A 57,671-nucleotide genomic window follows, 5' to 3' on the forward strand; every position below is an offset into this window, starting at 1 on the left:
GTACTGCTGGATGGCGATTGGTGTTGGTATATGCATCCGTGGCTGGTTAATGACGAGAATAAGCAAATGGTCATGCGTAATAGCCAGTTTTTATTGAATTCGTTTATTGCCAACAGCAATTTAGAAACGATTGTCTTTGTTTGGGTGATGCATCAACAAGCCATTATTGATGACCTATTAGCTGGACTAACGGGTGACTTTGACGTGTATTCATTTTCGTTGATTGCGAGTGAAGCTGAACTCACAAAACGTTTCAGCCAGGATATTAATGCTGGGATTCGGCAGCCAAGTGCCTTATCGGATGCCCTGAGTCGCTTGCCACTATATGCTAAGGTCGCGTCGACAAAGATTGATGTGACTGGGAAGTGCTACCAACAAATCGCTCCAGTAATTTTAGCTGCAGTGGGGAAATGAGTTTGCCGACAAGTTACGGCACAGCACATGGGTTTAAACCATTTTTCTCAAATAAGCTAATAGTTTTTCATCTGTTCCGTGCTTGAAAATGAAGTCAAAAACCGCTTGCTTTTGATAGATTGGTTGTGTAAAGTCAGCGTCTAGGCCAGCAAGAATTGTTAGCAGACTAGTTTGTGATAATTGCTTGATATGTTGAAGCTGAGCGGCATCATATTCCTTACGGCTGGCCGCGGATTGTGGGTAACCGACTGCCATAGGACCGTCAAACAATTTTTCCAAAGTGAATTTTAAGTTGAGTTCACCAGCCCAGCCAAAATTCAGTCCTAAGGGTAATGACGCACAGTTGCCACGATTGATGCGACCAAATAAATAGGCATCACTAGGCGTAGGTAAATAGCCACTGACCACGTTGGGCAAACTATTACAAGCAATCGCCATGCCGTTGCCAGAGCTGCAGCCGGTGACCACGTAATCAACTGCGTGGGTATTGAGTAATAGGCCAACTAACAGTGAAATTTGCACGTAGGATAACTTTGGGTCTTGTTCAAAGACGCCAAAATTGATCACCTCATTGTTTTTGCCGGCTGCTTGCTGAGTGGCTTGAAACAGTAACGCATTTTTACTGATTTGGGTCGTTGCCTGAATAACTGCGATTTTCAAGATTAGCACAGCTCCTTTGAAGTGGATGAATCACTAAGCTAAAACTATTGTAATCCTTTTCGCCTGGTCTGATGATTGAAATTGGCACACTTATTCAGAAGTTGTGGTGACCAGTCCCTAAAGGGTGTCAATTTTTAGTATAATAAAGATAATTATGACAAAGGGCGAGGTGCCTTATGGAAACGATTAAAGTTTCACAAACATTATCTGTCAGCAATCATCGGGTCTTTTCGTCCGATTTAAATGAACATGATACGGTTTTCGGCGGCAAAATTTTAGCCGCAATTGATGATAATTCATCTATCCCAGCTTCTCGCGTGGCGCGCATTGAAACGGTAACGGCTTCCGTGGATCAGGTCAATTTTATTTTGCCATTCCGGTTGCAAGATTCGATGTGTACCGAATCATACGTCTCTGGTGTCGGTCATCGGTCCATCGAAGTATTTACCAAAATCATTGGTGAACACTTAAAAACGGGAGAACGTTTCTTGGGTTTGACTTGCTTTTCTTCATTTGTCGTCATGGAGCGTCAGATCACGCTACCGGCGATCGTGCCAGATAGCGAGGAGTATCGATTCGTCTGTGCAGGCTATGAAGCGCGACAGGCCGAACGAATGGTCAAACTAAAGCGGCAAGAACAGTTTAATCAACAGATCAGTCTAGCGTTTCCGTGGACAAATTGATCAAAAACCACTAATCGAGCGTGCCGTTACTGGCAAGGCTTGATTAGTGGTTTTAAGTTAACTTACAAATTTAAATCTGTGTGGTAATTCAATGGCGATAAATCGGTACTCTGTGTGATCAGGTTCGCGGACAACTGTTGAAAAGCCGTCAGGGCAATCTTAGCAGCTTGTTCGTTCGCTGCCGTTAAAGTGGCTGGCAGTTCAGCTGGAGCGACATTTGCGAGCTGGTCATCGGTTTTGATCAAATGGTGCCCAAGTTGAATCGCGGTTTCTTTTTGTACCGTATTCAACAACGGATGCAAGTCATGATAGTGGGCGTCCACTAAGACTCCAGCCAGCTTGAAAATCCAGTAGGCTGACTGATCATCATATTTTTCGGTAGCCAACTGATAGGCAACAGGGGTCGTGTCAACATTACTATAGAATGGCACGTAGACACTTTCAGCCGCGACGCCCATCGCTAACCAGTGGATGCCACGAGTCCCAGCCGGCTGATCCGGCCGAATTTGTAAAACGTGGGATTCTTGTGTTTTGGCTAAACTTATTGGTCGGTAACGGTGCTTTTCAGCCTCAGTGCCGGCGCCAACTGGATCGAATGGGGTCCCTTCATAATGAGACGCCAAGTAATGTTGGGCTTCATCAATATGAATGAGACGATTGGCACGTTGCACAAATGGCAAATCGAATGATTCCGGTTGTTGGTCGATTTCGGGTGTGAAATATTTTTGCCCGTACCAAACACGTGGGGTGTTGTAATGCAAATCAGACAGATCCGCGGTGCCAAAAACTTCTCGGAAGTTTAAGCCGTTAGCCATGGACGCTAATTGATGATCAACGACAAAATCACGAATACCTTTCGCATATAAAAAGTTTTCATGGTCAGCGTAGTCGACTTCTTGAATCGCTAACTGGTTGCCAACGACAGCGTAAGCATCATCGGGAATTCGTTGAGCGACCCAGTAATGACCCGCGCCAGTTTCCAAATACCAAACTTCATCTGCGTCACTAAACAGCACGCCGTTCGTTTCATAAGTCCCGTGTGCCTCAATAATTTGGCCTAAGCGTTCGACACCTTCACGCGCAGAAGTGATATAAGGTAGCGTTACCGTTACCATGGCTTCTTCACCGATACCGTCTTGGACGTAAGGATCGGCGGCCAAAACGCGAGCGTTGCAGTAGGCACTCTCGGTCGCACTCATCGCGACACCGTGTTCGTTAATACCGTCTTCTTCAAATAGCCCGTATTTGGGCGTCCATTCTGGTGTGGCCGTGTACTTTGCCCGAATCTTAGGCAAGGTCATGGTGAAGGGATGGTCGGCGTCATTTGACTTGAATTCTTGCGGCGCGTTAAACTCCGCGTGTGGATGAACCACAAACTGTTTGGCCCAAGCCGCTTTTGAATCTTCATTGCGGCCAATCATGGTCGAACCATCCGCGGTGGCGTTCTTACCAATCAAAATACTGGTACAAGCTGAATAAGGATTAAACTGGTGTGTCAGCATAAAGAACCTTCTTTCTATCAAAACCCCATTAAAATTTCACTAAACTTATTCTATCATTTAACTGTATCAATGGGGGTTTTTCGCTATAATAAGTGCAGCGAGAAAACTGTAAAGAAGGTTTGGCAATGTCACATATTTCGAATCCACGGTTAGCATTCTTATGGCAATTAGTGATCATGGTTGCTTCCGCGTTAGTTTCTGCATTTGCATTAAATGAGTTCTTGATCCCGGCAAATACGTTTAGCGGTGGGGTCAACGGGATTGCTCAGATTCTCTATTCAGCTGGTAAGGGAATCGGTTTTCAGATCAATACCGGGTATTACATTTTACTTTTCAATATTCCGATTGCGCTATTAGGCTGGTTCAAATTAGGCCATCGGTTTACGATCATGAGTTTTATCACGGCCTTTCTCACCTCGGCTGCGGCAGTGGTCCTGCCGGTCGTCAACATTGCGCATAATCCATTGTTAGGCGCATTATTTGGCGGAATCCTGACCGGGGTCGGCATTGGAATCACGATGCGGTATGGTTTTTCGACTGGTGGTTTTGATATTATTGTTTTGGTCTTAGAGCGACTAACCGGCCGCACGGTGGGTAGTTTGATGTTTTTGATCAATTTTGCCATAATTCTGATGTCTGGGGTTTTATTTAGTTGGGAAAATGCGTTATTTACGATTATTTCCATCTACGCTTCGACACGGATGGTCGATTTGATCCACACGCGTCATCAGAAGTTGACAGCTATCATTGTGACGACGCAAGCTGAGGCGGTCGCGAAAGCAATTCAAACCGCCATTTTACGTGGGGTCACGATTGCGGATTCTCACGGTGGCTATTCCGGTCAGCCCAACGCGACGTTAATGGTCGTGCTCAGTCGTTATGAACTATTTGCGTTACAGGCGGCGGTACAGCAAACCGATGATCATGCGTTCATCAATATTTTAAATACGGTCGATACATCGGGATTATTTATGAATGAACGGCAACAAGCTGAACAACGGAAGAGTTTACAAAATTAGAAAGTTAAGATATGATTAGATTCTATAAAGACAAATAGAGGAGCGTGACAACGATGCCAATCGTACACATTGATTTAATTGCTGGTCGTTCACAAGCACAACTTAAAGGTTTAGCGAAGGACGTCACAGCGGCTGTCAGCAAAAATACTGGCGCGCCCGCTGAACATATTCATGTTATTTTGAACGAAATGCAAAAAGACCGTTACAGTGTTGGTGGCGTGTTAAAGAGTGACGAAACAGCTGAATAAGTTGTCTTGTCCGAACCGGCCTAGTTTTAGTGGCCGGTTTTTTTGAAAGTTGCATCGTTGTCTAAAAAGTGAGGTTAGATCGTGAACGAACAAATTACCCAGGCTGACTTGACTGCTGAAAATCATTTAATGATTGGTGGCGTCGATACCCTGGCACTAGCAAAGAAGTATCAGACACCACTATACGTTTATGATACCGGTGAGATTCGGTCAGAAATTAAGGCTTTCAAACAGGTTTTTGAAGCCAATCAAGTTGATTATCAAATAAGTTATGCTAGCAAGGCTTTCTCAACAGTTGCCATGTATCAAGTTATCGCGCAAGAAGGGATCCATTGTGATGTCGTTTCTGGCGGCGAGCTTTACACGGCTAAGCAAGCCGGATTCCCAATGTCACGGGTGTCCTTTCATGGCAATAATAAGTCTGAAGCAGAGTTGACGATGGCCCTTGATAACGGCGTTGGCTGTATCATCGTTGATAACTTTTATGAATTGAAACTATTATCCAAGCTAGCAGCGGCACGTGCCCAACAGACGACGATTATGCTCCGCGTCGCACCCGGAATTTCGGCGCACACGCATGAGTACATTTCGACAGGGCAGGCCGACTCCAAATTTGGCTTTGATTTGAACAGTGGTCAAGCAGATCTTGCGGTCAAGCAAGCCCAAGCCGCACCATTCTTAGATTTAGTTGGGATTCATTGTCATATTGGCTCACAAATTTTTGAACTGAATGGGTTCAAAATGATTGTCGATAAACTGGTCACGTTATTTGCGCGTTGGCAGCGAGAGCTGAACTTTTATCCGCGTATTATCAATGTTGGTGGGGGCTTCGGGGTGAAGTACACTTCAGCCGATCAGCCATTATTACCCACTGAGTTTGTGGATGCCATCATCAAAGAAACGGTGGCCCAGACGCAGGCCCAGCAAGTGCCAATGTTAGAAATCTGGATTGAACCCGGGCGTTCACTAGTCGCAACCGCTGGAATGACACTTTATACTATCGGCTCGTCTAAAGAGATTCCAGGTATTCGCAAGTATCTCGCGGTTGATGGTGGGATGGGTGACAATATTCGACCAGCACTTTATCATGCAAAATATGAGGCCGTGTTAGCGAAAGATCCCACGTTACCAAGTGAAGAAGTGGTCTCAATTGCAGGCAAATACTGTGAATCGGGCGACATGTTGATCTGGGATCAGCAGTTACCTGCGACTAAACCCGGCGATGTGCTGGCCGTCCTAGATACGGGAGCGTACGGCTACTCAATGGCTAGCAACTATAATCGAAATCCACGACCAGCCGTTGTGTTCTGTGAGGATGGCCATAGTCAAGTCGTCGTTCAACGCGAAACATATACTGATCTGACGCGCTTAGATGTCCCTCTGATAACAAAAACGAAAACAGGCCATTAACCCTTTGACGAGAATGAAAAATTCTCGTTTTTTTGTTTAAAAGGCTTGTTTTTTGAGCTATTCAGGATTATAGTGTGTACATACACGATAGCAAAAAAGGAAGTGTTCAAAAATGACAGCTCACCATTTTACAAGGACGTGCGCCTACTTTACGGCTGCGAGATACATGCGAAGTATCGAACAAGTTGCGGATGCGGTGTATGCCCCAACTGGAATGAAACCGGCCTATGCTTACATTATGATGACGATTGAGGATCAGCATCCGTTGACGATCAAGACAATTGCAACCGAGCTTGGTTACGAGCGTTCAACGGTCTCACGGATGGTCAAAACGTTGGCACAAAAAAAACTCGTTATTTTAGCGACTAAGGGGCGGGCGACAACTGTTGATTTAGGTCCTGCCAGCGACGCTTTTTTAACCGTGGCGAATGCGTGTCTGGTTAAGTTCGGTCAAGTAACGGATGATTATCTGGGATCGGATAAAGCCGCAATGACCAAATTGTTAACCAAAAATAACGAAAAACTAAGGAGTTCATCTCATGACAATTTATCAAACGATTAACGTTGATGGCTTAAAGATTTTTTATCGCGAAGCAGGGTCGCCAAATAAACCGACGATGTTACTATTGCATGGGTTCCCATCTGCTAGTCATATGTTCCGAAATTTAATACCGGCACTGGCAGATCGGTTTCACTTGATTGCGCCAGACTTTCCGGGTTTTGGTCAGTCGAGTGCCCCAAGTCGAGAGACTTTTGATTATACCTTTGAGCATCTGAGTGCCGTCATCACCGATTTTGTGGCGGCGTTGAAGTTAGACCAATTTTACCTTTATGTGTTTGATTATGGGGCGCCAATTGGGTTTCGAATTGCGATGCAGCATCCGGATTGGATTCAAGGTATCGTTAGTCAAAATGGCAATATTTATCAAGAAGGTTTAGGGCCTAAGTGGGCTACACGGCAAGACTTCTGGGATCACCCCACGCAAGCAAAACGTGACGGTTATCGAACCGCATTTGCTCCCAAGACAATTATTGGTCAGTATACTTTTGGAACGCAACCTCAGCGAGTATCACCCGATGGTTATATGTTGGACATTGCGTATACGCAAACGCCTGGTTACGCTGAACGACAACTGGATCTAATCTTTGACTATCAAAATAATATTAAAGCTTATCCACAATTCCAAGCTTATCTACGGACCTATCAGCCAAAATTGTTGGCTGTTTGGGGGAAAAATGATCCGTCATTCATTTATCCAGGTGCTGAAGCCTTCAAGCGTGATGATCAAAATACTGACGTTGAATTAGTGGATAGTGGTCATTTTGCACTGGAGACTCATGCTGAAGTGATTGCCACGATGATCAAAACCTATTTTGAATAAGGCAAAATGGGTGAAGACGAGGGCGGCCGACAACCAGTTAGCTTGATGCAGCGTCAAAAAGTTGTATCACTTAAATTTTAGCAACAGTTAGTTGTGCATGGCATCGAGATGAGTTCATGCGCCAAAAGAGGAAATGAGGCTGAATCATGAGAATTAATGTTTTACAACATACCCCTAATGAGGGGCCTGGTGCCATTCAAGCTTGGTCACAAGCGCATGGTCATGAAATGCTTATCTATCACCCTTATCAATTTGGTATCTTACCAACTGCCGCCGAGACGGACTTACTGGTTATTTTGGGTGGGCCAATGAGTCCCAATGATGATCTGGACTGGATTAAAGCTGAACGGACGTTGATCAAGGAACTATTAGTGGCTGATAAACCGATATTTGGGGCTTGTTATGGCGCTCAGCAGATTACCAAGGCGTTGGGCTATCCCGTGACAAAAGCTCCCGCTAAGGAAGTTGGCTGGGCACCCGTTTATCGTAAAAGTACGAGGATTCCTGGCATTCCAGCTAAGCTAATGGCATTACATCGGCATGAAGAAATGTTTGAGATTCCTGATGGTGCAGAACGCTTATTTTCAAGTGACCGAGTGCCAAATCAAGGGTTTGTGCTCGGACAGCACGTCGTCGGCTTACAACTTCATTTTGAACCACAGGCGGATGATGTCCGTGAAATCGTGGTGAATGATGGCGCCTATACCACTGGTTCTGCATTGGGACAATCACCGGCCGATATTCTCGCCACAGCGGTCCCCGCAGAAAATCGCGAGGTGATGTTCAAAATTATGACGTATTTGACAGAAGCTTGATCAGGCGGACAGTTGTTACCGACAACTAGTTAATTGGTACTGGCTTGTTGGGACTTTTATGGTTTGAAGACTAGTTGTCGTCAGGACCTTAACAAATTACTAAATTTTGACCGTTGGCGCTAGTTAAATGAGACAGATAAGACTATATTATTAACTAGCTTATAACTAGGGGTCTGATTGTATGGGGAATCCACGGCAACGCGCAGCAATAATTGGTTATCATCTCATCGTGACTATTTTGACGCTATGGTCAGCAGTCAACGTGATCATGATGACGTTTCATATCTGGGACTGGCAAACCGAAATGATTATCGCAAACAGCCTATTGGCGGTTTTTGCGGTTGACTATTTTGTCCGCTTCACAACCGCCCATGACCGTAAAGCTTTCTTGATTCATTCGGCATTTGATCTTATGGGAATCATTCCAATGCATCCGGTCTTTGCCTTGTTTCGATTGGGACGGCTCGCGCGAATGATTCAATATCATCATTTGTTTTGGCGGCTAGGCTGGGATGGTCAATGGACCCATGATTTTCATCGCTTTGTTTATAGTACCGGCTTTATTTATCTGTTTTCCATTAGTATTGCGATTATTGTTTTGAGTGCCTTGTTATTTTCAGTTTTTGAACACCAAAGTTTGTCGAATTCATTATGGCGGGCGGTCACGACAGCCACGACGGTGGGGTATGGTGACGAAACACCACATACGCCCGTTGGCAAGATTATTGCGGCGGCCTTGATGTTTGGTGGGATTGGTTTTATTGGGTTGTTAACGAGTACGATTACTGATTTCTTCACGACACAAACGAGTCAAAATTTGGGTCAACAGGATGATGCGAAGCAGACCGACATGAAATTATTACTTACTAAAATTGATGAGTTAACCCAGAAAGTCGACCAATTACAGACGGAAGTCAAACAGCTCAAAACTCCTAAGCGACGCTAGTGTTCGTAAGTCTCCCAAATGAAGCCTTTAACTGTCCCCGCAACGCCGAGTGCGCTAGATTAAAGGTGTAAAGTAAGCAATTGGGGAGCGACGAATATGAAAAGTCATCAGGAGATTTTAGTCTGGCTGACGGGTTTGCGTGATAATGGTCACACTTGGCGGTGGCTGATTGTGTTTACAATGAGCTTGTTTTTGTTCCTTGGCGGCTGCGGTTGGCAAGCACAAGCAAGTGTGACGTCGTCAACAACTGCGGCACCAGCAACTAAAGTAGAATTGTATGATAGCCGGACTGGTGCGATGTTGTCTATGGCAACTAAGCATGATACGAATGCCAATCGGGTTAATCAAATTGGGTTAGCCTTTCTGACCGCCGGCGTCATTGGTGGCAGTTTTTGTTGGTATCGACTAAAAAGATCTAGAAAATAAAAAAGCTTGGGTTAAGTCCCAAACTTTTTTTGTGTCTCAAAATTGACAGTGTTTCGATTATTCAGCCAGCTCAAAGTAGTCATTCAAGTAACGGGCCACGCCGTTTTGATCATTGTCATAAGGCGTAATATCGTCAGCGGCGGCCTTAATGGCGGCGGTGCCATTAGACATGGCGACACCTAGACCAGCATATTGCAACATTTCTAAATCGTTGTGTTCGTCACCGAAAGCAATGATATTTTCACGGGCAATTTGGAAATGGTTTGCTAAATAAGCCATACCTTTAGCCTTGTGGACGCCCTTAGAAGTAATCTCAAGAATCGCATTCGGGCCGCCCCAAACGCCAACATCTACTAAATCGCCAAAACGATCATTGATCCAATCGATGATTGCCGTGCGTTTGTCAAGTTGTACGAGTAAGACGAGTGAATTTGGATTACGTGTCAAGGTAGTCGGTGTCAGTCGAGGGCTATTGGCAATTTCCGGGAAGAATTTACCGGCGACGAGATCTTGTCCAGCTGTCATGGTGCTGTGTTTATTTTCAGCAATGATCTCATTAATCCCTAAACGTTCCCGATATTTGACCAGTGCGAGGACGATCGCCTTGTTCAGGGTAAATTGATACTCAGGCGCCCAAGCTTGGTGAGGTAAATGGCCCAATGAGCCGTTGAAATTGATCATTGGACTCGTTAACCGTAACCCATCATAAATGGCTTGTGAGCCTTGATAAGAACGGCCAGTAATAATGCTAACAATGTGACCAGCGTTTTGTAGGCGTTGCATCGTTTGGATTGTTGGTTGATTTAACTTAGAATCAGCGTTGAGTGTGGTTCCGTCTAAATCTAGTGCGATTAATTTGCGGATCATTGAAAAAGTCACCTCAGTTTTCAGAATTATGCTTAGTGAGTTAAATTAGCATATTTTCTGAAAGAATGCGACTATCCATCTAAGCAATCGGCCAAAAATGTGGTAATCTAGTTGAGAAAGAATTTCGTTTTAGGAGGAGTTTTGGTTGAACTTACCAGCAGGATTTGTGACAAAATATCAAAAATTAATGGGAGCCGCCGCACCCGATTTTTTCGCGGCGCTCACCGGATCCGTTGAAAAAGGTTTTCGTATTAATCCAATGAAGCCAACGACCCCCGCCATGCAAGCCAAGATGACGGCGCCAATTCCTTATAGCCCCATCGGTTATTATGGCAAGGTCAACGGGAACGCTTTGGAGCATCTGGCAGGGGCCGTTTATAGCCAAGAGCCGAGTGCCATGACCGTGGGTGAAGTGGCTAAGCCGCAGTTGAATGAGCGTGTTCTCGATTTATGTGCCGCACCAGGTGGTAAAACAACGCACTTGCTCAGTTATTTAAACCAGACGGGCCTTTTAGTGACTAATGAGATCAACCCAAAACGGGTGACGGCTTTAGGCGATAATGTCGAACGTTACGGTGCGCGTAATACGGTGATTACCAATGAAACACCCGTCCATTTAGCCAAAGCCTTACCTGGATTTTTTGACCGGATCTTAGTCGATGCCCCTTGCTCCGGCGAAGGCATGTTTCGTAAAGATCCCGCTGCGATGCAGTATTGGACGCCCGATTATCCAGCCGAATGTGCGATCCGGCAACGCGAAATTCTGACTGAAACCGTCAAAATGTTGCGTCCCGGTGGTCATTTGATCTATTCAACTTGTACGTTTGCACCAGAAGAAGATGAGCAAATGATGGCCTGGCTATTACAAACTTATCCTGAATTTGAGCTAGAACCCATTGAAAAGACCGCTGGTATGGTGGACGCCAAACCAGAATGGGCCGATGGTAATCCAGAGCTGACCAAAGCTGTCCGCCTGTTTCCGCATTTGATGCGTGGTGAAGGGCATTTTATTGCCAAACTAGTTTATCGTGGGGCCGAAGAGGTCAAAATGCCAAAGCTGGTTCGCAATAATCTCAAACCTGAGCAGCGTCAATTATGGGAAAAGTATGTGGCCCAGTCGCAACTCTCAGGCTTAGAGGCGTTGGTGTTACAAGCCCATGGTGATCAACTTTACGGAATCCCGGCAATGATGCCCGTCACCCGACGGCTAAAAATCTTCCGACCTGGAATTCAGTTGGGAGTCTTCAAAAAGAATCGCTTCGAGCCTAGTTATGCTTTGGCCTTGGCGAGTGCTGATCTAGCTTTGCCAAAATTGGCGATTAACCATGATCAATGGGAACAATATGTGCATGGCGAAACATTTTCATTAGCAACGACTGAACCGACTGGATTTACGGTACTGACCTGCGCGGGGTTACCAGTTGGCTTTGGCAAGGTCGTTGGTCGAACCGTGAAGAATTTCTTTCCCAAGGGATTACGTTTCTTAGCGACGGATGAGAATACCGTTTTATAGGAAATTATGTCCAATTGACGATAAAATAGCAAAATTAAATCGCATGACAATCAAGCGGCAATTACCGTTGATTGTCATGCGATTAATTATTAATTGGGCGTTTTTTCACGTAACACTTCAATACAGTCCACGCAATATGGGACGGCATTGTGTTTCAGAAAAACTTGGATTTCAGTAAGCGTGTGGGGTGGAATTTCTAATAGAAAGTAAGCTTCATCCCACTTTTTGAGAATCTTGCCACAGTTTTGGCAGACTAACATGTTGACCACCTCCGAGTTTTTAACCCTAATATTAGCGAAACTTACGATAATGGGATACGATTAACATTTGTTAAGACGTTTCCCGAATCAGGGACAGGTCAGTTTTAATTTCATAAAATTTGGTTATAAATGGGATGAAACAACCACTAACCCGTTGATCACTGGTATGCTAGGGTGCAGTTAGGCATAATTAACTTGTGAAAGCGAGAATTGGTAAATGTTAAACAAGAATGGACGGATTGCGCTGGGCGTTGCCGGACTAATCGAAGTTATTTTGCTAATTTGGCAATGGGGCGCAGTCTTTACGAATTTATATACAATTGCTTTGATTGGACTCGTGATCTGGTTGAACGAAAAACAACGAAAACAGCACGACGATAGTGAAAAATGAAGGATCCTAGTGGCAGCTGAGGGGGGCGTCAGGTGTGCGAAAGTTATATTTAAATCAGAAAGTTTGGTCCATGCGGGACAAGTTTGCAGTGTTGGATGCCCAATCACGCCCCGTTTATCGGGCGGTGGGGAGTTTGTTCAAAATTCCTAAACAGTTTGAAATTCTCAATTTAGAGGACAAAGTTTTAGCAACTGTGACCAAAAAGCCATTTGCGTGGCGTCCCGCATTCAAGCTAGAGCTAGGGAATCAGCAAGCTGCAACGATTCGCAAGCAGTGGACGCTTTTTAAACCGCGTTATGAACTCTCAGCGGTGGGACTCACGGTGACGGGCGACTTTTGGGATATGAATTTTAAAGTCGTCCGCCAGGGGCGCATCATTGGTAGCGTGTCGAAACGTTGGTTTAGTGTTGGCGACAAGTATGAGATGACAGTGCAAGATCAAGCCGATGAGTTGTTGCTCGTTGGTTTGGTCATTGCGATTGATTACGTTAAGCGTACCGAAGCCGCGATAGCCAGTCGTTCAGCAACTAGCCAATAAGGGAAAAGCAAGTCAAAAAAAGATTGATAACGATGCTCACTGCGAGCGGGTTATCAATCTTTTTTAATCAGTTGAACCATATCAGTAACTAGCTGATTATAAGCTTTTTGTATAAGCCAATAGTTGTGGCGAATAAATCAGCTTGTCAGTCATTTGAGATAAATCTGATAGTTGCTTAGCACCAACTAGTGCCATTAACAAGCGTAATTGGTATTGCCAACTATTTAGCATTGCGATGACTTCGTCGTCCGTGTGATGTAATAGGGCGTGTAGTACGACGCCAGCGATACCAACGGCATCTGCGCCAAGCATTAACGCTTTTAAAACATCGAGTGGATGTCGAATGCCCCCAGCCGCAAAGATCGTTAAATCTTTGGGATGGTTTTTTACTGCGAGCAACGATTCGACCGTTGAGAGACCGTATGAACTGAGATAGCTCATTTCACGCAAGGGTCGGCGCCGATTCTCGATTTCAGCAAAATTAGTCCCGCCGTGTCCGCCTAAATCTAAGTAACGGACGCCGGCTGCATAGAGTTGTTGCATGGTTGGTTTAGAGATACCGAAGCCGACTTCTTTAACGATGACGGGTAAGGCTAATTCGGCGACCAATTGTTGAATGTTTGCCAGCCATTTGAAATCACGATCACCTTCTGGCATCACGATTTCCTGGACCACATTTAAGTGCAGTTCCAAGGCATCAGCGTGTAACATTTCGATGGCAGTGTGAGCGGCGGTTAAAGAATGTCCGGCACCTAAATTACCAAAAATGAGACCATTCGGATTGTTAGTGCGCATCGCACTGAAGGTTGGGGCCAGACTAGGATCTTTAATGGCCACGCTTTGAGAACCAGTTGCAATAGGCAATTTGCATGCAGCTGCGATTTTTCCTAGGCGCGCATTGAGTTTGCCCGTTTGGATTGACCCACCAGTCATAGCTTCAATGTATAACGGTGAGGACCAATGCCACGGGCCAATCGTGGTTGCGGTTGAAATTTCGGCCACTGTCGTTTCGGGCAAAGCGTCGTGTCGAATCCGGATTTGGTCAAAATCACTGGGCTGTTCGGCGTGATAGTATTTTTCTGCCAGTGAGACATGTTCGTCTTTACGATGTGATTGTTTACTTTGTGGCATGTGGCCACCTCCAATGATGTGACTAAAAAAGTGAGACAGGTAGCTGGGCGATTACCGAGCCACCTGTCTCACATTTGGACTACGAAATAGGATTATCTGCGACGGTATGTACATTTAAGTTTAACCGTTCGATGCCGTCATTTGCCCAAGCCTGTAAGAGTGGTTGGGGATTGATGGCGCGATCAATTAACACAATGCCACAGTCACCACCACCGGCACCCGAAGTCTTGGCAGCGGCACCAGCCGTTTCGGCAATCGAAATCATCCGTTTTAGGATTGGCGTTTCAATCGTCACCTGACTAAAATCGCCAAGTGATTGTAAAAGGGTCCGGTTTCGCCGTAATTCAGTTTGGATCGTTGCCAGATCACCAGCATGAAAGCCTGCGATCATCCGCTTGAGGCAGGCCTTACTATCCTGTAGAAAAGTTTGATATTCGCCACGTTGTTTGGCTTTGACCAAGGCAACTTTGTCGACTAAATGTGAGGTAGAAGCGGGCGAGCCGGTCCAACCAATCATCAAGCGCAAGTCACTGGGTGGCGTTAAGAGGTCGATTTTTAAATCCGGCCAGTCCATGGCTAATAATGCCGTCAAAGACGTTTTTTGCCGTTGAACTTGTAGCCAGTCACGGTCAAACGAGTGATAGGCGATCCAACCACCATAAACACTGGCAGCGATGTCTCCTAATGACCCATTACCTTGGACGGAGAGGTGCGCGATGGCCGCTAACTTGAATAATTTATTTTTATCCATCGGTAAACGATAGAATTGGCACAAGGCCTTGACCGTCGCAACGGTTACGGCAGCCGAAGAGCCTAGACCGTATTTTTTACCATCAGCGCTATCTAGCTCACTGTTAATTCCCAAATGGTAGACGCCTAAATTGCGACCAGCTTCGTGGGCGTAACTTTCAGTTAAATTGATGGCAGAGAGAATATAGTGAAAGGGATTATCCCGGTTGTCAAACACCATTTCGTCACCTTGGCGACGCCAGAAGATTGAATTTTCTTGGTACTGTTTTGAAACGATACTCCCGAAAGTGTCACTTGGTGAAATCGTCGCTGTAACAAATTGATCTAACGCCACGATAATGGCTGGAAATCCATGCTCCACTACTGCATATTCCCCCGCAATGTAGAGCTTTCCAGGTGCTTTCACCGTAATCATGCCATCATGTCCTTTCATGGTCGAGCGTATACTGCTCACCAGTCAATATAAATAAAATTATTTTTAATTAAGCTTCGGTTATTGAAATCCCAGGTCCGGGTTGGGCAATAATCAGTTGATCTGCGCGAAAGTGGCGTTGCAACGCCGTGGTAATGGCTTTGGTATCCTTGCTAGCACAGATGATTTTAACGTTCGGGCCCGCATCCAAAGTATAATAACAGTTAATCCCCTGGGCGCGCAAGTCCTGAACGGCGTTAATGGTCGTCAACGTCTCGGCAGTGAAGTAGTTAAAAGCCGGTTGTGCGCTGAGATTTAAGGCGTGCATCCGCATCGCATTAGTTTCTGCCAACGTGCCAACCGCTGTTAGATCACGATCAGCAATGGCTTGGCGCATGGCGATGAGATCACGATTAGCAGTCTGCACCCAGGCCGGATAATAGGGCGAAGTTGCAACAACCCGTTGCATTCCGGCGGTCGAGCTGATGGGTTTTTTGGTTGCTTTTAAGACGACTGCGATCATTTGAATATCCCAATCAACAGGATCTTGGAGTGGCTCGGCGTATGAACTCAAGTCATCTTCGCCAGCATGCCATTCGACGAAGCCACCAAAGATAGAGCGTGTGGCAGAGCCCGAGCCCCGACGTGCCAACCGGCTGAGATCAGTCAGTGAGAGCTTTAAGCCAGCAGCGCGACTCCCAGCTGCGGCCAATGCTGCGAAACCGGAAGCTGATGAAGCGAGGCCAGCAGAAGTGGGGACGTGGTTGCGCGTTTTGACGATAGCACGAGCTGATTGGCCGCTTTTAGCTCGAATCAAATCCAAAAATTTGACGATTCGTTGGGCTTTTACTGGCGACAATTGAGTGTCATTGAACGTAATTTGGTCTTCGCTGGCGTGAGTCGAAAACTGCACACTGGTCTCGGTGTAAAAATGATCTAACGTTAAAGAGATGCTGCCATTTTGCGGTAACATCAGTTTTGGATCCTTTTTACCCCAATATTTGACCAACGCAATGTTGGTGTGGGCTTTGGCAATAACTATTTTTGACATGACTCCTCCAAATTAATCGGTTGGCAACAAAGGCTCGACCCAGGTGGCCGTTGCACCAGCTGCCGATAGTTTTTGTGACAGGGTGTTGGCGATCTCGGCCTCTGGAACGACAGCTAACATGCAGCCGCCTTGACCACTACCCGTCAGCTTCGCTGCAACGGCCCCATTTTGGCGGGCCACGGCTAATAGTTGCTCTAATGCGGGATGACTGACGCCGAGTGACCGCAGATCATCTTGTGCAGCGTTGATCGCTGTCGCAAGCGCCGCTAAGTTTCCCGTTGCGAGTGCGGTTCGTGTTTGGCGAGTCAGGCGGCCTAAGTCGTCGATGCGTGTTTGAATGGTCTCACCTTCGACCATCAATAGGTTACGAACGGTTGCAACCGCAACTTTGGTCTGGCTCTTGATGCCGGTATCTGCGATGACTAAGTAGCCTGGCAATTTGACTGGAATTGGGTAATTTTCGCGTCCTTTGATAAACCAAACTGGAGCTGTCGCACTGGCCGTGGCCACGTCTAAGCCACTCGGTTGACCGTGCGTATAACTTTCAGCGATATTAGCGGTTTTAAGCAATACTTGTTGTGGTAATGGTCGTTCAAAGAAATCATAAAAAGCCCGTGTGACCGCTACGGCCGCCGCTGCTGATGAGCCCATCCCACGTTCTGACGGAATATCACTAGTAATATGGATGTCAAAGCCTTGATCAGGCGCATCAAAGCGTAATAATAGTGTTTTAATCAGTGCTTGAATCCCGCCTAAATTAGCACTCATCGACTGAAAATCACCATTAAAGTAACGGCTTTTAACCGTTTGTGCGGTCGTCTGCTGATGAATGACGGCTTGCATTTGGATCGTTGAAATTGGGAGCGCAATTGCGGGTTGACCATAAACCACGCCATGCTCGCCAATTAGAATAATTTTGGCATGACTAGTGCCGGTAGCTAGATTTTTCAATCGTGTCGCTGCCTTTCTAAATGGATTAATAATAGGATAATAATACCGTATAATTCCCGTTTTGACCATATATGAAGCGATGTGGGTCACAGAATCACAAAAGATTAAACAAAACTTACTAACTCATGACGTCAATCAGGGTTGACGCAGCGGCCTGGGTTTTAGTGTCACTTGGCTAGGCAAGCTTTGGGTGCTGTGATATATTAGAGAATGATAAAATATTAGTGGCAAAAATATGAAAGATTAGCTGGCGTGCTAAAAAATCCAGCGTGGTTAGCAATGAACTCGGTTGCAAGGTGACAATGACTGCTAGTTTTGACACTCAATTACTTTTAAAATGATTGGGACTGCCTTTGACCAACGAAATCACGTTCATGTGACCATAATTGTTGGGGTGGCTATGCTATAATTTAAGTCGAATCAAAAAAACGACAGCCCAAAGTTTTTAGCGGCTGGGCGTTTAAATCTTAATCACTGATTTGGGGCAATAACCATGAAACCAAACACGACCTATGCCGTTGTGGATATTGAGACCACCGGTACTAGTGTTAAGGATGGCGATCGTATCATCCAGATTGGCTGTGCGTTCGTTAAAAACAATAAAATAATTAATACTTTTGCTGCGGATGTTAATCCGCTGACAACCGTGCCACCAGTTATTGAAAATTTGACTGGGATCAGTAATGCGCGTGTCCGTAAAGCGCCACCATTTGATGACTTGGCAGGGACGATTTATAGCTTACTGCAGGGAACCGTGTTCGTTGCACATAACGTTAACTTTGACTTGCCGTTTATTAATGCTGAATTGCAGCGGGTTGGGTACCCAGAGTTACCGATTCAAGCCGTCGATACGGTCTCGTTAAGTCAGATTTTACTGCCGACCGCACCAAGCTTTCGACTACGCGATTTAAGTGGACTATTAAACATTGAGCACGATCATCCGCATGCGGCGGATAGTGATGCCATTGCCACGGCGCATTTATTCATTTTTCTCCAAAAACGCCTGGCTCATTTACCTTTGATCACGTTGCAGCAAATGGTGCAATTGACGCCGGAGTTGCCGCGAGAAACCGCGGAGTTATTTGCTTATGCCCTGCAACAGGGTAAAAAGCAACCCGGCCGCTTGCCGAAAGAACTGATGATTCGTAATGGGCTGGCTTTGCGCAAAAAGGCGCTGCCACAACAAGCAGTTGGGCGTAAAAAGTTACGTTATCCCGTGACCAAGGCGCAGAAAATGCAGCTGTTCGGTGATGATTTAACTTATCGGCCACAGCAAGCCCGGATGATGAATCAAATTTATCGGCATTACACGAAAGCGGCTACCACGTCCGAACCGTTGATGATTGAAGCACCGACCGGGACTGGAAAGACGCTGGGATACTTGTTACCTTTGGCTTATTTAGCACAAGGTGATCGCCAAGTGATCGTCAGTACGGCGACGACAGTATTGCAAACCCAACTGCTGGATCAAGGAGTCCAGTTGTTGAATACCTTACTGCCAGAACCAGTGACTGCAGTGGTGATCAAGGGAAATCAGCACTATGTTGACTTGGATCGTTTTGCTCGCGGACTCGCGCTCCATGAGCATTCCAAACAAACGCAGTTGTTAAAGTTACGAGTATTGGTTTGGTTGACGACGACCACGACGGGTGACCTGGACGAATTACATTTGACGACTTACCAAGCCCCATATTTTACGGAAATTGCGCATCACGGGGTCGCTTCGTTGAAGGCGGATGACCCATTCTTTAAAGATGACTTCTTACGTTTTCGAGACCAGCTGACGGCCCAAGCCACATTTATCATTACGAATCATGCTTATTTGATGCGGCATGTGGCCCAGTTAGGGAGTCGGCAACAACAGCCGTTGCTCGTCTTGGATGAAGCTCAGCATTTAGCAGATGGTGTCTTACATGAGTCACGGCAACGATTTAACTTTAACTTTTATATGGCGGCCTGCCATAGCTTGACGAGTCGGATCGATCAAGAACACGGTTTGAATTTACGTGCCTTGTTCGCGGAGCAACCGCAAGCCGACTATCGGTTGAAATTATTAGATAATTCATTAAATGATACTGATTTGCATTTTCAACAATTGCAAGCAGCATTGGCACGGACCTTTGTGCCACATCAAAAGGGCGGCAGTCAGCCCGTTGAGATTTCAATCACGACGGAAGCTGTGACGAGCTTTTTCGCGGAAAATAACGGGCTCGTGCGACAATTGCAAACGGCGATTGAAAATTGTTTCTTACAATTTCAACAGTTAAATGAACAGTATCAACATGATCAAGGCGAAATTTTACCACCAGAACAACATGTGTTAGATGATTTCTTTAATCGCATGCAAGATCTGCGGCAAGCTTATGATCTATTGCGAACTTGGTTGATGCCAGCAACGCGCGAACAACGCGTATTCTGGATCAGTCTCAATCAATGGCATGATCGTGGAAGCTTGACGATGTCTGGAAGCTTGATCGATACGAAGGGCTATTTTAAGTCACAATTGTATCCATACTTCACAGCACCGTTATTTACCGGGGCCACCTTATTTGCCACCGGCAAGTCGCAGTATGTCTATAGCCAGTTGGACTTAGCGCCTAAGACGACGGTCCATCATCGGTTATCGACACCGTTCGACTTGGAGAAACAAGCCCGTTTACTCATTGCCACGGATGCTACGGCCGCCGAAGAACCCAGCGGTAAACAACGGGTCGCTTATCTGACACGAGCCATTCATGATATTGTCACTGCCGCACCCAAACAGACGTTGATCTTGTTTAATTCCTTAAATTTGATTGAGGCAGTTTTTTACAGCTTGCATCAAACGGGGCTCAGCTCGGATCGTGAGCTGTTAGCGCAAGGTGTCAACGGGAGTCGTGAAAAGTTATTGCGGCGTTTCATGCAAGGTGACAATGCCATCTTGCTCGGTGCGGCAAGTTTCTGGGAAGGCATAGATTTGCCACAGGAACAGTTGGAATTATTAATTGTGACGCAGATTCCATTCGAATCGCCTGATCAGACGACTACTAAGGCACGGTACCAACAATTGCGCCAAGCCAAAGTCAATCCTTTCTATAACGAAGCGTTACCAAAAGCGGCTTTGAAATTGCGTCAAGGAATCGGCCGGTTGATTCGCACGGATCAGGATACTGGTGCGGCGGTGATTTTAGATGATCGCCTCGTCACCAAACGCTATGGTCAGACCATTTTAAAGGTGCTACCTAAGGCGATGCCGCCAGTGGAAGGGTCAGTAGCTGAAATTACGGCTGCTTTACAAAAGTTTTTCCAAAAGTGACAGCGAAAGTGTTCCGGGATGACCGGAATTTGCTATAATGGGTTATTGCTTTTTTGAAAGGATCGAGTGAATATGAGAGTGCAACGCAAACAGCGACCAGAACGATTGATTATGATTATTCTATTAGTCGTTTTAGCCCTGATCGTCATCGCCTATGGAACCCTGTGGGTCGCTCAACGACCAATGCATACAGCGCAAAAGACGGCGTATAGTTTAGCGACCAGTAAGGCTAAGCTAAAGACGACCACAGCGTTTTCCCAATATAATGGCAATGAGAGCTACTATGTCGTGACTGGAACTTCCAGTAAAAACGTCCCAGTCTATGCTTTGATCAATACGAATAAACATCACAAAACAACCGTTGTCAAACAGTCCGCTGGTATTACGCGGACAAAGGCGTTGAAAAAGGTCTGGTCAAAGCAAAATCCTAGCAAGGTGATCAAAGCCACGTTGGGCCAGTATGATGGTGAAGTTGTCTGGGAAATCACTTATTTAAATCAGAAAAAGGCGCTCTGTTATGAAGTTTTACAATATTCAAACGGTAGCCAATTAAAATCAATTATTAATATTTAATTTGTAAAGGAGCTCGGTCAGCTATGGAATTATCGCGTAAAGTTATGCAAATTCAGCCATCCGCAACGCTAAAGATTAGCGCTCAGGCCAAACAAATGATTGCTGACGGAGTCGATGTGATCAATTTAGGCATCGGCGAGCCAGATTATCAAACGCCTGCTAATATCAAACAAGCCGCTATTGAGAGCATTAATAATGGTCAAGCCAGTTTTTATACGCCGGCAACCGGATTACCGGCCTTGAAACAAGCAATCAGTCGGCGCATCGAGGCGGATCACGGCTATCATTTTGAACCTAATCAGATTGTGGTCACGGATGGGGCTAAGATGGCGCTGTTTACGCTATTCCAAGTGATTTTAAATCCAGAAGATGAAGTGCTCTTGCCAGTGCCGTATTGGGTCAGTTATTCTGAACAAGTGAAGCTTGCTAGCGGGGTGCCAGTTGAAGTGGGCACTGATCGTCAGTTGCGGTTTACGGTGGCTGATCTGGAAGCACAACGTACGCCTAAAACGAAAGCCTTGGTGTTAAATTCACCACAAAATCCATCAGGCTTAGTTTTTAGCCGTGCGGAATTGACGGCAATCGTTAATTGGGCGGTACAACACGATATTTTGATCGTCGCGGATGAAATCTATGAGAAGTTGTTGTATAACGGCAATCACTTTACGTCTGTCTTAGAATTAGGTCAGGCTAACATGGATCATGTCATCCTGATCAACGGGGTTTCCAAAGCTTATTCAATGACTGGTTGGCGGATCGGCTATGCAGCCGGCCCACAACCAATCATGGCTAAGATGGGGATTGTTTTGGGACATGCCGCCAGCAATCCAGCCGCGGTTTCACAATATGCCGCGATTGAAGCATTTAGCGGTGATCAAAGTTCAGTTGAAACGATGCGTCAAGGCTTTGAGGCACGCTTGAATGAGCTGTATCCGTTGATTGCGGCGTTACCGGGCTTTAAGTTACCTGGTGGTAAGCCAGCAGGGGCGTTTTACTTATTCCCAGATGTGACTGAAACGCTGCGTTTAACCGGCTATGCCGATGCAACCGCATTCGTCACTGCCGTTTTGAACGAAGCTCACGTTGGTCTTGTTCCGGGCGAGGCATTTGGCTTACCTGGACATATCCGAATCAGTTATGCGACCGATATTGACTCATTACGTACGGCTTATCAACGGCTAAAAGATTTTATTGAAACTAAAATGGCTCAGCAGCCAGCACCAAAGCTGTAGGCTAGTAATGAACAACCAAGGGAGTGGGCTAAATTTGGCTCACTCCCTTGATTGTTAGAAATGGAGTAATTATGGATCAACTCACACAAGCAATTATCAATGGTGGTCAAACGACGATTGCCAATGTTTTGCTAGAACATTACCGCGAACTGGGGCTAACTAATGCGGAATTGCTAGTTTATTTGCAATTTAAACGTTTGATGGACCAAGGGGATACTTTTCCTGATGCAAATCAGGTGGCAGAGAGTCTTGGAGAGACTAGCAACACGGTTTTTCAACATTTACATGAAATGCTTGCCAAGAAGCTCCTGACAATTGAATCAGTCACCGCTAATGATCAAAAAATTCATGATCGGTATAATTTTGATGGCTTATATGAAAAATTAGCCGTGGCGCTGACACGGACTCCTAAGACTGAAACTGCAACGGTGGTTGAAAACAACGAAAATTCACGGCAGAAGGTTTTTAAGTCGATTGAAACGGAATTCGGTCGGGCGTTGTCACCGATGGAAATGGAAAGTATTAGTAAGTGGTTTGATGAGAATCATTATGACCCTGAAATCATTGAATTGGCTTTGCGTGAAGCCGTCTTACGTCAGGTTTATAATTTAACTTATATGGATCGTATTTTGTTGAACTGGCAGAAGCGTCATTTAACCACAGCGGCCCAAATTGAAGCCGACAAGCAACGTGGTATTGAGAATCGCTTGAATTCTGCACCTAAGCCGCAACGCCAGACCGGCGCTAACGCGGGTCCCAAGATTCCTTTATTTAAACTTGGTGAAGATCAATCAAAATAGTTTAGTCCACATGAAAAAGGCCGCTCAAATCGCAAATAATTGCGATTTGAGCGGCCTTTAGTCGATAACGACTTATTGGTTTTGATTATTATCAGCAGGCTGTTCAGCCGAGCTAGAGGCAGCTGAAGAGGAGCTTTCAGCTGAACTGCTCGATTCTGAACTAGCACTGGATGAAGATTCCGAACTTTCACTTGAAGATGATTCTTCAGAGCTGGAAGATTCGGACGAAGAACTAGAAGATTCACTGGATGAAGCTTCTTTTTTGGACTCTGAACTGCTGGCTTCACGACTAGTCGTGGTAGACGCTGCTGAGGAGTTTGTCCCAGAGGCGGCTTCAGCCGAAGAGAAGAGATGACCAACAACGTACAATTCTTCAATCCCATTCTTTTTGACTGTGCCAACGGAGCTTGGTTTGGTCCAATCAGAATTTGGTGAGTGTTCTTGGAGATAAGTCATCATTTCACGGTAAATATTCTGTGAAATCTTGGAAGTCGTGGAATTAATGTAACCGTTAGCGGAATAAGGCTTATCGAACCCAGTCCAAACGGCTACTGAGTAATTCTTAGTGTAGCCGGCCATCCAAGAATCGATCTCGGCATCAGAAGGCACTTTACTCTTGAAGTTGCTAGGGTAATTATCGGTCCCAGTCTTCCCAGCTTGGTAAACGCCGCTAATTTTAGCGGTCGTAGCCGTCCCGGTTGAGCTATTAATGACATCTTTTAGCATGTTGGTGATCATATAAGCAGTTGACTTCTTCATCACACGCTTGCCGTTGCTACTATAACTGGTCGTCCGGTTATCTTGGGTCACAATCTTATTAATATAATAAGGCTTGTGATAGGTTCCACCGTTAGCAAATGCTGCGTAGGCTCCCGCAACTTGCAGTGAAGAGACGTTGGCCCCAATGGCATTAGCGTATTCGACCGTTTTGAGATTCATGCCTAAGTTATTGGCAAATTCCTTGGCTTTAGTCCGACCAACTTGTTGCAAAGTCTTGACCGCTGGAATATTTCGCGATTGGACTAAGGCTTGGCGCATCGTCATGTTGCCAAGTGTCTTGTTATCAAAGTCATGGACGGTAATATTTGTTCCGGGATACTTATAACTCGTATCCGCAACTGCCTTGTAGGTTGGCCAACTATGATACTCAATGGCAGGCCCGTAATCCAAGATTGGCTTCATGGTGGAGGCGTTAGAGCGGTCTGTTTGGACAGCATGGTTCGTCCCATAAGTCACATTACCGTTCTTGCGGGCGCCAACCATTGCCGAAATCTTACCCGTGTACGAGTCGACGACTGAAACGCCTAACTGGAAGCGATTGGCCGCAGTATCATTAGGGTAACTGACATATTGTGAGGTGTTTGCAATATCGTAAAGTCGTTGTTGCGCGTTCATATTTAAGTTGGTATAAACTTTCAAGCCATCGTTCTGATAGTCATAGCCCTTAGCCGTTAAATCAGCGATGACTTCCTTCAAATAAGCATCAACAACTTTATGTTTTTGTTGTGCGACAATGCTAGCACGTTCTGAGCTGGAGGCGAGGCCGGTTTGAACATTAACTTTTTCTGCGGCCGTTTCCTGTTGCTTAGTGATCACTTTATTGTCGTACATCGCTTCAAGCACTAAATTCCGTCGGCTCGTGGCATATTTTGGATATTGGATTGGATCGTAATAGGTGGGCGACTGAGGCATCCCGGCTAGCAAGGCCAATTGACTCAAATTAAGGTTTTTCAGCGAAGTACCGTAGTAGTAATGTGCCGCGGTGCCCATCCCATAGATTCCGTTACCCATGTAGACTTTGTTAATGTAGTATTCTAGAATTTGCGATTTGCTAAAATGTTTTTCAACATTTAGTGCCAGCCAAGCTTCTTGTGCTTTGACTTTCAAGTTACGATCAGAAGTTTTGGTAGAGAAAACGGATAGTTTAACGAGTTGCATGGTTAGGGTACTCCCACCTTGCATCCCCAGTGAGCTACCTTTCAAGTTACCTAATGCTGCGCCAATGATCCGGTAATAATCGACCCCTTTATGTTGATAGAAACGCCGGTCTTCAATTGAGACCACGGCACTTTTCAACGCGGTCGGAATATTTGCTGATTTGACGTATTCGCGATTGCTAGCACCTAAGTTAGCGATTAACTTGCCATTGGCATCGTAGACCCGCGTGGCATTTTCGCTCTTGAGCTTGCTTTCTGAAATGGTTGGTGAGTTCTGCGCGTAGTAGAAAAATAAGCCAACACCAGCCAAGCCGCCGATGACGATTAGAGCGACGATGGTTAAAATGATTCGTCGGAACCAATGCTTTTTGGGTGGCTGTTGTCGGTTGCGATTGCGCGCAACCCGTGAATCTTGATCATTGTTACCTGCCATGATGTTCTCCTTTTACTAGGTGATAATTAACCCTCAATGATTTTATCAATGACATCCAAATAAGGAATGAGGGGATTAATATGATAGTGTAACTCAGTTGCCAGTTGTTCAATGTCCGTGAGTGGAATTGATTTACGGCCACCGGTTGCTTGATGATCCCAATAATGAAAGAGGTCGGTCGCTGTTAATAAAAACAAGCGATTCAACTCTGCAAAACGAATAATGACAAAACAAATCCCATCTTGTGCTAAACATTTACGCATGTGTTCGATTTGATGTTCATGAAAGTTTTTGAGTGGAAACGCGGTTTTACTTTTAGTCTCCTTAGCCTCAAAATCTAAGTATCTCCCACGGTAAACCCCGTTGTAGTCAGTCGTTGAAGCTTGCTTGAAGTAGGCTTCACGAATGACAGCGGCACTCCGGTTTGGATAATCAACTTTAACGATCTGGATCGGGATTGGTTTTTTATGAATAACTGCGATATTATTTTCCAAATAATAGGTATTACTACTATTGAGTTCTGCTTCCAGACTCATGCCCCGATCACCGAAGTTAACATTGGCAAACTTGGTGGACTTTGATTTAGAATGAGAGGGTTGGCGATAAGCTTTGCCGTTTGGATAACGAATCGTCACATTATCAACCTCCTAATAATGTCATATTTTACCATTAACCAGCCGAATGTGAAATAACTGTGACGTTTCGAGGACGCAATAAATAGGAAAAAGGAGAATTTTCTGTGAGTCGATTATGGATGAGTGGCTATCGAAGTTATGAATTAGATGTTTTTAGTGACCAAGATGATAAATTAAAAGTGATTAAATATGCACTAACCAGTTACTTGACGGAACAGATTGAAGACGGTGTCGATTGGCTCATTACCGGTGGTCAGCTGGGTGTTGAACAGTGGTGTGCGGAAGTCGGGCTCGATTTAAAAAAGACTTATCCTGAATTAAAAGTGGCCATCATGCTACCATACGCCGAATTTGGGGGCCGTTGGAACGAAACCAATCAAGCTAAATTACAAGTGTTATTGGCAGATGTTGATTTTCATGCGTCAGTTAGTAAACAAACTTATGAAAATCCACAACAATTAAAAAATTATCAAGAATTCATGTTAACCCATACAGATGCGGCCGCTTTGGTGTATGATCCTGATAACCCCGGAAAACCAGCGTATGACTATGATATTATTCGGTCGTTCAATGGGGAGCATCCGTATCCTTTGACGATCATCGACTTCGATTGGTTACAAGAAAGTGCGAATGAGTATGCAGAAAAGCAGAATAATGGTTTTAATTTTGAATAAAGTCTGCTACAATGTTTTAAGTAATACGGATGCCGTCTGGGTATCGCGCGAATAACAATGAGGTGTTTTTAAATATGGCTAAACGTAATTTTACTCCCAAAGACATCCTGCAAAAAGAATTCAAACCAAAGATGCGGGGCTATGATCCTGCTGACGTGGATGGCTTCTTGGATAATGTCATTAAGGACTATGAGTCATTTACTAAAGATAACCAACAACTTTCAGATGAAAACGAACGGTTGCGGTCCAAAGTCGATGAGCTAACTAAGCAAGTCGCCGTTGGTGCAACCAGTCCATCTTCACAACCAACTAGTACGGTAACGAATATGGATATTCTGAAACGTTTGTCTAATTTGGAACGCCACGTCTTTGGTGCCCAATTAGATAATAATCAAAATGAATCACATCGTCTATAACAGTGATTCAATGTAAATTCTGGGTAATCGCGGTCGGCTTAAGTCGGCTGAGGAAGGTCCATGCCCGCACAAGCTGCGATGCTTGTAGTGTTCGTGCTCGGTGAAAAAATAAGCTGGGGAACCGATTTTATCGGTTACGGCGGAAAAAACGGCTAAGGCGCAAGCTATGCCCGAGTATTCCTGAAAAGTGCCACAGTGACGATACTTAATTGGAAACGATTAAGTTGGAACGCGGTAAACCCCTCGAGCGGGCAACCCAAACTACGGTAGGGGCGCTTCACATAAGTAAATGAACTAAATGTGGGGGGAGATCCTTGTGATCTCGAGATAGATGATTGCCGCCTAACTAACAGACGCCTGTGCTTTAGTTAGGTACAAAACATGGCCTACAGGAATTTACATTTAGACAGGAAACTAGGACAAAAGCTTGCTTTTGCCCTAGTTTTTTAATACGGCCAGTTAACTTACTTTGAAATATGCTAGACTAGAGTGCAAGGACTGCGTTAGCTAACGTTTATTTGGTCGACAGTCATCAATAATTTAATCACAATAAGGAAAAAATAACTGAAACTCAATCAGGAGGAACACATGCAAGAATTTAGATTATTAGCAACCTGTGCTAGTGGGATGGAAGCACTCGTTGGTCGTGAATTACGTGATCTCGGCTATCAAACCCAAGTCGAAAATGGTCGCGTTCGTTTTAATGGGACGATCCAAGATATTTTACGGACAAATATTTGGTTACGTACTGCTGATCGTGTGAAGATCATTGTCGGTGAGTTTAATGCTTATACGTTTGATGAATTATTCGAAAAAACATTGGCTTTGCCTTGGGATCAGCTCTTACCAATGGATGCCGAATTTCCAGTTGAAGGGAAATCACGGAATTCCAAATTACACAGTGTTCCTGACGTTCAATCGATTGTCAAAAAAGCGATTGTGAATCAATTAGCGGCCACCTATCATCGTAATGGGCATCTGCCAGAAACTGGGGCTTTATTCCCATTGGAAGTTGCGATCAATAAAGATAAAGTGTTGTTGACCTTGGATACGACGGGTAGCAGTTTGTTCAAGCGTGGCTACCGGCTAGAAAAAGGGGGCGCGCCCCTCAAAGAAAACATGGCCGCAGCGTTGGTCATGTTGGCGAAATGGTATTCTGACAATCCATTTGTCGACCCAGTTTGTGGTTCTGGAACGATTCCAATCGAAGCCGCTTTATTGGCACGTAATATTGCACCAGGGATTAAACGGGCGTTTGCCTGTGAAAAATGGGATTGGGTCCCAGCTGGTTTAAGTCAAGATTTACGCGATGAGGCTAAATCTAAGATCAATAATGATATTGAGCTGGATATTAGCGGATACGATATTGATGGCAAGATGATTGATATTGCGAAACTCAATGCCCAAGAAGCTGGTGTTTTACACGATATCAACTTCAAGCAATTAGCCGTTAAAGACTTTACCACCGACAAAGTTAACGGGGTTATTATTGCCAACCCACCTTATGGGGAACGATTGAGTGATCGTGATACGGTCCGGATCTTGTATCGTCAGATGGGTCAAGTTTATGCTAAGCTGCCTAGCTGGAGTAAGTATATTTTAACGAGTGATCTCGAATTTGAAGATTACTTTGGTAAGAAAGCCACGAAGCGTCGTAAGCTCTATAATGGGGCATTACGAACGGATTACTTCCAGTATTGGGGTAAACGGATTCGCCCAGCGCGGCCTGAAGCTTAGTCAGAAAATCGCTATTAAAAAATACCAGTCACATTCCCAAAATTGGGACGATGTGACTGGTATTTTTTTGACTTGAGTGACATTCACGGTGTAAGGCTAAAAACAGTTATTCGGTTAAATAATAGTCAAAAAAGTTTGCGATTTTTTCCATCAGTGGAATTTTGACCAAATGTTTGGCCTGATAACCAGTGATGAACGCCACTTGCTCCGCATAAGTTTCTGGATGGATGCGATCAAAAAAGTCACGCGACTGGGCATAAGGAATGCGCTCATCATCGGTACCATGCCAAAATAGCAACGGACGGCCCGCAATTGTTTCTGGATGTAAGGCCAGGTCGTAATGGTCGATCCAACTCGTTAGTAGGCGCATGTCTGTTGGCAAGTAAAGCTGATGTTTCGCTGCCGATTCACGAACTAACTGGGCATACGCATTTAAATTTGGCGTGCCCATAATGATGGTGGCCGCCTTGATTTCAGGATGTTGAGTCAACAATGCCCCGGTTGTCATGCCACCCATTGAATAGCCGCCAACGCCGATTTGATTGGCTTTGATGAGTTGTCGCTGCCGATAGAACTCAATGATCAGCTGAAACTCGGCTAGATTGCCCTGAATACTGTTCCAGAATGTGAACGAGGGCAACGTGCTGATTGGTTGTTGCCGTTGCCCATGATTCATGGCATCCGGCAATACGACCCGAATATTCTTTTGCGCTAGCTTACGTGCCTGGGTTAGGACCAATTCTTTTTCAGAACGCCAGCCATGATAAAAAACGACCAATGGCGTCGCTTGATACCGGAAGTCGTCATTGACGACCTCTAGAATTGGCACATCTTGTAATTTTCTTTGCAGAATTTCAACCATTGCAATAATCTCACTTTATTATTTTATAACATAACTGTGACAGAAATTATTATAAAAGACAACCGAAATGCTTATGTAGTGATTAGAACTGGATTTTATTGGTGTTTCATGACGATCTAAATAAGCTGGTGCATCGTAGCCATCATATCTATCAAAATAATTTACTAATTACCTGTCTCCGCTGACCAGCTTGTTTGCTGTGAGGCAGACCTGCAGCCAAGAGCCGGTCTGCAGGGCGCTTTCAAGCCGAGAGACCACGTCTTAAAAGTCGGCCAGACACTAACCTGGGAAGAATCACCCAGCTAAGTGTCTCGACACGGCAAACGAGTTGGTCAACTCCGACGCTAAATAGTGACTTAACTAAGGGAACATTGATAAACCCAGTATCAACGAAAGATTAATTAACATTAGTATCACTAATTACAGTGCAGGGCGGGCTGGATGATGCTCAGTGGTGAAATTTTCCTTTGCTGGTGAATTTCCAGCTTAGGAAAAGCCCGGCTTGTGAGACCGATCTTTGGCTCACAAACATGGCCACCACGTTCCAGCATCAATCCAGACCAACCGAAACGGCAAGCCAAGTGGATACTGTTAAATATAGTAGCTACAATTAATAAATTTTTGTTAAAGAAAATTTTGATTGGGGCCAATCCTATCGACGAACAGTGTCTGACAACCCGCCAAAAAACGGAAGGCTCGTTTTTGACGTCACTGAGAACTAACCATGGTCATAATCTGCGTTGTACTCACAAATTGCTTGTGCCATAATTATTGAAGGCTGAGATAAATTCAAGGAGATAAATGAGGTGTATAGATGTCTGATGAGGCTTTCATCAAAAAGATTTTGCGAACCACGCCAGAATTGTGGGAAATATTAACTTTAATTCGACGGTTGCAACTTAAACAAGGTTATTTGGCAGCTGGCAGTATTCGTAACGCGGTTTGGCAAACGCTAAGCCAGCAATCCGTGACATTGATCAGTGATGTTGATGTCGTCTTCTTTGATCCAGATCGACCGGTCAGTGATGATTTGGTCTTATTTAACCAGCTAACGACATGGGCGCCACAGTATCAGTGGCAAGTTAAAAATGAAGTTTACATGGCGCATTATGATTTTGATGATGGCCCAGAGTTTCGGTCGGTAGCGGATGCTATTGGACAATTTGTGGAAGTTCCAACCTGTATTGGCGCACGACTAATGGCTGATGATGAAATCGACTTAATCGCGCCACATGGGACCCGTGAGCTGTTGCAACTACAATGCCGGCCAATACCATTCTATCGACAAGATGCACGTCATTTAGCCGTTTATCAGCAACGAATGCGGCGGAAGCAATGGCAGCGGCTCTGGCCAAATTTAAAAGTTGATGACTACTAAGTGTTAGCCGTCTCTGTGGCCAAGCACGTGCCAGACCAAGCTAACTGGATACTTATAAAGCTACACCACAATAGGCAATGGGAGGAATATCATGGATTTAAAAACGCATCAGGATTGGTTAGTCCATTTCTACAAACAACGACAGTGGTATCAATATTCACCATTTATTCGCTTGAATTTTTTGACTGAAGAAGTGGGTGAAGTATCACGAGCGATTCGAGCGTTTGAAATTGGGCGTGACCATCCGGGTGACCCAAAGATGACGGCCCCAGAACTCACGGCTAATCTGAAGGAAGAGTTGGCGGATGTTTTAGATCAAGTTTTAATTATGAGTCGTCAATATGAAATTGAGCCAGAAGAATTGTTGCGGGCAAGTGAGGCTAAATTACAGGCCCGGTTTAAATCTACTGGCCGTGACTGAAATAGGTTATCAACAAAGGATTAATTGTATTTTAATTGGTTAGTGCAAGAAGTCATTAAATTCGACTGGAGATGATAACCATGGGAGAAGTATTGCTGGTTATTGATATGCAAAACGGTTTGCGTGATACATTTGATTATGCGGATGTTCTGGCAAAGATCAATAGGCGTATTGCCGCCTATCATGCGGCTAAACGACCGGTTATTTTTATGCAACATACGGATGCTGAGCTAAGTTACGGGAGTACTGCGTGGCAATTAGATGCTGCCTTGGCACGCCAATCAACGGATATCGTGATACTAAAGACCCATTCAGATTCTTTCTTTGAAACTAGGTTGACAACGCGGTTGCAGCACTTAGCGGTTAAAGATGTTGAAGTCTGTGGTCTACAAACAGAATATTGCATTGATACTGCCATCAGAGTCGGCCATTCACGTGGGTTTTATATGGCAACCATTAGCGGCCTATCGACCACCTATGCGGCTAATGGTTTAACTGCCAGTCAAATTCGGCGACATCATGAAAGTATTTGGGCCGGAAGTTTTGCCACGGTGCAACATTAAGTCCGGCATCACTTGAGCGACTAATTTGCAAATATCAGCTCTGTTTTGAGTTGGGTTGTTTGGGTGTCAGCTTTCCTGGTAGTGTCATAACGTCCGTCTGCATGACGCTAAATTGGGACCACATAACCGTGTTAATTTCTTGGGTGAGCTGATAAATTTCTAAGGCAGTCATGGTTGGGGGTACCGTTAATGTGACGGTTAACATGATTAAGCTACCATCATAATGAGCCTTTAAAAAGTTGACTTGTTGGACACCTGGCAGATGTTCTAATTGTTGTTGGTACCGAGCTTCAAGATAGGGATCGAAGTAATCGACTAGATTCAAACTACTCTCTCGGAAGATTTTTAAACCGGTATTCAGAATGTAAAGTCCTAGTGCGATACTGATGAGACTATCTAGCCAGTAGAGTTTTAGCAAGGTTGTGCAGACGATGGTGATAATGGTGACTAGACTGGTTAAGGCATCAGTAAAAGTATCACGACTGGCCGCAATTAGCGCCGCGTTCTTCAATTTGCGGCTCCAAAAATGATTGAAGCCCCACAAGATGAGTAGCAGTAAGAATGAAACTAGTGCACCAATTTCAGCGACACCACTGGTTAATGGCGTATCTGAATGCTGAATTAACTTGAGGCCCCCTTTGAACACAATATCGACGGCAATAGCAATCATGGTTACGCCGGCCAGTAGGGTGTAAATTGTTTCAAAACGGAAACGCGATTGTTGAATTCTTGGCCCTAATGATTTTTGTTCTGCTGGAGATATTGGGGCACCCAGTAAGTCGTCATCATGCGTTTTAGTGGCAATGAATAATCCGGTCATTAGCAAACCAGTTGATAGGATTCCCGATAGATTATTGAAAGCATCCGCACGTAAGGTTTGCGAATGACCTAATTTTGCAAACCAATGTTCAATTAAAAATAAGCTTAGATAGACGGCCACGTTACCATAGAGGTGGTGACGAGCAGTTCGGAGATTGGCAACAACATGTTGCTGAATCGTTTGCCAATTTTGTGGTTTATTTGATGACATGCCTAATTGCGCCTCACAAACATGATTGAACTTGATGTCAATTTAGCTCAAATATAACACGAGTCCATGCAAGTGGCGCTGACGATATATTGATTAGCTAGTATCATTACTAACCTCGTGGAAAACTAAGAACGGTCTCAAAAAAGGCGCCAGTGCATTCGCACTGACGCCCTTTAATATGTGACTTCAATAACTAATAACTGTAACTGCTGTAGGCGGCCATTAAGGTAATATAGTAATAACTACCTAAAATAACGAGCCAAATGGAAACCCAAATGATGCCAGCAGCAACGTGGAAAGTCCGTAGATGATAGCGGAAACGATCAAAAGTATCCGGTTCAGCTATCGTAAACGGTAGATTAGTGGTTTTTAAGCTGTGTAAATAATCATAGTTGCGTTGTGGCCAACAGAAACCCACGATTTCGACCAAGCAGAGCGCAATTAAAGCCATAATTGCACCCGGAAAGACCGCAGTCAGATCAACGGAGAAGGCTGGCGCGATAATATTACGGTATAAGATCCAGATGGCAATGAGCCCCATCAAATAACCGATGATTCGAAGCGTGTGCCAAGTAATCACTTTAGTCTTTAAAGCGGGCTGATGTTTGACTAACGCTTTAGTCGCTTGATAATGGCGTTGACCGAAGCGAATTTCGTGCTTGTCGACCAATAAATAACGATATTGGTGTAAATAGGCTAATTGCACTAGACCAACGACTAATGCGATAACTGGAATCGCTGCGACCAGGGCCATCACTAAGTCTTGAATGGAAATAGTGGGTTCTGTGCCAACGGCTAAAATACGAGTGGCCCATAAGACCAAGCCAGCAGCGGCAATGGCCAAGGTTCCCCAGATTTGTCGCCGACGATAGTGTTTAAAGGCTTCACCACTAGCCAAAACGAAAGCTTGTTTGGCAGTGGACTGCTTGGCCCAGTATTGATAGCTTTGACTAGTCCAAACGAGTGGATAGACCATCAACAATGCGGCACCAAGGACAACTAAGATGGCGCTCGTCCATGAAAGCTGAGTTGGAAAAACGAGCAAGTCGAGCTTAGTTTCCAACAAGTAAAAGCTAACTAACCACAGAATCAGGCCGAGCCATAAGCTGATTTGACTCATGAGAAAAAGTCGTTTGAGCCCTGGCTGAGCGGCGGTTACTGTTTGACGAGCCTGTTGAAAAAGCTTGAATTTAGCAGAGCGCTTTTTCGGTGCGGTCGTTGGTTCGAGATACGGATGCTGCCAGTTGAGATAAAATAGGCCCGCACCTGTGATTAGGAGTACCAATGTGACAATGGTGCAAATGATAATTGACATAGACATAAGTCCTTTAAAATAAATTATAGTGTAACGCTTGTTCCAGTGTAAAACTAATTATCGCTTAAAATGGGGTGACTTGTAAACCTTGGGATTTTCTTAAGTTCTTTGTACGTTGGGGTCGCTAGGTCATAAAACTTTTTCATGGTAACGAACCACGATGATTTTTCGGAGGATTAAAGTTATTTCTTTACTTACAAAAAGTAAGTGATATACTAAGTTTATCAAATTAAATCAGGAGTCGATTACTTATGGAAAAACAATTTATTCAATTACAAACGAAACGTCGTACAATTTACGCTTTAGGCAAGCAGGTCAAGCAAACAAATTCAGAACTAGTGGCTTTGATTGAGGCAGCTATCAAGAATGCGCCATCTGCTTTCAACAATCAGACAACGCGTGCCGTCATTTTATTCAACCAATATCATGACCAATTGTGGGATATGACCGCTGATCGATTAAAAACGGAAGTACCAACTGAAGCAGCTTATCAGAAAACGGTTGCCAAGTTAAATGGCTTTAAGGCCGCCTATGGGACGATCTTGTACTTTACGGATACTGATGTTGTTAAACAAAATGAAGCTGATTTCCCCTTATATGCGGCTAACTTTGCCGACTGGTCTGAACAGGCCCAAGGCAATGCCCAATATAGTGTTTGGACAGCCTTGGCTGAAAATGGTGTTGGTGCCAATTTGCAACATTACAATCCACTGATTGATGATCAAGTTACTGCAGCGTATGATATTCCAGCTAATTGGCGATTACGGGGCCAAATGCCATTTGGTTCTATTGAAGCGCCAGCCGGTGAGAAAGATTTCATGGCGGATGCCGATCGATTCAAGGTTTTCGAATAAATTAGTATGAAATGAACACAAAGAGGTTAGTAGCTATTCAGAGTGACTGAGTGGCTACTAACCTTTTTTGGTGTGCTTTTTTCAATTGTTAGGATGATAGCCACTTGACTATTGGCTAAGCCCAACCATTTGGAAATGTATTTATTTCCAAAGTGAATTTGACAGAGAATTTTTATTCATAATGTAGTAATGAAATCAATAACTAAATACACAAATTTATAAAATCTAATTAATACTTTTTTGAATTGTAATAGATAGTCTAGTATAATACGGAAGTTATTTAAGAATGTGTATTGATTTTGAACATCGGAGGAGTTTATGAATTATAAAACAAGTTGGTTTGGGAGGCAAAAGAGATTTAATGTCCCTCAATTATTCAGTGTACTTATTATCATCTTTTTTGGGATAGCTTTAATACACAAGTTAGGTACAGTGCCGAATTTAGAAATAGATGAGGTTACTTACATGAACGAAATACGTTCACTTGTAAAGTATGGGACCGACATCCATGGCTTGTCGTGGCCAGTCTATTTTGCTGGGATTTTTGGATATGGTCAGTCTGTTGAATACGCATATTTTGCGTTACCGCTCATAAAAGTCATTGGCTTTTCTATTGCCAAGGTTAGATTACCAATGGTTCTGCTGACGTTGTTGACAATGGCGATGCTAGTTTGGCTTGTGTACGATCAAGAAAAGCAAAAGAGTCTAGGATTCTGGCTCATGTTAAGCCTGAGTTGTTCACCATGGATTTTTATTTCTGCAAGGTGGATTTTGGATTGTAATATTGCCCCCGTAACATTTGTATTAGGATTAATCCTTTTGTGCCAAGCTTGGCGATTTGAGGCTCGTGGCGGTCGAATTGCTTGCTATACGTTGTCGGCACTACTTATTGCTTTTTCTGTTGCTGGATACATGGCTGGTTGGTTGTATATACCAATTGTGCTGATTCTGGTGGTCATTTATGCCCTGAAACGACATGTTATGTCAGAAAAAGTAATTGTTTCATATGGCATCCTTATTTTGGCTTGTGTCATGCCCCTGATTGCTTTTGCCTATAATTTTCTTATTGTGAAGCGTGCAACTCCGGGACATTTCTTTTGGTTCTCGTATCCGCCAATGCCAATTTTAAGGGGAACATCATTTATTAATTTCCAAGATCCACATCTTTTTAAATTAATGTTTCTAAATTTTATCACGGGTATAAATAACTATATCAGTGGCAATGACGGTCTAGCGTGGAATTCAGTTGGGCCGTATGGGGTTGTTTTCCCATTTTTATTAATTCTTGCCATCTTGGGTATCTTAACGCCCAGAGACTTATTGAACGAAAATACGTATCACTTTAAGAATATTATCATTATTTCATTGATTGCATTTTTACCGTTGATGTTTGTTATTACCCCCAATTATAATCATTGGAACTTTGTAAATTGGCTATTAGCGATTTTAATTGGTTTTGGTTTTTACTATCTACAAGAAAGATTAGCCAACAAGTTGGCCATAGTTATCGCGCTGACCACAGCATTTACGATGCTTATGTTTGTTAACCTTGGTTACTACGGTCGTTTGAATAATGGAACGTCGTACTTTACGAGTCGCGATGTCAGCAGAGGCAATCTTAGAACGATTGATCATCTTTTGAAACCTAAGAATAAGCATTCACCAAGACTATTTATATTAGATCTGAGAGTGAAGTCACTTCAAGCTTATGCAATGTTGGCAGATGTGCAACCGATTTCTAATCAGACCATGCTATCGCGATCTGACGATAAACAGAACTTTGATCTTATTAATATGAGTTCTCACCATCGATACGGAAACATTTATGATAGTAGTCTGTTGCAAAAGAAGTATCGAAAAGGCGACTATCTGCTAGTGCGCACGGATGATCAGGGACTTGTTCGTAGCCATGATGGAAAATTCATGGTTAAGGAAAATGTGCAACATAAAGAATCAAAATATCGTGTTATTCAACGATTGAGTTACATGAATATTCCTTTTATGTTATTGCGTGAAGATTAGATGGCACTTTATTTTATCAATATTGAGTTTAACGGGACACTTCTGCTAAGAAAATTGGCCGGAGTGCTTTTACTTTCTAAAGAAATGGTCAAACCGCTTTAGTTCGCCAACGCAACCAAATGGGCGTATGCTAGAATAGAATTTAGAATGGTTGTGGAGGGTGTCAGGATGCAAAAACAAGTAACGATTATTGGTAGTGGAATTGTTGGCGCGGTCACTGCTTACTATTTAAGTGCCGATCCCACGCTTAATGTCACAATTTATGATGAAGGAATTGGGCAAGCCACTAAGAACTCGGCGGGAATTATTTCACCGTGGTTATCAAAGCGGCGTAATCAGCGTTGGTATCGCTTAGCTAAAGCAGGTGCGGCCCTTTATCCAGAAATTGTTCAGGACACGCAGATGGGTTATTCAGTTTACCAGCAAGCCGGGACAATTGTGACGCGCCATAATCAGGCAGACTTAGATGCGCTGTACGACTTAGCGCTCGAACGTCGACAACAAGCGCCACAGATCGGTGATGTTGAAAAATTAACCGCCGCTGAAGTGCAAGCTCGGATTCCCTTGCTCACCAATCCTGAACCAGGGGTCTTTATTAGTGGCGGGGCCCGCGTCGATGGTGATAAGTTTGCTCATAATCTTTTGAAATACGCTGAAAAACGCAATCTGGTTCGGCATAAGGGCAAAGTGACCTTGGGTGATCAGGGACAACTCTTGACCCCGCATGGTCAGCAAGCTTATGATACGTTGATCTTGGCGGTCGGCGCTTGGTTAAAGCCGTTACTATTGCCAATGGGAATCGTGGCGGATGTTCGACCACAAAAAGGCCAATTAATTGAATTAGAATTACCCGAATCTTGGGGCGATGACGTGCCGGTATTGATGCCAGAAGGTGAGCGTGACTTTATTCCGTTTACGCGCAGCAAACTAGTCGTTGGTGCGACTCATGAAAATGACATGGGTTATGATTTACAAGTTTCCGAACTAGTGGAAGATGATTTACTCGCGAGTGGTATTAAGCTGGATAGTCGCCTAACGAAGGCTGAAATTAGCCAGATCAAGGTTGGCACGCGTGCTTATACACGTGACTTTGCCCCATTTTTTGGACCATTGCCAGACAATCCACATATTTTAGTGGCCAGTGGGTTAGGTTCTTCTGGTCTGACAACCGGTCCAATGGTTGGTAAATTACTGGCAGACTATGTGCGGACTGGTCAGCAAACGGGTTGGGACCAATATCAACGACCCATTGAGACTTATTTGGAACCTGCGGATTAAGGTGTCAAATGTAGCCCTTGTTGTGCTAACTCGTGTGCCCCACGGTTTTGACTTTCAGGAATCCACTGGGTAATTGCGACGGTACATTGGTCTTGCAGTTGTAGCAGCGTTTGCAATTCGACATTGAAGTTTTTACTGTAACCTTTGCTAACACTTTCGGCAACGATTTTACTGTCGGTGTAAAAGAAAACGGTTTGTGCTGGTCCGAATTGCGTTAAGATTTCTTTAAAACCAGCAATGGCAGCTAAGAATTCCGCGGTATGGTTATCACAATCTGGTAAAATTTGTTTGAACTGTTGCTGCTGACCGGCATTGATTAGTAATAGACCTGCGGCACTATGGTCCGTCGTTGGCTCAGTAGCGGCATCCGTATATAATTGCATTAAAGCTCACTCCATTGTGAAAGGAATTTAAATCTGTGAATAATTCTAAGCATACCTTTAAATATCAACCAAATCTAGCTTCTAGTCTGATTGTTTGGTCATGGACATTATTGATCTTAATGGTTGGCATTGTTTGGTGGTTGGAAACCTTAAAGTTTAAATGGCCATTAGCCTTAATTTTCGGCATTTTTATCGTCGTCAGTGCGGCGCAGATTGGGTTGCGTCGGGTCACGATTGATCGAAATTTGATGATTTTCAGTACGGTTTTCAATCGTTCTTGGTTAGTCATTCCACGGGATCAACTGGAATTGATTACCGCTGTAAAAGGTGGGGTACAAGTCCGGATCGATGGCAATGATTATCAATTTCTGATGCCGAAGAAAAGTCGTAATCAATTGATAAATTTAGCACAAAATAATTAATAACCGAACTTTAACGACCAAATCAAAACAAATGTTTAGATTTGGTCGTTTTTTTGTGCAAAAACCGTTATAATTAAACTATCTTAATTAAAGGGGCGTTTTTTTGAATGAAAGATATCGAAATCGCACAAAAAGTGACACCGGCACCAATTACTGAAATTGCGGCAAAAGCTGGTTTATCTGTGGAAGATATTGATCAATATGGTAGTGCCAAAGCCAAATTGAAATTACCATTACCACGGAAGACGACAAAACGAAAACTGATCCTGGTGACGTCGATTAATCCGACGCCGGCTGGTGAAGGCAAGTCGACCGTGACGATTGGTTTAGGCGACGCGCTGACTAAAATTGGCAAATCAACGATGATCGCGCTGCGGGAACCTTCTTTAGGACCAGTCATGGGCATGAAAGGTGGCGCCACAGGTGGTGGCTACTCTCAAGTGATTCCGATGGAAGACATCAATTTACATTTTACCGGCGACATGCACGCTTTAACGGCGGCCAATAATACCTTGGCCGCATTGATTGATAACCATATCCAACAAGGCAATGCTTTAGGAATCGATCAACGTCGGATTCAATGGAAACGAACATTGGATATTAACGATCGGACCCTACGTCGAATCGTGATCGGTTTGGGTGGGCCAACGTCAGGCGTGCCGCGTGAAGATGGGTTTGATATCACGGTGGCCAGTGAATTAATGGCGATTTTGTGCCTATCAGAAAACATTGCTGATTTAAAGACACGAATCAAACGGATCGTCATTGGTTATACGCGTGATCGTCAACCAGTCACGGTGGCGGATTTAAAGGTTGGTGGCGCCATTGCGTTACTTTTAAAGGACGCGTTGCGGCCTAATCTCGTGCAAACACTGGCTCACACGCCTGCAATGGTGCATGGTGGTCCATTCGCCAACATTGCACACGGCTGTAACAGTGTTTTAGCGACACAGGCTGGCTTGAACTTGGCCGATTATACGGTCACTGAAGCTGGTTTTGGTGCCGACCTTGGTGGCGAGAAGTTTATGGATATCAACGTTCCCGCTGTTGGTCAGGCGCCTAATGCGGTCGTAATCGTGGCCACGATTCGAGCATTGAAGATGCATGGTGGCGTGGCTTTGGCTGACCTAGGAACTGAAAATGTTGAAGCGCTCAAACAAGGTGCCGCCAACTTGGGTCATCATATTCATGCAATGCAACAATATGGTGTGCCAGTGGTTGTGGCAATTAATGAATTTACGGCCGATACTGAGCACGAAATCCAGGCAGTCAAAGATTATTGTGCTAACTTGGGTGTGAAAGCAGTCTTAGCGGATGTCTGGGGTCAAGGTGGCGCTGGAGCAACTGATTTAGCCAAAACAGTTGTTGAATTAGCTGATCAAAAGAGTGACTTTAAACCGTTGTATGCGGCAAGTGACTCGATTGAAGCTAAAGTTAATGCCGTCGTGACTAAAATTTACGGTGGTGCCAACGTCGAATACTCTGGTAAGGCTAAACGACAATTGCGGTCATTTGCGAAATATGGCTGGGATCAATTGCCAGTTTGTATGGCAAAAACGCAATACTCATTGAGTGATAATCCTAAGCTGTTGGGCGCACCGACCGGCTTTACGATTAAAGTGCGTGAATTCGTGCCTAAATTGGGCGCCGGGTTTATCGTGGCATTAACAGGTAATGTGTTAACCATGCCAGGCTTACCAAAGCATCCAGCGGCTTTAGATATGGATATCACGGATGAGGGTAAAATCTCTGGGTTGTTTTAAAATCTAAATTTCAACGTAAAATGGTCGGCAGCTCAATCTGTCGGCTATTTTTATTGAGGTGGTCGATATCCTAAATTGCCCGATGTCTGGTATAATTGAACAAGTTTAGTGAATTGTGAGGGTATGATATGTGGATTTATTGGTGTTTAATGTTTGCGTTAGTCGTTATTGATCAGCTGATTAAATCAGTCATCGTCCGCCAAATTGCCTTGGGGGCGACTAAAACGGTGGTACCGGGATTGCTGTCATTAACAAATTTACATAATAATGGGGCGGCTTGGAGTATTTTGCAAGGTAAGCTGGGCTTTTTCTATTTGATCTCGATCGTGGCTTTAGGCGTGATGGTGTATTTGTTATGGCGACTACGGACGCATCGATTATATGAATTTGGGATTGTCTTGATGATTGCAGGGACTTTAGGCAATTTTATTGATCGAATTCGAATCGGTTACGTCGTCGATATGTTTCAATTAGATTTTATTAATTTTCCAATTTTTAACTTTGCAGATTCTTGTTTGACCGTCGGGGTTGTTTTAATCCTGATCGCGGTTTTACGAGATGAAAGCTTTGATAAATAAGTCATAAAGGAGTCGATTGTTTGGCCGGAGCAACAACAAGGCAACAGTACACTGTGACTGATCAAACAGGCCGTTTGGATAAGGTCTTAGCCAGTTTACAAACGATTTGGACACGGTCACAGCTTGATAAATTAATTAAAACGGACCAAATTACGGTCAATGGAAAGCTGGTACCTAGCAAGACGCCAGTCAGCACAGGCGATATCATTGTGGTTGCGGCGCAGACGGTTCAAACGACCGAGTTGGTGCCTGAAAATATACCACTGGATATTGTGTATGAAGATGACGATGTGATCGTGGTCAATAAACCTCAGGGAATGGTCGTGCATCCAGCACCGGGACATCCAGATCATACGTTGGTCAATGCTTTGTTGTACCACAGCCCACTTTCCACCATTAACGGGGAATTTCGACCGGGGATTGTGCACCGTATCGATAAAGATACCTCTGGATTATTGATGGTCGCGAAGAATGATCATGCCCATCGCTCGTTGGCGGCTCAGCTAAAAGCTAAAACCAATTTGCGCGAATATGTGGCCTTAGTGCATGGTGTGATCAAGGAAGCGACCGGAACCATTAATGCACCGCTTGGTCGTTCGCCTAAAGATCGTAAAAAGCAAGCAATCGTGGCGACCGGTCGCGCGGCTGTAACCCATTTTAAGGTCTTGAAACGCTACCAGCATTATACCTTGATTGCTTGCCGGCTTGAAACGGGTCGGACCCATCAAATTCGGGTTCACCTGCAATCTATCGGGCATCCGCTTGTGGGTGATCCGCTGTATGGTCCTAAAAAAACGATCAAGGGGCATGGGCAGTTTTTGCATGCCCGTTTGTTGGGCTTTAAGCACCCGGTAACCGGTGAAATGTTGACTTTTGAGGCGCCATTACCACCGATCTTTAAAGCAACTTTAGCAAAGCTTGACAAAACTGATCTGAATCATTAATCTAACAGTAATGAGAGTCCTTTAATCCGGCCCAGAGAGACTGAAAGGCACACTGTTAGCAATAACTTTCGTCGACGGTCGTGACAGCCTATGTCCGGCCGTCTTTCTTTGTAATGGCAAGTAACTCAAAAAGGGCAATTTAAATTTGGGAGGCAATCATGCAAAAAGAAGTTGTTGATTCGATGGCTATGAAACGCGCGTTGACCCGAATTACCTATGAAATTATTGAACAAAATAAAGGCATTCGTGACGTGGCGTTAGTCGGTATTAAAACTAGGGGGGTCTACATGGCCCGGCGAATTGCGGAGCGGTTGCAGCAATTAGAAGCCGCGAAGATTCCAGTCGGTGAATTGGACATTACGGCATTTCGTGATGACCAACCACTGAACGCGATTCAAGCACCAGCGGACTACCAGTTAGACTTTCCAGTGACCGGCAAACGCGTCATTTTAGTTGATGATGTTTTGTATACCGGTCGTACGATTCGTGCCGCCTTAGACGCCTTGATGGGTGGTGGTCGGCCGCAGAGTATTTCGCTAGCGGTACTAGTCGATCGTGGTCATCGTGAATTACCTATTCGTGCCGATTTTATCGGTAAAAATATTCCGACCGCTTCACAGGAACGGATCAAGGTTTCGATGACGGAAGTCGATGGGCATGATGGGATTGAAATTATTAATTAGTTTATTAATTCAAAAGTGAGAAGGGATCGACATGGCAGACCGCTACTTGATTCTTGAAGACGGCAGTGCCTACCTGGGTGAGGGTTTCGGTTCACCAGCGGTTTCTACCGGTGAGATCGTGTTCAATACGAGCATGACGGGTTATCAAGAGATCATTACGAATCAAATCTATCATAATCAAATTATTGCGTTTACCCAGCCAACAATTGGCAGTTATGGGATCAACCATGATAGTTATGAATCGATTTTACCAACAGTTAAAGGTGTGGTGGTACGCGATGTTGCTAGTATTTCAACCAATCGTCAGCGTCGTTGGTCACTGGACCAATATTTAAAACAACAAAATATTCCGGGAATTAGTCATATTGATACGCGCCACTTAGCCAAGCAACTGCGCGCAAGTGGTCCTATGAAAGCCAGCATCGTGGACGTGGCAGATGCCCATGCTTTTGATCAACTGGGGGCCACCGTCTTGACTAATCAACAAGTTGCTGCGGTGGCGACGCCCAAACCATTTCCTAATCCAGATACTGGTTTGAACGTCATCGTCATTGATTTTGGGTTAAAACACGGAATTTTGCGTGAATTAAGCAAACGCTCCTGCAACGTGACGGTATTACCCTATACTGCGACGACTGAGGAAATTATTAATTTAGATCCAGATGGTGTCGTGTTGTCGACAGGTCCTGGGAAGCCACAGGATTTGCCAGATAGTGTACTCACGATGATTCAAAACATTCAAAATCGGATTCCGTTATTTGCGATTGGCCTCGGTCATGAATTATTTGCTATGGCTAATGGGGCTCAAATTATGAAATTGTCGCCAGAACATCATGGCGCCAATCATCCGATTCGCGAGGTTATTACAAATCAAATTATTTATGCATCACAAGGTCAGGGCTATGCCGTGAACCCAGATACGATCGACCGCAATAAATTGATCACGACTTTTGTTGATTTAATAGATGGCACGATCCAAGGGTTACGTTATCGGGATTTTCCAGCATTTTCGGTACAGTTTTTCCCAGATGGTGCTCCCGGCCCAACTGAAACGCGGGATATTTTTGATGAATTTGTCGAATCAATGCAACAAGCAAGGGGGCCCGTTTGGTGAATAATCAAGTCATTTCAAAAGTGTTAATTATTGGCGCGGGCCATAACGATATTGGTCGTGAAGGGCAACATGACGCGGCTGTGACGCAGATTGGTAGTGCCATTCGTAAGCTGGGAATCGCTGTTATTTTGGTTGATAACAATCCCTTTTCAGTGGCGGCGGAAAATAATTTTGCGGATAAAGTCTACATTGAACCTTTAACAGTGGGTTCATTGACCAAAATTATTCAGACGGAACAACCGGATGGCTTGATTCCGTCATTAGGTGGGATTCAAGGTGTCAATTTGATTCAAGGCCTGATTCGAAATAATGTCTTGAAAAACAATCAGCTGCGGCTATTGCAGTGGTCACCTGAAATGATTGACATGGTTGTGAACCCGGCTTTGATGAGTAATCGCTTGAAGGATCTGACTCAGCCGGTAATTGCGTCACAGGTCGTGGCTAGTCAAGCCGAGGCGGATCAAGTGATTCGCACGGTCGGTTTTCCGGTGATCGTGAAGTCAGTCGCCCCACGTATTGAAGCTAGTCGCCAACTCTGTGAAGATGAAGAAGACTTCCAACAGGCATTAGCAAAAGGATTCAAATTATCAGCCACCAAACAATGTATCGTGGAACAAAGCATCGTGGGCTATAAAGAGATCGAGTTTGTGGGGGTTCGTGATCATAAAGGAACCGCGTTGCTAGTCGCTGGCATGGAAAACTTTGATCCAGTTGGGATTCATTCAGCGGATTCAATTGTATTTGCGCCAACCCAAACGATTACTGATCAGGAGTATCAACAGTTTCGTTCGGCAACTTTGAAAATCATGCAAGCGCTGCACATTGTGGGTTCTTGTCATGTGCAATTTGCGTTAGACCCAACGACGCAACAGTATTATGTGATCAAGGTCACGCCATACTTTGATCGGGCGATGGCGTTAGCTGCTCGCGCAACCGGTTATCCGTTAGCGACAATCGTGGCTAATTTGATGGCTAACTTGAGTTTAGCTGAGATCAAGTTACCCGCAGCTTATCGAAAACAGACCGCGTTGATCGAGCCAGTGTTGGACCATATCGTTTGTCGGATTCCAATTTGGCCCTTTAATGTGTTGAAAAAGGTCAGTCATCAATTGGATACGGTCATGGAATCCACCGGGTCGGTGATTGGAATTGGTCGTTCGACTGAAGAAGCGTTGTTGAAGGGCTTGCGGGCAACCGACGAGTCTCGCTATCACGTGATTGCCAATCAACCGCAACGGTATTCAGAAGGTGAACTGATCCAACGGTTGATTCATCCGCAAGCTGGGCGCATGTTAGTCTTGTTGGAGGCACTGAATCGTGGTTACCAGATTGATGAATTGGCCGAACTGACTAAAATTGATGCTTTTTATTTTTATAAATTAAGTCATATTATTGCGATTGAAAAAGCTTTGCGTACGCATCCATTCGATGTCCACGCGCTTGGTCGTGCGAAGTATTTTGGGTTTACTGACGAGGATGCCGCTGCTGCTTGGCAAGTCACCCCGGCGGAAGTGGCTCATTTTGCGATTGAAAATGAAATTCAAGCTACCTTCAAAGAGGTTGAGCCCACTGCTGGTGAGTTTACTGAACAAACGAATACGTACTATTCAACTTATGAATTTGATAATGAAAGTTCACAATTGGCTGGCAATCGGGCCGTTGTGATTGGTACAGGTGCCAACCGTATTGGGACCAACCATGCCAATGATTATTTAGTGTCGCAACTCTTGTTCTATCTTAAAAAAGCCGATTATCAGACCATTTTAATCAATGCTAATCCGAACAGTGTTGCCATGACCCCACAGCTGGCGCATAAGCGGTACATTGAACCCAAACAAGTTTCTGATATCCTAAACGTTTTGGCGATTGAAAAACCGGCGGTGATCTTTACCACGTATCACGATTATCGGCTGGGACAGCAATTGACAAAATTAGGTTATCAAGTGGTACAGATCAACAATAGCCTGCCACGCGAGCAGATCAAGACGAACGATTCGCCGGCGGTTGAAGTGATTACGGATGGTAGTGATGTTGCAATCTTTGGTATTAGTGAGATTATTGCGGGTAATAACTTGCGGTCAGGTGTACGCGGTTCAGTTGAAGTTTTTCCGATTCAAGATAAGGCGGAAAATCAGGCAATTAAGGCGTTGAGCACTGAAATTAAGCAACGCGTCTTAGCTTTTGGCGTTCCCGGATTGTATACGATTCGCTTGACGATTGTTGATGCGGCGTTACATTTGGCAACAATCGAACCAATGAGTTTGGCGACGATGGCGTTGATTAGCAAAGCGAGTGGCTCCAGTGTGACGCGGTTACTCTTGCATGTTAAATTAGGTGAAGCTCTCGACAAAGTGATGTACGATTATCCAGACTTGGCTAAGTTGGCGACGATTTTTGTGCAGGCCAACACCTTTCCATATAATCAGTTGCAGATTTATGACGAAGCTGAAACCACCGGTGAGCCTGGACATGCGACCGGGACCGTCATTGCACATGGTAAAACATTGAAGGAAGCCTTGGAAGCTCTGAATGCAGGCAACGAAAGTACTGATTTTTAATTTTTTATCAAAGACTTGATCAACTCGATCGGGTCTTTTTTTAGGGGGATTTTCCGGTTTTGCCATCGTGACAACGGTTACAATTATCTTTATAATTGATTAGTAGTGAAATTCAATCAAGGAGTGGCTAAAGATGTCTAAAACACTGTATTTAATGCGTCATGGTCAGACGCTATTCAATGAATTACATAAAATCCAAGGGGCGTGTGATTCGCCACTGACGGCACGTGGTATTGCGGATGCCCAACAAGTTGGGCGAAACTTTCGTGAGCACGCGGTGCACTTTGATCAGGCTTATTGTTCAACACAAGAACGTGCCAGTGATACATTGGAATTGATCACGGATCAGCCTTACAAACGCTTGAAAGGGCTTAAGGAATGGGAGTTTGGCGTTTTTGAAGGTGAAAGTGAGCGTTTAAATCCACAGCCGGATCCTATCCGACACTCGCACGGCGATTTCTTCGTTCAATATGGGGGTGAATCGGATCAACAAGTTCAGGATCGAGTGGTCAAAACGTTACAAACTATCATGGCTCAGCCGGATCATCAGCACGTTTTGGCAGTCAGCCATGGTGGTGCTTGTTTTATGTTTTTACGTCGCTGGTTACCATTTGAAGAAATTCAGCGGCGACAAATTAAACTCACCAACTGTGCGGTCTTAAAATTTAGTTATGATGCTGGCCAGTTTACTTTTGAACAATGTTTTCAACTCGCGAAAGCATAGCGAGCCAATTGTTACTTCTTTAAATTAAAATTATGTAAACTAATTATTGGAGACAGGGCACAGGAGGTCTAAAATGACTAATATTTATGATAACGACCGCTTTTTTGAAAAATATCAACAAATGGCCCGGAGCCAACAAGGTTTAGCAGGTGCCGACGAGTGGCCGACTTTAGAAAAACTATTGCCCGATTTTAACGGTCAGTCCGTGTTAGATTTAGGCTGCGGTTATGGCTGGCATGCTCGCTATGCTGCCAAACATGGCGCTAACATGGTGGTAGGCGTCGATCTATCAGCGAAGATGTTAGCAGTTGCTAGATCAAAGACCCAATCATCAGTGATCGACTATGTGCAAGGAGACCTGGCCGAAGTGACGTTTCCAGTGAACCAGTTTGATACCGTGATAAGTTCATTGGCGCTACATTATGTGCCATCATTTAGTCAAGTCGTTGACCAGATTAAGACCTATTTGAAACCCCAAGGCAGGCTAATCTTTTCAGTGGAGCATCCAGTCTTTACCGCTCAAGGGTCTGAGGAGTGGGACTACGATGAACAACATCACATTAAAAGTTTTCCGGTCGATCATTACTTTTATGAAGGCCCACGCGTGACCGACTTTTTGGCGACACCGGTTAAAAAATACCATCGGACTTTAACGACTTACTTAGAAACATTGTTAGCACGAAACTTCCGCTTGGAACATGTTGTGGAACCCATGCCACCCAAATCAATGTTGGACCTGCCTGGCATGGCGGACGAAATGCGACGACCGATGATGCTAATTGTGTGTGCAACCAATCAAAAGTAACGAGGTGTTCTTGATGACAGGTCAAATTATGGCGTGGCAACAGATGGCGACCTATTTTCCAAATATTACTAAACTTAATCGGCAGCATCAGCAAACGATTAAAGTTAAACAGGATCTGACTGCACCACGGCTACGACTGTTGTTGGTTAACAATTTTAGCTCAATTCCGCTAGTCATCACGTCACTCACCGTTACGGTGTCAGGACTCACGCGGCGAGTAAAAGTGCGGCAACAAGCCAGTTTTTCGGTGTCAGCTTACGAAAAACTTTGGACAGATTGGATTGACTTGCCAGTTCAGGCGGGAGCTTGGGTGACTATCAGTTTGAATTCACCGACTGAGAGTCCGCAAACGCTAATGCAGACTCTCGATCAATCAATTGTGCGATTGGCTTCTTTAAAACAGGAAAGATGGTTTGGCGTGGCCGCGATTGCAGTACCCGCCACATCACAACAACGACAACTGCTGATATTTGGCGACTCACTCACGAATCAAGGTTATTATTCGGCCGCATTAACCACCTTGTTTTGGCAACAGCAGCCACAATGTTGGGGCGTGATCAATGGTGGTATTTCCGGTAATCGCCTGTTACGTCCAGGACATTCAACCTCGGTTTGGAGTCCCAGTTTTGGGGCGGCTGGCAAGCAACGTTTGACCGAGCTGTTAAGAACGACGCCGGTGGATGAGTTGATCGTGATGGCGGGGCTTAATGATTTGTTGCATCCAGGGACCGGTTCGCCACTGACTGAATTACCGACTGCTGATCAACTCATTGCTGGTTTAAAGCAAGTGATCAAGTTAGCGGCGCAAGCTAAGGCTAAACTATGGCTGCTGACGATTACACCGTTTAAAAATAGTATTCTGGATGATCGTCCAGCATGGTGTCCGGCAAAAGAAGCCATTCGACTACAAGTCAATCAATGGTTACGCGAGCAATCTGAGACGATTGATGTTGCAAGTCTGGTTGCCGATCCAGCAGATTCGGGAAAGCTAGCGTCAAACTATGATTGTGGTGATCATATTCACTTTTCACCGGTGGGGGGGCGATTAGTTGCCCAAGCAGTATTTAATCATTGCTACCCGCAATGATAAAGTTGTTAATAGCAAGATGCAGGTAATATGGCTAAATAAAAAATAAAAAGCCCAAACTTGATTGCCACTAATGAATGGTATCAAGATTGGGCTTTTTGACGCTTGCTAAACAGTTTTTGGCCGCCAAAAGCTGGTCATTGTTTGCTTTGTTTCGATGTTGAATTGAATGGGTTGTTGCAATAAGTTGAAATTTACCGGCTGATCAAATTTGATCTGCCAAAGCATTTTGGTTGTTTTATCGCCAGTGGCTTCAATTTGATCACGAAAATGACTCAAAGTAACGGCTTCTAGCGCAACGTTAAAATGTGGCTTGGCGGAACTGAACCCTACAATAAAGGTGCCGTGATCGGTGAACATGGGTTGATTCCAAGCAAATCTAGGCTGTAATTGTGGAAAAGTCGTATTGACCCAATTGAGAACCTTAATGAGCTGGTCACGGTGATCTGGGTTGTCAATTTTAGTGATAAAGTCTTCAAAATCAGCTAATTCTGGATTTAAAGTAATAGACATATGGCAGCAACTCTTTTCATAGGTTTAGTTGCAGTGTACCGAAAGTTTTGGCTGCCGTCAAAAAAAGCCTCATGATCACCAATGCCCACACAGTTGGTTGATTATGAGACTTTTTAATTGTCGTGTATTTTTAGTTTGTTGGCTGATACATCTTAGCCGAAAGCCACATCTTAAAAGCTAACCTGGGTGAAATCATCCGGCTAACTGTTTCGACACAGCGAATGGCTCGGTTCACTTCGACGTTAGTTAGATTGCGGTTGTGATCTATTGGTGATTTAGTACTGATCAAAACCAATCAATATTAGGATCACTAATTAGCGCAGTTCAGCCCAACCGAAGTGGCAAGCTGAGTAGATATGAACACGACGAGACACTAATTGGTTGACGATTGCGTTAATTGCCAAGTGTGAGTGTGTTGATTTAACAAGGCGTTAGAAACAAAGGGTGCCTTTGCTTGTACCTTGACGACTTGAGGTTGTTTTGGTTGTTGCCAAATTAGGGGTTGCTTTGAAGTCATCTCATCAGGTCCTTTCATCATTGAATGACCTTAGTTTAGCGAAAAATGACGGCAGCAACTAGCCTACAAGCCTAAATATTGTCTAAGTTTTTCTTAGAATCAGTCACACGCCACCAGACTGCTAGTCCAAGATATAGCAAGATTGCTAGTCCAGATATCAGGCTGCTAGTTCGTAGCCCTCGGACGTGATACTGCAGGCGAATGGTTGTTTGACCGGCAGTAATTGGAATGGCTGTTAAGCCAGTCAAGACAGGTTTAGGGATGGCTGTTTGACCATTCACGGTCGCGACCCAACCCGAATCATAAGGCAGTGCCAGATATAACCAACGACGATTTTGAGTATTATTGAGCTGACCTGAAATCACTGTCTTAAAGCCGCGGGCATGGTAAGTTGGCACGAATGCGCTGGCTTTAAGTTGGTGGGTCAATTGTTCAAACTTAGCAGTATCCAAGCTGGCTAATTCCACGTCTGTGACATTGGCGTGGGTCGTTTTGAAACTGACCGTGACTAGGTCACCTTTTTTGAAGGTACCTAGTTCCCAAAGTAATGGTGAATGGTTTGCATTGATGATTGGAGCCGTGGTACGACCGTTCACTTGCATGGTGGAATATTTAGTGATGCCAGTTGGATCACTGTAAAAGAGTGGTCCCGTCGTTTGAATCTGCAATTTTAATTTGTGCTGATACGGGTAAATAGCGGCGTTATTATCGGTACGTGCACGATCCGTCAGCGTTTTTGCAGTTAAAAAGTATGGTGAAGCTTGAGGCTTTAATTGTTGCAGAATTGCTTCTTGGTTAGTGATGGCACCTTGTGTTTTTAAATTGAGCTGAGTGAGCTGATTAGGAACCACAAAACCAAAGCCTACGTAGCTTGGATTTAAACGTGTTTGAGCATCCCCATCTTGTCGTAGATTGACATTATATTTAATCCCTAATAGCAGTTCAGTGACAGGTGATAAGCCGACTGAACTGATGCGCCGCACGTTATGGCTATAAAGGCCTAATGATTGTAATAGTGTCCGTGTCTGTTCATTTAATGTTGAACTATAGTAGTCAATGTCATGAAAATTAAAAAGCATTGGGTCATTATAATTATCGTAAGTTTCCCGATAAGCGCGATTGATCAAGGTGTTGGCATCATCAACACGATACAGTTGTCCATCGGGGTCATTGACCGCGTCCATTTGCTGAGACTCGGTCGTATAGGCTTTTTGATAGACTGATTGTCGGCCAAAGTCAGTTTGGCCCATGCTTAGACTGAAATTGAGGCCTAGCTCGGTAGTCATCAGACCTACAATCAGGCCGGCTTGCCAGGCTTTTTTGGTGGCAAATAGGGCAACTGCTGCGAGTAAGAGATAGCTTAGACTAAGTCCTAGCGTCGTTAACGGGAATTTAGTGAAACACCAACCTAAAATTAGTCCACCACCCAAAATGAGTGGGAGTCCCAATTGCCAGCGTTTGGCGATCAAGCGCGGTCGAGCTAACCAACTTTGATAGCTCAACATGACCATGATGAAACTAAAGAAGAAGGCGTTTCGGAAAGGAAATCCGGCTGCTTGTTGGAAAAGATGCCAAACCGTATTTAAGCCTTCGATTCCCATACTCAGTAGCATGGCACCCAGAAAACTGGCGGCATGTTGCTTGGTCGCAAGCGTTAACTTAGGGTGAACGAAGAAGCAAAGGACGAGCAGTGTAACGACCGTTGAAGTGAAGACCGTTGGCGCATGCGTGAGTCGATCACTAAAATTATTGGCACCCAAGCCAAATTGACTCAAAATCGTCGGTCCAAACGTTGGTAGCGGTAAGAAGTTCGTCCAAGAATTTTGGCTTTTGGCCGTTTGTAACATGCCAAAAATGGTTGGAATCAGAATAAAAACACTACTTAAAACACTCAATAGTCCAGTAATGATCACTCGGCGAATGAGATGCCAACGCTGGCGGACATCAGCCCAGAAGGTGGTTTGTTTTGTGTCAAATAATTGATAAACAAGATAATAAGCGGTAAACAAGCAGGTCATATAACCGAGATAAAAATCAGTGACGATACTGACCCATAACCACCAGAAAAATTGGCCACTGTGTCCGGTTGCAAGTAGTCGGTCAAGGCCATGTAAAACGAGTGGCAACCAGATTAGTGCGTCGAGCCACATGATATCGAAATAGTTTAGTGCGACGAACCCACAGAGACTAAAAGCCAGGCCGAACCAAGCCGCTGACCAGTGCCATTGGTGAAAGTGAGCTTGGAGGAAAAAGGTCGTGGTCACGGCGATGGCAACGATTTTTAAGATTAAAATGAAGCTGATCCCCGTTAGCAGCTGATTTGCTGGAAACACTAAAATTAGTAAGTTAAACGGACTCATTAAATAGTACGCTAAGGTTGGGACCATACTCCCACCCAGCGATTGGGAAAAGGAGTACAGTTGAAAATTATGTGATAACCAGGCGTGACGATACGCCGTAAAAAAAGACAGATATTGACTGCCCATATCGCTAATTAAAAAATTGTGGTCGCCAAAGGGTGTGATCTGTTGGTACCAGAGGACGCTACTAACGACCACTAGCGCTAAGCATCCACTGATCAACGGCCCTTGCCAACGTGATTTAAGCGTAGTCTGCACTGTTTTCACCCCATTTACGCATGCAGTTATTGATTGATATTCCCCCAAAGATGTCAACGGTATCGTAATTTTTTTAACCATAAGCTACTAATCGCTATTGTGCAATTAATTGAGAATCATAGTTAGTTCTATTAGTTAGCTAAGGGTTTAGAGGGCCAATCCTGTTTGTTTTCAGAAAGAGGCCGTTATAATAAAATTACTGAGCAGTTTGATTGTCTTTGGGGTGCACTTAAACCAACTGCTGAAAGCAAGCTGTTTCAAGAGTCAGGTTAGAACGTAGTCAAAAATTATTGGCTGCCAAGGGGGGAATGACGGATGCAAGAACCACGAATTACAGTGATTGTACCTTGTTATAATGAAGAGGAAGTTCTACCAAAATCCTCTCAAGTATTAGGGTCAATTTTAACAAAAATGATTCAGGCGCAACAGATTCGCGCGGATAGTCAAGTTTTATTTGTGGACGATGGGAGTTCTGATAAGACTTGGACGCTAATTAAACGTTTCGAAGCTCAAAATCGGATCTTTAGTGGCCTGAAATTTAGTCGTAACTTTGGTCATCAAAATGCCTTGATGGCTGGGATGAAAGTGGCTGGCAAATTATCCGATGCGGTCATTACGATTGATGCGGATCTGCAAGATGATCCTAATTTGATTACCGAAATGGTGGCGCACTTTAAAAAAGGCAGTGAAATTGTGCTGGGGGTGCGTAACGATCGGACGAGTGATACGATTTTTAAACGTTTCACGGCGGAAAAATTTTGGGTCTAGAATTTTTGGTGTTGGAAAGTATTTCCATTCCAAAAGTACTAGGCCCTTTTTGATAACAAAAAAAGCATCTAAGCCTCCCTAGTGCTATGCTTTAAGCGACTAAACTCAAGATAAGCGGGGTAGGAATAGATGTCTCAACTAGATAATACACTTAAATTACTGGGAATTACAGACACAAACATTCAGGTGTTCGGTACTCGTGAGGAATTTAATGGTCGGGGCTCGGGTCGCAAAAAGTATTTGGTCATCCAGGCAGAGCTTACCTACACACTCAGGCGCTGTCCCAGCTGTGGATACAATACGTTGCACCCTAACGGACACAAGCTCACTCATGTCCACATTTCAGGACCCATGGACCGGCCCGTAATTCTAGAGCTAAACAAGCAACGCTGGCGTTGTAGTAACTGCCATAGCACTTGTACGGCCACCACTCCAGTGGTATCAACCAACCACGCCATCGGTCACGGACTAGCGACTCATGTGCTGAAGCTAGCCAGTAAATCACTCCCGGCTAAGACTATCGCCAGTCTCACCGGTATTTCGACAAACTCAGTTCAGCGTATTTTGACGGCTAATATTCATCCACACGCGAGCCGCCGGTTACCGATTAATCTATGCTTTGATGAATTCCGTTCCACGCACGGCTCCATGTCGTTTATTTGCATTGACGCCGACACTCACAAATCAGTTAAAGTACTTAGCGACCGCCTTAATAGAACCATCAAACAGTTCTTTCTTAGTCAGTACAGCACCGTAGAACGGGCCGCGGTTCAACGCGTCATCATGGACATGAACGCCTCCTATCAGGCATTCGTGCACGAACTATTCCCTAACGCCGAACTCATTATTGATCGGTTCCACATTATTCAATTAATGGGCCGGACGATGGATACCATTCGCACTCAATGTTTAAAGCAACTCGACAAGCATTCGCGGGAATATAAAGTACTGAAATCACTATGGCGCCTATTCCACAAGGCCACCCCTGACGCACAAAAGAGCCGCTACCTCTTCGGCCTGAATGAGTACTCGACCGAACAGAACGCTATTGATATTGGAACCGATACGTTTCCGGCCTTCAAAACAGCTTATGAAACCTACATCGATCTCCACGATGCTTTGATGGGGCGTCACGCTGATGAACTCAAGAATATCATCACTAACTATCAGCCTAACGGCACGCCCCTAGATACGGCCATGCATACCCTACGAAAGAATCTTAATGGAGTAATTAATGCCGCCAAATCGTCCTACTCTAACGGACCGATAGAAGGCATCAACCGTAAGATCAAGGAGCTCAAACGTGCTTGTTATGGCTTCTCCAATCAGGCCAATATGTTCACACGCGTCTACCAGCTGATTGCCTAGATTATCTACCACAATAACGTCACGATGGTAGGCTTATTTGTTATGCCTTCAAGTACGATATTCAGACGACACACCAGATTAAACGCCGCAACTAATAAAAAAACAAAAAAGATCTCCCACACGAGGAGATCTCCAAAGGATAGAAACTATCCTTCAACACCATTTGACAAAGAGCCAAAATTTTACAGCTTCATGCGACACATTGGCGTTCAATTAGTCCCCAATCACGCTGATTTCCGGCTATTGAGCCATCGGGCGGTCGATGAATTGATGTGTTATCAAGAAACCAATTTATTTTTGCGGGGGATTATCCCACAATTGGGTCTCAAGACGAGCAAGCTCTATTATCAGCGGCGGCCACGATTTGCTGGAAAATCCAAATATCCTTTAAAAAAGATGATCAGTTTTGCGCTGGATGGGATCACTTCATTTTCAGTTGCACCAATCAAAGCCATTTTGTCACTGGGGTTAGTGGTGATCGCCGTGAGCTGTATCATGTTGATCTACACCGCAGTTCGTTTTTTCACCGGCAATGTGATCAATGGCTGGACCTCTTTAATGATGAGTTTATGGTTTTTAGGCGGGATTCAACTGATTGGGATCAGTATTATTGGGGAATATATCGGCAAAATCTTCGCTGAAGTCAAACATCGTCCGCGTTACATTATTGAAACGGATGACTATAGTCCGGTCCAACAGCCGGAACTGTTGTCCGAACAACAAGTGCGATGAGTCGGCGATTATTGGTCGTCCTGAATTGGCTGGTTGCGATTGGCTTGGGTAGCGTAGTCTTATTAGCGACCTTCAAACCGGTGACGTTTTTCGCTGACCAAAATTGGGTGCCAGTCATGACCAGAATTCTGTTGACCCTCGGGTTAATGACAGGCTTACTAGGGTTGCAGCGTTGGCAACGACGTTGGTCGAAAACCACTTATCAGCGTTGTTTGTGGTTGGTAGTGGGGCTGATTATTGTGCTACAGGTTACGGTGGCCGTTTCATTTGTTGATGCTGGCCGAGCCGATGCCTTTTGGGTGCGTAATCAAGCCGTAGCGCTGGCGCAAGGCAGTCATCATTGGGCTAATTATTTTGCCGTTTATCCAAATAATGTCAACTATACGTTATTTGAAGCTGGCTGGCTTAAGTTGGCTTTGAGCTTTGGACTGGATAAGCCGTGGGTACTCTTTAATCTCGGCCGGTTTATTTGGATTGATACCGGTTGTCTAGCTGGTCTAACCATCTTGCACCATTGGCGTGGTTGGCGGCCGGGTGCGTTGGTTTGGTTGTTGACTTGGCTAGTGAGCGTGCCAATATATGCGTACGCGTTGTTTGATTATACGGATGCGCTGGTTTTACCGTTAATTCTGGATTGCTTAGCGCTAGCCCTGGTGTTCACGAAAAAGACCGGTTGGCGACGCTGGTTGATTGCCGTCGTGCTATGGGTCAGTTTAGCCTTCGGTGTCGTCATGAAAAGTAATCTCATTGTTTTGTGGATTGCGATGGCGATGATAGTTAGTCTGGCGATGGCCCAACGACATTTAAATTGGCGTATTGGTGGCACGTGGTTGCTTGGTAGTGTCGTGACCTTAGGCTTACTGTTCGGTGGGATGCAACAAGTCGCCAAGTTAACGGGATATGAAAAAGAAGCGAACCAGGCACTGCCAGCGACTAGTTGGATCGCGATGAGTCTGAATCCACAAACTAGTGGCCAATACAATGACCGGGACTTTACTGCGGCCCGACGAGCGTCGACCGCTAAAGCCAAACAACAGTTAACGACGAATTTAATTAAGCAACGACTGCAGCAATTAAAATTCCGCGGCTTAATCGTTCATTTTGCCAAGAAGGCGCGTGTTTTTTATGCCACAGGAGATTTTGATAGCTTTAAATTGACCTCTCAGTGGTTGCGAGCACCCAGTTGGTATCATAATCATGTGCAACCGTTGCAATTTTGGGTGGTCACGTTCACTCAGTCTTGGTATTTGTGTTTGTTGATTGGTTCGAT

At 44.6% G+C, this 57,671-nt stretch carries 55 protein-coding genes, 1 other RNA gene and 1 pseudogene (2 of these 57 only partly in view); 41 read left to right on the plus strand and 16 right to left on the minus strand.

Features of this window, described 5'->3' with window-relative positions:
* Window positions 1–414, plus strand: partial view of an AAA family ATPase gene (locus RA086_RS06640; RefSeq protein WP_308703056.1) — the 3' portion only. Its footprint begins 96 nt before the window's first position; the window shows 414 of its 510 coding nt (coding positions 97–510); its start codon lies off the left edge, out of view; it ends in the stop codon at window positions 412–414.
* Between the two features lie 33 nt (window positions 415–447).
* On the opposite strand, the gene RA086_RS06645 is transcribed toward RA086_RS06640, so the two are convergent.
* The gene (locus RA086_RS06645; protein ID WP_308703057.1) at window positions 448–1,074 is read right to left on the minus strand and encodes an RpiB/LacA/LacB family sugar-phosphate isomerase; all 627 of its coding nucleotides are present in this window, start codon (window positions 1,072–1,074) and stop codon (window positions 448–450) included.
* Window positions 1,075–1,250: 176 nt separating this feature from the next.
* On the opposite strand from RA086_RS06645, the gene RA086_RS06650 reads away from it, so the two are divergent.
* On the plus strand, window positions 1,251–1,757 hold the full coding sequence (locus RA086_RS06650) for an acyl-CoA thioesterase (RefSeq protein WP_308703058.1): 507 nt from the start codon (window positions 1,251–1,253) through the stop codon (window positions 1,755–1,757).
* Window positions 1,758–1,819: 62 nt separating this feature from the next.
* Here RA086_RS06650 and RA086_RS06655 read toward each other — a convergent pair whose 3' ends face one another.
* The gene (locus tag RA086_RS06655; RefSeq protein ID WP_308703059.1) at window positions 1,820–3,259 is read right to left on the minus strand and encodes a C69 family dipeptidase; all 1,440 of its coding nucleotides are present in this window, start codon (window positions 3,257–3,259) and stop codon (window positions 1,820–1,822) included.
* A 125-nt stretch (window positions 3,260–3,384) separates the two neighbouring features.
* Here RA086_RS06655 and RA086_RS06660 point away from each other — a divergent pair, with 125 nt between their 5' ends.
* The 8 genes from RA086_RS06660 to RA086_RS06695 all read left to right on the plus strand — a co-directional run bounded on the left by RA086_RS06660 (window position 3,385) and on the right by RA086_RS06695 (window position 9,505).
* Window positions 3,385–4,278: a YitT family protein gene (locus RA086_RS06660; protein WP_308703060.1), complete on the plus strand. Its 894-nt coding sequence runs from the start codon at window positions 3,385–3,387 to the stop codon at window positions 4,276–4,278.
* Window positions 4,279–4,331: 53 nt separating this feature from the next.
* Window positions 4,332–4,526: a 2-hydroxymuconate tautomerase gene (locus RA086_RS06665; protein WP_308703061.1), complete on the plus strand. Its 195-nt coding sequence runs from the start codon at window positions 4,332–4,334 to the stop codon at window positions 4,524–4,526.
* Window positions 4,527–4,607: 81 nt separating this feature from the next.
* A complete protein-coding gene (gene lysA / locus RA086_RS06670; RefSeq protein WP_308703062.1) occupies window positions 4,608–5,936 on the plus strand; it encodes a diaminopimelate decarboxylase in 1,329 nt (442 codons plus the stop codon).
* 166 nt (window positions 5,937–6,102) lie between these two features.
* Window positions 6,103–6,498, plus strand: coding sequence for a MarR family transcriptional regulator (locus RA086_RS06675; protein ID WP_308703063.1), 396 nt, complete (start codon window positions 6,103–6,105; stop codon window positions 6,496–6,498).
* A complete protein-coding gene (locus tag RA086_RS06680) occupies window positions 6,476–7,318 on the plus strand; it encodes an alpha/beta fold hydrolase (protein ID WP_308703064.1) in 843 nt (280 codons plus the stop codon). Before RA086_RS06675 ends, RA086_RS06680 begins: the two co-directional genes overlap by 23 nt.
* Window positions 7,319–7,464: 146 nt before the next feature.
* Complete coding sequence (locus tag RA086_RS06685) at window positions 7,465–8,133, plus strand: type 1 glutamine amidotransferase (protein ID WP_308703065.1); 669 nt, start codon at window positions 7,465–7,467, stop codon at window positions 8,131–8,133.
* Window positions 8,134–8,314: 181 nt separating this feature from the next.
* Window positions 8,315–9,079 carry an ion channel gene (locus RA086_RS06690; protein ID WP_308703066.1) on the plus strand — a complete coding sequence of 255 codons (765 nt, stop codon included), beginning with the start codon at window positions 8,315–8,317 and terminating at the stop codon, window positions 9,077–9,079.
* A 96-nt stretch (window positions 9,080–9,175) separates the two neighbouring features.
* Window positions 9,176–9,505, plus strand: coding sequence for a hypothetical protein (locus tag RA086_RS06695; RefSeq protein WP_308703067.1), 330 nt, complete (start codon window positions 9,176–9,178; stop codon window positions 9,503–9,505).
* A gap of 57 nt (window positions 9,506–9,562) precedes the next feature.
* Here the strand turns inward: RA086_RS06695 and RA086_RS06700 are convergent, their stop codons facing one another.
* Window positions 9,563–10,372, minus strand: a complete 810-nt coding sequence (locus tag RA086_RS06700; protein WP_308703068.1) for a Cof-type HAD-IIB family hydrolase — start codon at window positions 10,370–10,372, stop codon at window positions 9,563–9,565.
* A 145-nt stretch (window positions 10,373–10,517) separates the two neighbouring features.
* Between RA086_RS06700 and RA086_RS06705 the strand changes: the two genes are divergently transcribed.
* From RA086_RS06705 to RA086_RS06715, 3 genes are all read left to right on the plus strand, one after another.
* Complete coding sequence (locus tag RA086_RS06705; RefSeq protein ID WP_308703069.1) at window positions 10,518–11,885, plus strand: RsmF rRNA methyltransferase first C-terminal domain-containing protein; 1,368 nt, start codon at window positions 10,518–10,520, stop codon at window positions 11,883–11,885.
* A gap of 477 nt (window positions 11,886–12,362) precedes the next feature.
* Window positions 12,363–12,536 carry a hypothetical protein gene (locus RA086_RS06710; RefSeq protein WP_308703070.1) on the plus strand — a complete coding sequence of 58 codons (174 nt, stop codon included), beginning with the start codon at window positions 12,363–12,365 and terminating at the stop codon, window positions 12,534–12,536.
* A 34-nt stretch (window positions 12,537–12,570) separates the two neighbouring features.
* Window positions 12,571–13,074 carry an LURP-one-related/scramblase family protein gene (locus RA086_RS06715; RefSeq protein ID WP_308703071.1) on the plus strand — a complete coding sequence of 168 codons (504 nt, stop codon included), beginning with the start codon at window positions 12,571–12,573 and terminating at the stop codon, window positions 13,072–13,074.
* Between the two features lie 96 nt (window positions 13,075–13,170).
* On the opposite strand, the gene fni is transcribed toward RA086_RS06715, so the two are convergent.
* From fni to mvk, 4 genes are all read right to left on the minus strand, one after another.
* On the minus strand, window positions 13,171–14,205 hold the full coding sequence (fni, locus tag RA086_RS06720) for a type 2 isopentenyl-diphosphate Delta-isomerase (RefSeq protein ID WP_308703072.1): 1,035 nt from the start codon (window positions 14,203–14,205) through the stop codon (window positions 13,171–13,173).
* Between the two features lie 79 nt (window positions 14,206–14,284).
* A complete protein-coding gene (locus tag RA086_RS06725; protein ID WP_308704428.1) occupies window positions 14,285–15,370 on the minus strand; it encodes a phosphomevalonate kinase in 1,086 nt (361 codons plus the stop codon).
* A 67-nt stretch (window positions 15,371–15,437) separates the two neighbouring features.
* On the minus strand, window positions 15,438–16,418 hold the full coding sequence (gene mvaD / locus RA086_RS06730) for a diphosphomevalonate decarboxylase (RefSeq protein ID WP_308703073.1): 981 nt from the start codon (window positions 16,416–16,418) through the stop codon (window positions 15,438–15,440).
* A 12-nt stretch (window positions 16,419–16,430) separates the two neighbouring features.
* Window positions 16,431–17,369, minus strand: a complete 939-nt coding sequence (mvk, locus tag RA086_RS06735; protein ID WP_308703074.1) for a mevalonate kinase — start codon at window positions 17,367–17,369, stop codon at window positions 16,431–16,433.
* A gap of 493 nt (window positions 17,370–17,862) precedes the next feature.
* Here mvk and RA086_RS06740 point away from each other — a divergent pair, with 493 nt between their 5' ends.
* The 4 genes from RA086_RS06740 to RA086_RS06755 all read left to right on the plus strand — a co-directional run bounded on the left by RA086_RS06740 (window position 17,863) and on the right by RA086_RS06755 (window position 23,269).
* On the plus strand, window positions 17,863–20,664 hold the full coding sequence (locus tag RA086_RS06740) for a helicase C-terminal domain-containing protein (protein WP_308703075.1): 2,802 nt from the start codon (window positions 17,863–17,865) through the stop codon (window positions 20,662–20,664).
* Window positions 20,665–20,736: 72 nt separating this feature from the next.
* The gene (locus RA086_RS06745; RefSeq protein WP_308703076.1) at window positions 20,737–21,237 is read left to right on the plus strand and encodes a cell wall elongation regulator TseB-like domain-containing protein; all 501 of its coding nucleotides are present in this window, start codon (window positions 20,737–20,739) and stop codon (window positions 21,235–21,237) included.
* 23 nt (window positions 21,238–21,260) lie between these two features.
* On the plus strand, window positions 21,261–22,469 hold the full coding sequence (locus RA086_RS06750) for a pyridoxal phosphate-dependent aminotransferase (protein ID WP_308703077.1): 1,209 nt from the start codon (window positions 21,261–21,263) through the stop codon (window positions 22,467–22,469).
* Window positions 22,470–22,540: 71 nt separating this feature from the next.
* A complete protein-coding gene (locus tag RA086_RS06755; protein WP_308703078.1) occupies window positions 22,541–23,269 on the plus strand; it encodes a DnaD domain-containing protein in 729 nt (242 codons plus the stop codon).
* Window positions 23,270–23,341: 72 nt separating this feature from the next.
* Here the strand turns inward: RA086_RS06755 and RA086_RS06760 are convergent, their stop codons facing one another.
* Window positions 23,342–25,639, minus strand: a complete 2,298-nt coding sequence (locus RA086_RS06760) for a transglycosylase domain-containing protein (RefSeq protein ID WP_308703079.1) — start codon at window positions 25,637–25,639, stop codon at window positions 23,342–23,344.
* Between the two features lie 26 nt (window positions 25,640–25,665).
* Window positions 25,666–26,274: a Holliday junction resolvase RecU gene (recU, locus tag RA086_RS06765; protein WP_308703080.1), complete on the minus strand. Its 609-nt coding sequence runs from the start codon at window positions 26,272–26,274 to the stop codon at window positions 25,666–25,668.
* Window positions 26,275–26,378: 104 nt separating this feature from the next.
* On the opposite strand from recU, the gene RA086_RS06770 reads away from it, so the two are divergent.
* From RA086_RS06770 to RA086_RS06785, 4 genes are all read left to right on the plus strand, one after another.
* A complete protein-coding gene (locus RA086_RS06770) occupies window positions 26,379–26,948 on the plus strand; it encodes a DUF1273 domain-containing protein (protein ID WP_308703081.1) in 570 nt (189 codons plus the stop codon).
* A 74-nt stretch (window positions 26,949–27,022) separates the two neighbouring features.
* A complete protein-coding gene (gpsB, locus tag RA086_RS06775) occupies window positions 27,023–27,364 on the plus strand; it encodes a cell division regulator GpsB (protein ID WP_308703082.1) in 342 nt (113 codons plus the stop codon).
* 15 nt (window positions 27,365–27,379) lie between these two features.
* Window positions 27,380–27,758, plus strand: an RNA gene (gene rnpB / locus RA086_RS06780) — RNase P RNA component class B.
* Window positions 27,759–27,952: 194 nt separating this feature from the next.
* Window positions 27,953–29,101: a THUMP domain-containing class I SAM-dependent RNA methyltransferase gene (locus RA086_RS06785; protein WP_308703083.1), complete on the plus strand. Its 1,149-nt coding sequence runs from the start codon at window positions 27,953–27,955 to the stop codon at window positions 29,099–29,101.
* Between the two features lie 106 nt (window positions 29,102–29,207).
* On the opposite strand, the gene RA086_RS06790 is transcribed toward RA086_RS06785, so the two are convergent.
* Window positions 29,208–29,963: an alpha/beta fold hydrolase gene (locus RA086_RS06790; protein ID WP_308703084.1), complete on the minus strand. Its 756-nt coding sequence runs from the start codon at window positions 29,961–29,963 to the stop codon at window positions 29,208–29,210.
* Between the two features lie 814 nt (window positions 29,964–30,777).
* Here RA086_RS06790 and RA086_RS06795 point away from each other — a divergent pair.
* From RA086_RS06795 to RA086_RS06805, 3 genes are all read left to right on the plus strand, one after another.
* Window positions 30,778–31,341 (plus strand): nucleotidyltransferase family protein, encoded by a 564-nt coding sequence (locus RA086_RS06795; RefSeq protein WP_308703085.1) that lies wholly within the window; start codon window positions 30,778–30,780, stop codon window positions 31,339–31,341.
* A 91-nt stretch (window positions 31,342–31,432) separates the two neighbouring features.
* Window positions 31,433–31,762 carry a MazG-like family protein gene (locus RA086_RS06800; RefSeq protein ID WP_308703086.1) on the plus strand — a complete coding sequence of 110 codons (330 nt, stop codon included), beginning with the start codon at window positions 31,433–31,435 and terminating at the stop codon, window positions 31,760–31,762.
* A gap of 80 nt (window positions 31,763–31,842) precedes the next feature.
* Window positions 31,843–32,325: an isochorismatase family protein gene (locus RA086_RS06805; RefSeq protein ID WP_308703087.1), complete on the plus strand. Its 483-nt coding sequence runs from the start codon at window positions 31,843–31,845 to the stop codon at window positions 32,323–32,325.
* A gap of 34 nt (window positions 32,326–32,359) precedes the next feature.
* On the opposite strand, the gene RA086_RS06810 is transcribed toward RA086_RS06805, so the two are convergent.
* Entirely contained in the window at window positions 32,360–33,355 is a 996-nt protein-coding gene (locus tag RA086_RS06810; RefSeq protein WP_308703088.1) for a cation diffusion facilitator family transporter, read from the minus strand.
* A gap of 193 nt (window positions 33,356–33,548) precedes the next feature.
* Window positions 33,549–34,670: a hypothetical protein gene (locus tag RA086_RS06815; RefSeq protein WP_308703089.1), complete on the minus strand. Its 1,122-nt coding sequence runs from the start codon at window positions 34,668–34,670 to the stop codon at window positions 33,549–33,551.
* Window positions 34,671–34,921: 251 nt separating this feature from the next.
* Between RA086_RS06815 and RA086_RS06820 the strand changes: the two genes are divergently transcribed.
* The 3 genes from RA086_RS06820 to RA086_RS06830 all read left to right on the plus strand — a co-directional run bounded on the left by RA086_RS06820 (window position 34,922) and on the right by RA086_RS06830 (window position 38,824).
* Window positions 34,922–35,524, plus strand: coding sequence for a nitroreductase family protein (locus RA086_RS06820; RefSeq protein ID WP_308703090.1), 603 nt, complete (start codon window positions 34,922–34,924; stop codon window positions 35,522–35,524).
* Window positions 35,525–35,842: 318 nt separating this feature from the next.
* Entirely contained in the window at window positions 35,843–37,546 is a 1,704-nt protein-coding gene (locus tag RA086_RS06825; RefSeq protein WP_308703091.1) for a hypothetical protein, read from the plus strand.
* A 168-nt stretch (window positions 37,547–37,714) separates the two neighbouring features.
* Window positions 37,715–38,824 (plus strand): NAD(P)/FAD-dependent oxidoreductase, encoded by a 1,110-nt coding sequence (locus RA086_RS06830; protein ID WP_308703092.1) that lies wholly within the window; start codon window positions 37,715–37,717, stop codon window positions 38,822–38,824.
* Here the strand turns inward: RA086_RS06830 and RA086_RS06835 are convergent.
* On the minus strand, window positions 38,821–39,207 hold the full coding sequence (locus RA086_RS06835; protein ID WP_308703093.1) for an RNase H family protein: 387 nt from the start codon (window positions 39,205–39,207) through the stop codon (window positions 38,821–38,823). The two genes, RA086_RS06830 and RA086_RS06835, sit on opposite strands and share 4 nt — an antisense overlap.
* A 35-nt stretch (window positions 39,208–39,242) precedes the next feature.
* On the opposite strand from RA086_RS06835, the gene RA086_RS06840 reads away from it, so the two are divergent.
* The 10 genes from RA086_RS06840 (at window position 39,243) to RA086_RS06885 (ending at window position 49,885) form a co-directional block, all read left to right on the plus strand.
* A complete protein-coding gene (locus tag RA086_RS06840; protein WP_308703094.1) occupies window positions 39,243–39,629 on the plus strand; it encodes an EbsA family protein in 387 nt (128 codons plus the stop codon).
* A 107-nt stretch (window positions 39,630–39,736) separates the two neighbouring features.
* A complete protein-coding gene (locus RA086_RS06845; protein ID WP_308703095.1) occupies window positions 39,737–41,392 on the plus strand; it encodes a formate--tetrahydrofolate ligase in 1,656 nt (551 codons plus the stop codon).
* A gap of 128 nt (window positions 41,393–41,520) precedes the next feature.
* Window positions 41,521–41,970 (plus strand): signal peptidase II, encoded by a 450-nt coding sequence (gene lspA / locus RA086_RS06850; RefSeq protein WP_308703096.1) that lies wholly within the window; start codon window positions 41,521–41,523, stop codon window positions 41,968–41,970.
* Window positions 41,971–41,990: 20 nt separating this feature from the next.
* Window positions 41,991–42,914, plus strand: coding sequence for an RluA family pseudouridine synthase (locus RA086_RS06855; protein WP_308703097.1), 924 nt, complete (start codon window positions 41,991–41,993; stop codon window positions 42,912–42,914).
* 158 nt (window positions 42,915–43,072) lie between these two features.
* The gene (pyrR, locus tag RA086_RS06860; protein WP_308703098.1) at window positions 43,073–43,597 is read left to right on the plus strand and encodes a bifunctional pyr operon transcriptional regulator/uracil phosphoribosyltransferase PyrR; all 525 of its coding nucleotides are present in this window, start codon (window positions 43,073–43,075) and stop codon (window positions 43,595–43,597) included.
* 31 nt (window positions 43,598–43,628) lie between these two features.
* Window positions 43,629–44,711: a carbamoyl phosphate synthase small subunit gene (locus tag RA086_RS06865; RefSeq protein ID WP_308703099.1), complete on the plus strand. Its 1,083-nt coding sequence runs from the start codon at window positions 43,629–43,631 to the stop codon at window positions 44,709–44,711.
* Window positions 44,708–47,269, plus strand: a complete 2,562-nt coding sequence (locus RA086_RS06870; protein WP_308703100.1) for an ATP-binding protein — start codon at window positions 44,708–44,710, stop codon at window positions 47,267–47,269. The genes RA086_RS06865 and RA086_RS06870 overlap by 4 nt, the downstream gene beginning before the upstream one ends.
* Window positions 47,270–47,402: 133 nt before the next feature.
* Entirely contained in the window at window positions 47,403–47,993 is a 591-nt protein-coding gene (locus RA086_RS06875; RefSeq protein ID WP_308703101.1) for a histidine phosphatase family protein, read from the plus strand.
* 73 nt (window positions 47,994–48,066) lie between these two features.
* Window positions 48,067–48,798, plus strand: a complete 732-nt coding sequence (locus RA086_RS06880; RefSeq protein WP_308703102.1) for a class I SAM-dependent methyltransferase — start codon at window positions 48,067–48,069, stop codon at window positions 48,796–48,798.
* 13 nt (window positions 48,799–48,811) lie between these two features.
* Window positions 48,812–49,885, plus strand: coding sequence for a GDSL-type esterase/lipase family protein (locus tag RA086_RS06885; protein ID WP_308703103.1), 1,074 nt, complete (start codon window positions 48,812–48,814; stop codon window positions 49,883–49,885).
* Between the two features lie 108 nt (window positions 49,886–49,993).
* Here RA086_RS06885 and RA086_RS06890 read toward each other — a convergent pair whose 3' ends face one another.
* From RA086_RS06890 to RA086_RS06900, 3 genes are all read right to left on the minus strand, one after another.
* Window positions 49,994–50,398, minus strand: coding sequence for an iron chaperone (locus RA086_RS06890; RefSeq protein WP_308703104.1), 405 nt, complete (start codon window positions 50,396–50,398; stop codon window positions 49,994–49,996).
* Window positions 50,399–50,771: 373 nt separating this feature from the next.
* Complete coding sequence (locus tag RA086_RS06895) at window positions 50,772–50,915, minus strand: hypothetical protein (RefSeq protein WP_308703105.1); 144 nt, start codon at window positions 50,913–50,915, stop codon at window positions 50,772–50,774.
* Window positions 50,916–50,986: 71 nt separating this feature from the next.
* On the minus strand, window positions 50,987–53,533 hold the full coding sequence (locus RA086_RS06900) for a YfhO family protein (RefSeq protein ID WP_308703106.1): 2,547 nt from the start codon (window positions 53,531–53,533) through the stop codon (window positions 50,987–50,989).
* A gap of 315 nt (window positions 53,534–53,848) precedes the next feature.
* Here RA086_RS06900 and RA086_RS06905 point away from each other — a divergent pair, with 315 nt between their 5' ends.
* The 4 genes and pseudogenes from RA086_RS06905 to RA086_RS06920 all read left to right on the plus strand — a co-directional run.
* A complete protein-coding gene (locus RA086_RS06905) occupies window positions 53,849–54,301 on the plus strand; it encodes a glycosyltransferase (RefSeq protein WP_308703107.1) in 453 nt (150 codons plus the stop codon).
* 129 nt (window positions 54,302–54,430) lie between these two features.
* The gene (locus tag RA086_RS06910; protein ID WP_308702118.1) at window positions 54,431–55,669 is read left to right on the plus strand and encodes an ISL3-like element IS1165 family transposase; all 1,239 of its coding nucleotides are present in this window, start codon (window positions 54,431–54,433) and stop codon (window positions 55,667–55,669) included.
* 180 nt (window positions 55,670–55,849) lie between these two features.
* A pseudogene (locus tag RA086_RS06915) lies at window positions 55,850–56,401 on the plus strand (glycosyltransferase); the annotation flags it as partial.
* Window positions 56,398–57,671, plus strand: the 5' portion of a protein-coding gene (locus tag RA086_RS06920) for a hypothetical protein (RefSeq protein ID WP_308703108.1). 754 nt of this gene lie beyond the right edge of the window; 1,274 of the gene's 2,028 nt are visible here — the first part of the coding sequence; the start codon lies at window positions 56,398–56,400; its stop codon lies beyond the right edge, outside the window. The pseudogene RA086_RS06915 and the gene RA086_RS06920, both read left to right, overlap by 4 nt.

Source organism: Lactiplantibacillus brownii (genome assembly GCF_031085375.1).
GTDB lineage: Bacteria > Bacillota > Bacilli > Lactobacillales > Lactobacillaceae > Lactiplantibacillus > Lactiplantibacillus brownii.

Bases quoted from the DNA above. Each gene is read 5' to 3' on its own strand.
- RA086_RS06650 (WP_308703058.1), top strand. From the start codon at position 1,251: ATGGAAACGATTAAAGTTTCACAAACATTATCTGTCAGCAATCATCGG.
- RA086_RS06655 (WP_308703059.1), bottom strand. From the start codon at position 3,259: ATGCTGACACACCAGTTTAATCCTTATTCAGCTTGTACCAGTATTTTG.
- RA086_RS06660 (WP_308703060.1), top strand. From the start codon at position 3,385: ATGTCACATATTTCGAATCCACGGTTAGCATTCTTATGGCAATTAGTG.
- RA086_RS06665 (WP_308703061.1), top strand. From the start codon at position 4,332: ATGCCAATCGTACACATTGATTTAATTGCTGGTCGTTCACAAGCACAA.
- RA086_RS06675 (WP_308703063.1), top strand. From the start codon at position 6,103: ATGCGAAGTATCGAACAAGTTGCGGATGCGGTGTATGCCCCAACTGGA.
- RA086_RS06680 (WP_308703064.1), top strand. From the start codon at position 6,476: ATGACAATTTATCAAACGATTAACGTTGATGGCTTAAAGATTTTTTAT.
- RA086_RS06685 (WP_308703065.1), top strand. From the start codon at position 7,465: ATGAGAATTAATGTTTTACAACATACCCCTAATGAGGGGCCTGGTGCC.
- RA086_RS06690 (WP_308703066.1), top strand. From the start codon at position 8,315: ATGGGGAATCCACGGCAACGCGCAGCAATAATTGGTTATCATCTCATC.
- RA086_RS06695 (WP_308703067.1), top strand. From the start codon at position 9,176: ATGAAAAGTCATCAGGAGATTTTAGTCTGGCTGACGGGTTTGCGTGAT.
- RA086_RS06700 (WP_308703068.1), bottom strand. From the start codon at position 10,372: ATGATCCGCAAATTAATCGCACTAGATTTAGACGGAACCACACTCAAC.
- RA086_RS06710 (WP_308703070.1), top strand. From the start codon at position 12,363: ATGTTAAACAAGAATGGACGGATTGCGCTGGGCGTTGCCGGACTAATC.
- fni (WP_308703072.1), bottom strand. From the start codon at position 14,205: ATGCCACAAAGTAAACAATCACATCGTAAAGACGAACATGTCTCACTG.
- RA086_RS06725 (WP_308704428.1), bottom strand. From the start codon at position 15,370: ATGATTACGGTGAAAGCACCTGGAAAGCTCTACATTGCGGGGGAATAT.
- mvaD (WP_308703073.1), bottom strand. From the start codon at position 16,418: ATGTCAAAAATAGTTATTGCCAAAGCCCACACCAACATTGCGTTGGTC.
- RA086_RS06740 (WP_308703075.1), top strand. From the start codon at position 17,863: ATGAAACCAAACACGACCTATGCCGTTGTGGATATTGAGACCACCGGT.
- RA086_RS06745 (WP_308703076.1), top strand. From the start codon at position 20,737: ATGAGAGTGCAACGCAAACAGCGACCAGAACGATTGATTATGATTATT.
- RA086_RS06750 (WP_308703077.1), top strand. From the start codon at position 21,261: ATGGAATTATCGCGTAAAGTTATGCAAATTCAGCCATCCGCAACGCTA.
- RA086_RS06755 (WP_308703078.1), top strand. From the start codon at position 22,541: ATGGATCAACTCACACAAGCAATTATCAATGGTGGTCAAACGACGATT.
- RA086_RS06760 (WP_308703079.1), bottom strand. From the start codon at position 25,639: ATGGCAGGTAACAATGATCAAGATTCACGGGTTGCGCGCAATCGCAAC.
- gpsB (WP_308703082.1), top strand. From the start codon at position 27,023: ATGGCTAAACGTAATTTTACTCCCAAAGACATCCTGCAAAAAGAATTC.
- RA086_RS06785 (WP_308703083.1), top strand. From the start codon at position 27,953: ATGCAAGAATTTAGATTATTAGCAACCTGTGCTAGTGGGATGGAAGCA.
- RA086_RS06790 (WP_308703084.1), bottom strand. From the start codon at position 29,963: ATGGTTGAAATTCTGCAAAGAAAATTACAAGATGTGCCAATTCTAGAG.
- RA086_RS06795 (WP_308703085.1), top strand. From the start codon at position 30,778: ATGTCTGATGAGGCTTTCATCAAAAAGATTTTGCGAACCACGCCAGAA.
- RA086_RS06800 (WP_308703086.1), top strand. From the start codon at position 31,433: ATGGATTTAAAAACGCATCAGGATTGGTTAGTCCATTTCTACAAACAA.
- RA086_RS06805 (WP_308703087.1), top strand. From the start codon at position 31,843: ATGGGAGAAGTATTGCTGGTTATTGATATGCAAAACGGTTTGCGTGAT.
- RA086_RS06810 (WP_308703088.1), bottom strand. From the start codon at position 33,355: ATGTCATCAAATAAACCACAAAATTGGCAAACGATTCAGCAACATGTT.
- RA086_RS06815 (WP_308703089.1), bottom strand. From the start codon at position 34,670: ATGTCAATTATCATTTGCACCATTGTCACATTGGTACTCCTAATCACA.
- RA086_RS06820 (WP_308703090.1), top strand. From the start codon at position 34,922: ATGGAAAAACAATTTATTCAATTACAAACGAAACGTCGTACAATTTAC.
- RA086_RS06825 (WP_308703091.1), top strand. From the start codon at position 35,843: ATGAATTATAAAACAAGTTGGTTTGGGAGGCAAAAGAGATTTAATGTC.
- RA086_RS06830 (WP_308703092.1), top strand. From the start codon at position 37,715: ATGCAAAAACAAGTAACGATTATTGGTAGTGGAATTGTTGGCGCGGTC.
- RA086_RS06835 (WP_308703093.1), bottom strand. From the start codon at position 39,207: ATGCAATTATATACGGATGCCGCTACTGAGCCAACGACGGACCATAGT.
- RA086_RS06845 (WP_308703095.1), top strand. From the start codon at position 39,737: ATGAAAGATATCGAAATCGCACAAAAAGTGACACCGGCACCAATTACT.
- lspA (WP_308703096.1), top strand. From the start codon at position 41,521: ATGTGGATTTATTGGTGTTTAATGTTTGCGTTAGTCGTTATTGATCAG.
- pyrR (WP_308703098.1), top strand. From the start codon at position 43,073: ATGCAAAAAGAAGTTGTTGATTCGATGGCTATGAAACGCGCGTTGACC.
- RA086_RS06865 (WP_308703099.1), top strand. From the start codon at position 43,629: ATGGCAGACCGCTACTTGATTCTTGAAGACGGCAGTGCCTACCTGGGT.
- RA086_RS06875 (WP_308703101.1), top strand. From the start codon at position 47,403: ATGTCTAAAACACTGTATTTAATGCGTCATGGTCAGACGCTATTCAAT.
- RA086_RS06880 (WP_308703102.1), top strand. From the start codon at position 48,067: ATGACTAATATTTATGATAACGACCGCTTTTTTGAAAAATATCAACAA.
- RA086_RS06885 (WP_308703103.1), top strand. From the start codon at position 48,812: ATGACAGGTCAAATTATGGCGTGGCAACAGATGGCGACCTATTTTCCA.
- RA086_RS06890 (WP_308703104.1), bottom strand. From the start codon at position 50,398: ATGTCTATTACTTTAAATCCAGAATTAGCTGATTTTGAAGACTTTATC.
- RA086_RS06895 (WP_308703105.1), bottom strand. From the start codon at position 50,915: ATGACTTCAAAGCAACCCCTAATTTGGCAACAACCAAAACAACCTCAA.
- RA086_RS06905 (WP_308703107.1), top strand. From the start codon at position 53,849: ATGCAAGAACCACGAATTACAGTGATTGTACCTTGTTATAATGAAGAG.
- RA086_RS06910 (WP_308702118.1), top strand. From the start codon at position 54,431: ATGTCTCAACTAGATAATACACTTAAATTACTGGGAATTACAGACACA.